Here is a 56,742-nt window from a genome sequence, read left to right as displayed (position 1 = left end):
CCGACGGCGGTCGGCCTGCTCACCGCCAGGCCGCGGCAAGGCAGGGTAGGGGTCGGCTGGCGTGGCATGGCTGCGGCGATGGGGGAGCCGGCCTCCGAGCCTAGCCTCACTGTTGCCGAGCTCGACGCCGCACTGGACCGGTTGCTCCTCCCCACCGGCGCTGGATCTACCGCCGAGCGCGCCGCCATCCTCCGGATGCTTACGGCGCAAGCCACCGAGGGCGAGCAGGCATTCATCGCCGGAGTGCTGCTCGGAGAACTGCGGACCGGTGCCCTGGAAGGGGTGCTGACAGATGCCATCGCCCGCGCAGCCGAACGCCCCGTTGAGGCCGTGCGGCGTGCGGCCATGCTCTCCGGGGATCTCGGCGGGACCGCCCTGCTGGCGATCACGGGCACGCCGGCCCAGCTTGACGCCGTCGGCCTCGTCGTCGGCCGTCCCGTGCAGCCCATGCTCGCCTCCACCGCGGCAAGCGCCGGCGCGGCACTGGAGGCCACGGGCGAGGCATCCGTGGAATACAAGCTCGACGGGGCACGTATCCAGGTGCATCGGGTAGGCGACGACGTACGTATTTACACCCGCACCCTGGCCGACGTGACCCACCGGCTGCCCGAAGTGGTGGAGGTGGTGCGCGGACTTCCGGTGCGCGAGGTGATCCTCGACGGCGAGACGCTCGCCCTTGACGAGGACGGCGGGCCGCGGCCGTTCCAGCAGACAATGTCGCGGTTCGGCGCGGACGTGGCACGCGACACGGTGCTGCATCCGTGGTTCTTCGACGTACTTCACCTGGACGGGCGCGACCTGCTGGACGAACCGTTGGGGACTCGCATCGGCTTGCTTGAGCGGATTGCCCCTGAGTACCGGATCCCGGGGGAGATCACAGCGGATGCGGACGTCGCGGAGCGGATGTCCCGCGAGGCACTCGCCGCAGGCCATGAGGGCGTGGTGGTGAAGGCGGTGGGATCGGCCTATGCCGCAGGCCGGCGTGGCTCCAACTGGATCAAGGTGAAGCCGGTGCTCACGTACGATCTGGTGGTTCTCGCCTGCGAATGGGGATCAGGCCGGCGCACCGGGCTGCTCTCGAACCTGCACCTCGGTGCCCTTGACCCCGCCGGTGAATTCGGCGAACCCGGCGGCTACGTGATGGTGGGCAAAACCTTCAAAGGCCTCACGGACGTGCTGTTGCGCTGGCAGACCGAGAAGTTCCAGGAGATTGAGGTGCGGCGGACGGCGGGCACCGTCTGGGTCGAACCCGTCACCGTAGTCGAGATCGCGATCGACGGCGTGCAGAGTTCCCCGCGCTACCCCGGCGGAATTGCCCTACGGTTCGCCCGCGTCAAGCGATACCGGGACGACAAGCCGGCAGCGGAAGCCGACACCATTCAGACGCTTCGCGGGCTGTTGCGCTAAGGGCCCCGGCGGCGCAGTTCCCGGTTCCACGAGGTACCCGCAGCCCGCTTGTGGGCCGGGTGTGGCGGGCGTACCGTGACGCTTAAGTACCGTAGCGTCCAGCGCGTCACGGCGACGAAGCCGGCTGGGCGGGCTGTGTCCGAGGAGGCCGAGCGTGTCAACTGAAGCGGGCATCGACGAGGGCAGGGCCGCGTTCCGGGAACACCGGTGGACCGATGCCTTCAGGAGCTATTCCGGAGCCGATCGGCGCGGCGGGCTTCCCGCGGCGGACCTTGAAAATCTGGCCACCGCCGAGATCCTGACGGGCAACACCGCAGCAGGCCTGGACACCCTCACCCGCGCCCACGAGGAGTATCTCGTCGTCGGCGATGTTGCGAGCGCTGCCCTGTGCGCCGGCTGGCTCGGGATGCAGCACATGTTCCAGGGGGACAGTGCGCAGGCCGGCGGATGGTTTGCGCGTGGCCAGAGGCTCGCCGATGAACTGGCCAAGCCGAATGCTGTGCAGGGATTCCTCATGGTGCCTGCCGCGCTGGGCAAGCTCTACGCCGGTGATCCTGCAGGCGCCCTCGAACTTTTCACCCAGGCTTCCGAACTGGGCCGGAGATTCCAGGAGAAGGACCTGTCCGCGCTGGGCCTCCTGGGGACCGGCCAGGCCACCCTGATGCTGGGGCAGGCGGACGAGGCGCTCAGCATGTTCGATGAGGTCATGGTGGCCGTGACATCAGGGGAGCTGTCCCCGATTCCCTCGGGCATCATCTACTGCGCCGTTATTGGAAACTGCCAGCTGGCCTTCGATCTGGAGAGGGCGCTGCAATGGACAGCCGCACTTGACCGCTGGTGCGAGGCCCGCCCGGACATGGTGTCTTTCAGCGGCCAATGCCAGCACCATCGCGCCGAACTCTTCAAACTCCATGGGGCGTGGGCGGAAGCGTTCGAGGCAGCAGCCAGGGCCCAGGAGCTGTCCGCCAAAGGTGATCCACAGGCGCTCTATGGCGGCTACTACGAACAAGGCGAACTTCAGCTGCTCACCGGCCAGCTGGACGCGGCTGAAGCGTCGTTCGCTCAGGCTGCCAGGAGCGGCTACGAACCGCAGCCCGGCCTGGCACTCGTGGTCCTCGCGCGGGGAGACGCCCGGCGGGCGCAGTCCATGATCCGGAGGGCCGCCGGTGTGGCGGACGTGGCCACCCGCAGGCATCTCCTGCCGGCGCTGGTGGAAATTGAACTGGCTGCCGGTGATACGGAGGCGGCACGGCTGTGGGCCGCTGAGCTGGATTCCTTCGCCCGCGAGACCCCCATGCCCATGGTCCGGGCGGCCGCCGGCCAGACCGACGGCGCGGTCCGGCTGGCTGAAGGCGATCCGGCCGGAGCGACGGCGTCACTGCGGCAGGCCTGGCGGCTTTGGCAGCAGTTGGGCGTTCCCTACGAAGCAGCCCGCTGCCGGGTTCTGATCGGGCGTGCCTGCCGGGACCTCGGCGACGAGCCCTCTGCGCTCCTGGACTTCGAGGCGGCACATGCCGAGCTCCTCGAACTTGGAGCGGCACCGGCCGCGGCCTGGGCGGCATCGCTGATGAAGGCGGACGGGCGAAGCGCAACCGGAGGCCTGACCCCACGGGAAGCGGAAGTGATCCGGCTGGTTGCCTCCGGAAAAGGCAACCGTGCCATCGCCGCTGAGCTCTACCTCAGCGAGAAGACCGTGGCACGCCACCTCAGCAATATCTTCCTCAAGCTGGGGCTCTCCTCCAGGGCCGCCGCCACCAGCTACGCCTACGAGCACGGGCTCGCCGGCTGAACGCTGACCCCAGAGCTGCATAAAAATACCCATTCACTCCGGGGGCAGAATTGCATGTTTTAGCCGACGCGGGCACCACGTCAGCGCTCGTAGCCTCAAAGCATGAACCTTCCAGTGCTTGCCGGAATGCTTTCGACAGTCCTCTTTGCCGTAGGGATGCTGCCGATGCTTCTCAAAGCTGCCCGCACCAAGGACCTGGCCTCCTACAGCCTGAGCAACCTGGTGCTGAGCAACGTGGCCAACGCCGTGCACTCCATTTACGTCTTCAACCTTCCGGCCGGTCCCATCTGGATCCTCCACCTTGCCTACGTCCTGGCCTCCGGGCTGATGCTGGCCTGGTGGGTGCGATACCGGGAGCCAGTGCTGAAGCAGGACGAGGACATGCCGGCTGCCAGCCTGGAGAGTTCAGTCAGGTAATTCCAACAGGCCAAGGAGGAGAGCAGTCATGAACAACGCAACCAACAGCAGTGACCAGTCCGGAATCGGGCTGGACACCCTGGTGATCGGCGGCGGACAGTCAGGCCTGGCGATGGGCTACTACCTGTCCCGCCAGAACCGGAAGTTCCTGATCCTCGACGAGAACCAGAGGATCGGGGACGCATGGCGCCAGAGGTGGGATTCCCTCCGCGTCTTCACTCCGGCGAAGTACGACGGCCTGCCGGGGGCCCCGTTCCCGGCGGATCCGTTGTCCTTCCCGCACAAGGACGAACTGGCCGGATTCTTTGCGGAATACGCGGCCCGCTTCGACCTTCCGGTACAGACCGGAGTGCGCGTTGAGCGCTTGTGGCACGAAGGGGACCGTTACATCGCGGCCGCCAACGGGCACCGCTGGGAAGCCAGCAACGTTGTGGTGGCAACAGGTGCGGAGCGTTGCCCGAAGGTGCCCCGCTTCGCTGCGGAGTTGGATCCATCCATCGTGCAGTTCCATTCCAGCGCCTACAAGAACGCGGGGCAGTTGCAGGACGGCCCTGTCCTTGTTGTGGGGCTGGGCAACTCCGGCGCTGAAATCGCCTTGGAAGTCAGCCGCACCCACCCCACGCTGGCCGCCGGGAAACCCGCGGGCGAAATCCCCGTGAAGCACGGCCGGGCTGCGGCCCGCTTTGTCCTGCCGGTGATCAGGTTCGCAGGGCTCTACGTCCTGAACCTCGGAACGCCGCTGGGCCGTAAAGCCGTGCCGGCCCTCAAAGCCCACGGGGCGCCGCTGATCCGGACCAAGACCAAAGACCTTGCAAAAGCCGGCGTGGAGTTCGTTCCGCGGGTCGCCGGAGTGGAGGACGGCGTACCGGTGCTTGCGGACGGAACCCGGGCCCAGGTGGCCAACGTCATCTGGTGCACCGGGTTCCAGGAGGAGTTTGGCTGGATCGATCCGGCCCTGCTCGAGGACGGCGGGATGCCCCGGCAATACCGCGGCGTTGCGCTTGATTCGCCCGGACTGTTCTTCCTGGGTCAGGACTTCCTGTACGCGGCCACCTCCGCTACGCTGCCCGGTGCGTGCCGCGATGCACGCTACCTCGCATCGAAGATCCCCGCCCCCGTCACCCGAGGCTCCGCACTGTCCGTCACCCAGGCGCGTGGGGTTGCTCACAGTAGCCTCCCGGAATAGGGGGATCGGCCGGGAGGTTCTAATATTTACTCAACGCTTTGACGCATGGATCCCGTGTGTTGAGCAACCGACTTATTAAGGCCCTGCACGGACCAGTCCCGTAATGACGGGCTGGTCATCAGCTGCAACCCCTACCCGTGACCAGTAACCAAGGTAAGAGGCGCACTCATGACCCAGCCCGAGCACAATCCCTTCGGCTTCATCGGCCTGACCTACGACGACGTCCTGCTCCTCCCGGGCCACACGGACGTCATTCCGTCCGACGCCGACACGTCCTCGCGGATCTCCAAGCGGATCACGGTCCACACCCCGCTGCTGTCCGCCGCCATGGACACCGTCACCGAATCGCGGATGGCCATCGCCATGGCACGCCAGGGCGGACTGGGCGTCATTCACCGCAACCTGTCCATCCAGGACCAGGCCGATCAGGTTGACCGGGTCAAGCGCAGTGAGTCCGGCATGATCACCAACCCGCTGACCATCGGCCCCGAGGCCACCCTGGCGGAACTTGACGAGATCTGCTCGCAGTACCGCGTGTCCGGCCTGCCCGTGGTGGATGAAGGCATGCGGCTCCTGGGCATCGTGACCAACAGGGACACCCGCTTTGTCCCGGAAGCCGACTTCCCGCTGCGGCTGGTCAGTGACGTGATGACCAAGATGCCGCTGGTGACAGGCCATGTTGGTATCAGCCGCGAGGAAGCCTCCCACAAGCTGGCCACGAACAAGATCGAAAAGCTGCCCCTGGTTGACGATCAGGGCCGGCTCAAAGGCCTCATCACCACCAAGGATTTCACCAAGGCAGAGCAGTACCCGCTGGCCACCAAGGACGACGAAGGCCGGCTCCGTGTGGGTGCAGCCATCGGCTTCTTCGGTGACGGCTGGGAACGCGCCATGGCCCTGATCGACGCCGGCGTGGACGCTTTGTTCGTTGACACCGCCAACGGCCACTCCCAGGGTGTGCTGGACATGATCCGCCGCCTGAAGTCCGATCCGCGGGCAGCGCACGTGGACATCATCGGCGGCCAGGCCGCCACCCGCGAAGGCGCACAGGCACTGATCGACGCCGGCGCCGACGGCATCAAAGTGGGCGTTGGGCCGGGCTCCATCTGCACCACCCGCGTGGTGGCCGGCGTGGGTGTCCCGCAGATCACCGCCATCTACGAATCCGCCAAGGCCGCCATCCCGGCCGGCGTCCCGCTGATAGCCGACGGCGGCCTGCAGTACTCGGGCGACATCGGCAAGGCGCTGGTTGCCGGCGCCGACACCGTGATGCTGGGTTCCCTCCTGGCAGGCTGCGATGAGTCCCCGGGCGAGCTGATCTTTGTCAACGGCAAGCAGTTCAAGAGCTACCGCGGCATGGGCTCACTTGGCGCCATGCAGTCCCGGGGCAAGAACACGTCCTACTCCAAGGACCGCTACTTCCAGGCCGATGTCTCCGGTGACGACAAACTCATCCCCGAAGGCATCGAAGGCCGGGTTGCCTACCGCGGCCCGCTGGCCTCCGTGGCGTACCAGCTGGTGGGCGGCCTCCGCCAGACCATGTTCTACACCGGCGCGCCCACCATCCCCGAGCTCAAGGCCCGCGGCAAGTTCGTCCGGATCACACCGGCAGGGCTCAAGGAGTCCCACCCGCATGACATCCAGATGACGGTGGAGGCACCGAACTACGGTTCACGCTGATCCCACCTAACAGACAGGCCGCGGAGAATTTTCCCGCGGCCTGTCTGCGTCTGCCCGCGCGACTAGGCTGAATCCATGTCCGAACCCCGCCACCCTGCTGAACTGAACCCGAAGAGGGATGCGCGCCGGCGTTTGGCCCTGAGGCCGTATGCCCGGGCCGTGGCACAGGTGCTGCGCGTCAGCTTCCGGGCCTCGCCGGCCGCCGTCGTGATGAAGGTTGTGGGCTCGCTGATCTCGGCGACCTTGCCGCTGGTGACCACTTTCTTCGCCGCGCTGACCACCACCTCGCTCGCTGCCGCGTACTCAGGGGACGCCGCCGCGGGCCAGCAGGCCATCGTCTACGTCATCATCACCGCCGCCCTGGGCCTGTTCTGGGGCGCCTTCAGCAGCGTGGACCGCTACATCCAGCAGCTGATGAGCTTCAAGGTGGGCGCCATCGTGGGCGACCAGATGTACGAGCGCTTCCTGGCCCTGGAGTTCTGGCGCTACGACGACAAAGAGACCGTGGACCTGTACGACCGCGCCAAACGGTTCTCGGATTCCTACGCCAGGGTGCTGGACCGCATCGCCGCGATCTTCACCCAGCTGGTCTCGGTGATCCTGGCGATCGGTGCGCTGCTGCTGGTCAGCTGGTGGATCGCGGTGATTGTGCTCATCGCGATCGTGCCCAGCGTCTACCTGCAGTTCAAACTCTCGCGGGAACAGATCGCCCACTGGAACACGCAGGTGGATTCGCGGCGCCAGCGGCGGATGATCGAGACGAACCTGCTCCGCCCGCAGCACATCGCCGAGATGCGCCTGTACGGGATTGTGGGCTACCTGATGGAGTTCAGGTCCCGGCTGCGGGACGCTGACGAACGCCGGCGCCTGGACTTCCAGAAACGCTACATCCCCAAGCAGCTGGCTGCCGACGCCCTGCAGTACGGCGCCGAAGTGGTGTCGCTGATCTGGGTGGTGGGGCAGATCATCGCCCGCGCCCAGCCAGTGGGCCAGTTCCTGTACGTCCAGCAGATCGTCAGCCGCGCCCTGTCCACGGCCAACAACCTGGTGTCCTCGCTGAGCTCCATCGACGAGGACCTGGCCAACCTCAAGGACTACGAGGTGTTCATGGCGCTGCCGGTCCACTCCAGCCATGCCCCACCGCTGCTGCAGGCCCCCAAGACCGTTGAGCTCAGGGACATCCGCTTCACCTACACCGGCAGCGATCTGGAGGTGATCCGCGGCATCAGCATGGTGATCCGGGAAGGCCAGCACATTGCCATCGTGGGGGAGAACGGCGCCGGAAAGTCCACCCTCATCAGGATCCTGGCCGGGCTGTACGCCCCGGACTCCGGGCAGGTAATGCTCGACGGCGTCGATCTCGCCGCCGTCGATGTCACCTCCTGGCACCGCCACCTGGCCGTGCTGAGCCAGGAGTTCCTGAAGTACGAGTTCGCTACAGCGGCGGACAACATCCGCTTCGGCGACGTCGATTCGCCGCGGGACGATGACCGGATCCGACGGGCCGCGGCCGACGCCGAGGCCCTGGAGTTCATCAACAAGCTGCCCAACGGCCTGGACAACCACGTCAGCAACTGGATGGAGGATCCACGCGGACGGAAGGGCAGCGGACTCTCCGGCGGCCAGTGGCAGCGGCTTGCCATGGCTCGGAACTTCTACCGGGACGCCGAATTCATGGTGATGGACGAGCCAACCTCGGCCATCGACGCCCTCGCCGAGCACCGCATCTTCACCCGGCTCTTCGCCGACCGCAGCAGCACCATCATTGCCATCAGCCACCGGCTCGCCACCATCGAAAAGGCGGACATTGTGTACATGCTCGAGGACGGCCGGATCGTGGAGCAGGGCACGCACAAAGAGCTGGTGGCCATGCGGGGCCGCTACTTCAGGATGTTCGAATCCCAGCTCCCCATTGAGGAGTCAGAGGGGGTCTGACGCTGGTTCCTCCACGGTAGTGCGGACCCGGGCCAGGCTGGGCCGCGGCGGGACGCTGCTGAACCCGAAGCTCACAGCGGGCCGGATGGGAGCCAAGGCTCCAGCGTCCAGGCCGTCCCAGCTCACGACGGCGGAGCTGATGTGGTGGAGGTCGCTCACCCCGTAATACTCACGCCTGCCGCTGCCGGCAGTTCCGGAGGTCCGGGCACCCGGGCTGAGTACGGCGGCCAAAGGACTGATCGCACGCAGCCAGGCGGGATGAACTGCGAGGGGGCGCGGCACGCCCCGCAACGCGGTGCCAAGGAGGGTCCTGCGGCCCAAGCCTGCCCGCAGTCCCAACGGGCCGGCGTCGACCTTCAACTGCTCATCTGACAGCCGCGCGCCCACCTCCACCACCATGACTTCGTCAAAGCCGTACGTGAAGGAGATGAAGCCGGCCACTTCCCGGCTGGGGGCGAGCAGCAGCCGGTGACCCGAGGGATGCTGGACCATGACGTCGGCGAAGGGACCGAAAGGGGACTGCTGCCAGAGGCCCACGACCGCCCGCAGACCGGTGGCCGTGCCGACGCCGGCGATGTGCCCGTCGAAGATCCAGCGTTTGCCCATCCAGCCACTGTAGCCATGGTCCCGGGGGAGCGGCGCCGCTGGGATAACCTAGAGCAGTGACTTACGAGATCGAGATCGGCCGTGGCAAGCGTGGGCGTCGTGCCTACTCCCTGGATGACATTGCGATTGTCCCCAACCGTCGCACCCGCGACCCCAAGGACGTGTCTGTCTCATGGCAGATCGACGCCTATAAGTTCGATATGCCGGTGATTGCCGCCCCGATGGACTCGGCCATGTCCCCGGAGACGGCCATTGCCCTGGGCCGGCTCGGCGGCCTTGGCGTCCTGGACCTTGAGGGCCTCTGGACCCGCTACGAAGATCCGCAGCCCATCCTGGACGAAATCGGTGCCCTGCAGGATGAGACCAACAGCCCGGCGGTGACCGGACGCATGCAGGAGCTCTACCGCGCCCCCATCCAGCCGGAACTGATCACCTCCCGCCTGGCTGAAATCCGCGCCGCCGGTGTCACCGTTGCGGGATCCCTGACGCCCCAGCGCACCCAGGAACACTACAAAACCGTGGTGGCCGCCGGCGTCGACATCTTTGTCATCCGCGGCACCACCGTGTCGGCCGAGCACGTATCCAAGGACCACGAACCGCTGAACCTCAAGCAGTTCATCTACGAACTGGACGTGCCGGTGATTGTGGGCGGCGCCGCCGGCTACACCCCGGCGCTGCACCTGATGCGGACCGGCGCCGCCGGCGTCCTGGTTGGCTTCGGCGGCGGCGCCACCGGCACCACGCGGCGGGCCCTGGGGATCCACTCGCCCATGGCCTCCGCCATCTCCGACGTCGCGGCCGCCCGCCGCGATTACATGGATGAATCCGGCGGACGGTACGTCCATGTAATTGCCGACGGCGGCATGGGAACCTCCGGGGACATCGTCAAGTCAATCGCCATGGGCGCCGACGCCGTGATGCTGGGCAGTGCCCTCGCCAGGGCGGAAGAGGCCCCGGGCAAAGGCTGGCACTGGGGCCAGGAAGCCCACCACGCGGAACTTCCCCGCGGGGACCGCGCCAACGTTGGCACGGTGGGGCCCCTGGAAGAGGTCCTGTTCGGCCCGGGCCACCACACCAACGGCACGTCCAACCTGATCGGTGCCCTTCGCCGGTCGATGGCCACCACCGGTTACTCAGACCTCAAGGAATTCCAGCGCGTGGACGTGGTGGTCTCGCCCTATTCGGGTAACTGACACTCCACGCCAGTGCTGCCGCATGCCCAACCATGCGGCAACGAAGTAGGGTGGTTAGGACCGGTAGCAGCGGCAACGGAGGCGTTCGAATGAGCAGTGTTCCAAACCAGCGCGGGGCCCTGGGCCCCGAGGCACGGGAAGCATCCATTGCCCGGCTCAGGGCTACGGCCCAGCCCGGCAAGGAACTGGACATCCTCATTGTGGGCGGCGGCATCGTCGGCACCGGCGCGGCCCTGGATGCTGTGACACGCGGCCTCAGTGTGGGAATCGTCGAGGCAAGCGACTGGGCGGCGGGGACCTCGTCCCGGTCTTCCAAACTGATCCACGGCGGGCTCCGCTACCTTGAGATGCTGGATTTCGGGTTGGTCAAGGAGGCGCTGCAGGAGCGCGGACTGCTGCTGTCCGAACTCGCCCCGCACCTGGCCCGTCCCGTGCCGTTCCTGTACCCGCTCACCAAACCATTCGTCGAGCGGCCCTATGTAGGGGCCGGAATCGCGCTCTATGACCTGCTGTCCGTTTCCGGCGGCCACAGCCGCGGCGTGCCGTTCCACAAACACCTCAGCCGGCGGGGCACGCTCAGGGCTGCCCCCAGCCTGAAAAAGGATGCCTTTGTGGGCTCCATCCGGTACTACGACGGCCAGGTGGACGACGCCAAGTACGTGGCCAACCTGATCCGGACGGCCGCCCACTACGGTGCCCACGCGGTGAACCAGATGGCCGTGGTGAGTTTCCTCCGGGAAGGCGAGCGCGTGGTCGGGGCCAAGGTGGTGGACCATGAGGACGGCTCGCAGTTCAACATCAGGGCCAAGCAGGTCATCAACGCCACCGGGGTGTGGACGGATGAAACCCAGGCCATGGTCACCGACCGTGGCCAGCTGAAGGTCCGGGCTTCCAAAGGCATCCACCTGGTGGTTCCCCGCGACCGTTTCCAGTCAACCGTGGGGCTCATTCTCCGCACCGAGAAATCTGTGTTGTTTGTCATCCCGTGGGGCCGCCACTGGATCATCGGCACCACCGACACCGACTGGAGCTTGGACAAGGCGCATCCTGCGGCATCCAGCAAGGACATCGACTACATCCTTGACCACGTCAACCAGGTCCTCAAACGTCCGTTGACCAGGGAGGACGTTGAAGGCGTGTACGCAGGCCTGCGTCCGCTGCTGGCCGGTGAGAACGACTCCACCGCCAAGCTCTCCCGCGAACACATCGTGGCCCACCCCGTGCCGGGCCTGGTGGTGGTGGCCGGCGGCAAGTGGACCACGTACCGGGTCATGGCCAAGGACGCCGTTGACGAGGCCACCCGCACCATGGACGAGCGTGTCCCGCCAAGCTGCACGGAAACCATCCCGCTGCTCGGCGCCAGCGGCTTCAAAGCGGCCTGGAACCGGAGGAACCGGACCGCCGAAGAGTCAGGGGTCCACGTGGCACGGATCGAGCACCTGCTCAACCGGTACGGGTCCATGACGCCGGAGGTGCTGGACATCATCGCCCGCGATCCAGCCCTGGCAGAGCCGCTGCCCGGCGCCGATGATTACCTGCAGGCCGAGGCCGTCTACGCCGCCACCCACGAGGGCGCCCGGCACGTCAATGACGTGCTGACCCGCAGGACCCGCATCTCCATAGAGTCCTGGGACCGCGGTGTCACTGCGGTGCCCGTGGTCGCTAAACTGATGGGTGAAGTTCTTGGCTGGAGCGACGAACAACGCGAACGCGAGATAAACCACTACATTGCACGCGTTGAAGCGGAACGGCTCAGCCAGCAGCAGCCGGACGACGAATCAGCCGACGCCGCACGCCTGGGCGTTGACGACATCGTGCCCCTGCGCTGAATGGCTGCGCGGCTGAAGGCTGCGCGCATCAGCACTTCTCTCCTGACTGAAGGGACTCGCCTTGGCGGAACCACTTGATCGGTACGATGCCGAGCTCACCACCCCCGAGATGGTGATCCTCGAGCTGGAGGCATCGGACAAGGCGGATGCCGCCACGCAGCTCGCAAAGCGTCTCCACGCTGCCGGACGCGTCACGGACCTGCCCGGCTTCCTGGCGCACGTGAACGCGCGCGAGCACCAGCTTGCCACCGGCCTCCCGGGAGGCATCGGCCTGCCCCATGCCCGCAGCGAATTCGTTTCGCGGACCTCCATCGCGGTGGGGATCACCAAGTACGGGCACGCACTGGATTTCGGTGCCACCGACGGTCCCGCAACCGTGATCCTGCTGATCGCCACGCCCGCAAGCTCCTTCTCCGACCATCTGGAAGTGCTTGCCACACTGGCGCGCTCGCTGTCCAAGGAGTCCTTCCGAGAGTCGCTGCGGCGGGCCTACGATGCCGAAGTCATTGCCGAGCTCATCAACTCCAGCCTGGTGTTCTTCGACCACTGACTACCCTGGGCGCCGCCGTCAGCGGCACCCGGCGTTTAGTTGTTCTACAGCGGAACGAAGTACGGTTAAGACGTGTGGAAAACAGCCCTTAAGCCCCGATGGATCGCAGGCCTGGTCTTCGCGTTCCTCGTCTCCGGGGTGTTTGTCCTGCTCAGCCAGTGGCAGTTCGGGCGTTCCACAACCCCCGAAGTCCCGGATAACCCCGCCACCGAACAGGCACAGGCCCTCACGGGGACACTGCAGCCGGGGGACTTCTTCCCGGGCTCGGTGGCCGATCAGATGGTCACCGCGGACGGATTCTACGATCCCGCCAGGCAGGTTCTGGTGCCGGACCGCCTTAAGAACGGCCAAAGCGGCTACTGGGTGGTTTCCGCTTTCGCCGTCACCGGAGCACCAGCGCTCAGCGGCTCAGCCGCCACTGCCCAGACGTGGATCCCCGTGGCCCGCGGCTGGGTTGCCGAGCCCGACGACGCCGGCGCACCGCCGTCGGGCGCCGTAACACTTACTGGACGGCTGCTGCCGTCGGAGTCACCGCTGCCGGCCACCGCACCGGCGCCCGGGCAAGCCTCGGCGGTATCCGTTGCCGAACTCATCAACTACTGGGATGTCAGCAGCTACCCGGGCTTCGTGGCCGCCACGTCCGAGGTGGTTGACGGCACGGACGCCAGCGCCGCCGCGGTCAGCGGGGCCCTGTTGCCGCTGGAAATCGGTCCCCAGCCACCCGCCCAGCAGGTCAACTGGCTCAACCTCTTCTACTCGCTGGAATGGGTGGTCTTCGCCGGCTTCGCACTGTTCATCTGGTGGCGGCTGGTCAAGGACGACTACCGCCGGGACCTCGAAGAGGAACTCGACGACGAAGCCCATCACGAAGCCGCGCCCCACCCGGCTGCTCCCGAACCGCACCAACAAAAGGTAACGCCATGATTGAACCGAAACCGGCCATCCAGCAGGGGACTGCGCAGGGAAAAACCAAGAAGCGCCGCTTCGGCGGAACCGAGCCGCAGATCCGCTCGGCCCTGAAGTTCTACAAGGTCCTGGCCTACCTCACCGGCGGCATGCTGCTGCTGCTGTGTGCGGAGCTGATTGCCCGGTATGTCTTTGGCGCATACCTGTTTGCCGGCGGCACCAACGCCGTCACCGGCCAGCCGTTCGGCTTCGGGTTCGCTGACGCCGAGCCGAAGGGTGTGATCGGCGGCGCCAACATCTCCGTGGGCGTGCTGATTGTCCACGGCTGGATGTACGTGGTCTACCTGATCTCCAACTTCCGGCTCTGGACGCTTATGCGGTGGCCGTTCCTGAAGCTCATCCTGCTGGCACTGGGCGGCGTGGTCCCTTTCCTGTCCTTCATCGTGGAAAAGAAGTTCCACGCCGAGGTCGAAGCTGAACTGGCCGCCAACCCGCAGGCAGCCCAACGGTACTGAGGAGTCTGCTCCGTCACACGGACCGCTCCGGATGTGCGGCCTCGGGACGGCGCCAAGTAGGCTAGTACGGTGACTACTCCCACTGCATCCCAGACTTCCCAGAAGCCGGTGCTGGTTGTTGACTACGGTGCCCAGTACGCGCAGCTGATTGCCCGCCGCGTCCGGGAAGCGAATGTGTATTCGGAAGTGGTTCCGCATACGTACTCCACCGAGCAACTCCTGGCCAGGAACCCCGCTGCCATCATCCTTTCCGGCGGCCCGGCCAGCGTCTACGCTGACGGTGCGCCGTCGGTGGGCGCCGATCTCTTCGAAGCCGGCGTCCCGGTTTTCGGCATCTGCTACGGCTTCCAGGCAATGGCCAATGCGCTGGGCGGGAAGGTCGATAGGACCGGCCTGCGCGAGTACGGCTCCACCCAGACCACCATCCTCGGCGAAGGCCGCTCGGTGCTCGAGGGAATGCCCCAGGCGCAGAACACGTGGATGAGCCACGGTGACTCGGTGCACGAGGCCCCCGAAGGTTTCGAAGTCCTCGCAACCACGGCCGGCGCTGAAGTTGCCGCCTTCGCCAACGAGGAGAAGGCCCTCTACGGCGTCCAGTGGCACCCCGAGGTCAAGCACTCCGCCTATGGCCAGCAGGTTCTTGAGAATTTCCTGTTCAAGGGCGCCAAGCTGGAGCCCAACTGGACCACGGGGAATATCCTGGAGGAGCAGGTGGACCGGATCCGCAAGCAGATCGGCGATGCCCGGGTTATCTGCGGCCTCTCCGGCGGTGTCGACTCCGCTGTCGCCGCTGCTCTGGTCCAGCGCGCGGTCGGTGACCAGCTGACCTGTGTGTTCGTTGACCACGGGCTGCTCCGCGAAGGCGAAGCCGAGCAGGTGGAACGCGACTTCGTTGCAGCCACCGGCGTCAAGCTTTACGTGGCCAACGAGCAGGAGCGGTTCCTGTCCGCGCTGGCCGGCGTCAGCGATCCCGAAACCAAGCGCAAGATCATCGGCCGCGAGTTCATCCGCGCGTTCGAAGAGGCTGAGCTGGCCATCATCGCCGAGGCCGCGGCCCATGGCGAGAAGATCAAGTTCCTGGTCCAGGGCACCCTGTACCCGGACGTCGTCGAATCCGGCGGCGGCGAAGGTGCCGCGAACATCAAGAGCCACCACAACGTGGGCGGCCTTCCGGAAGACCTGCAGTTCGAACTGGTGGAACCGCTGCGGGCACTGTTCAAGGACGAGGTGCGGGCCGTGGGCGCGCAGCTGGGCCTGCCCCAGGAAATTGTTGGCCGCCAGCCGTTCCCCGGCCCCGGCCTGGGAATCCGGATCGTTGGCGACATCACCCAGGAACGCCTCGACCTGCTCCGCAAGGCGGACGCCATTGCGCGCGCCGAGCTGACGGCGGCCGGCCTGGACAACGAGGTCTGGCAGATGCCGGTAGTCCTGCTGGCCGATGTCCGCAGTGTGGGTGTTCAGGGCGATGGGCGTACGTACGGGCACCCGATTGTGCTCCGTCCCGTCTCCTCCGAGGACGCCATGACAGCGGACTGGTCCAGGCTTCCCTACGACCTGCTGGCCCGCATTTCCAACCGCATCACCAACGAGGTGGACGGCGTCAACAGGGTTGTGCTGGACGTGACCAGCAAGCCGCCGGGCACCATCGAGTGGGAATAGCACTCTGAGTGGCCGGTCTCCGTCAGCGGAGGCCGGCCACTGCTTTTTATCATTTGAATCCCCCTAATTTGGCACCCACCAGTGTTGCGGTCGCTGATCCCGGCATCTTTGCGGCTACTCTCGAAAGCATGCCGGTATGGTCCAGGGCGTCACGTGCAAACGCAGAAAAGAAGGCAGTAGTGTCAGTTGGTCAAGGCCACCCGGAGGGTTCTGAGGAATTTGGAAAGTGGCTGTCCGGGCTCAAACCCGTCACCGGGGCAGACACCATGCTTCGCTTCACCAAAACCCCCGAAGGCTCCATCGATCTGACCCACGCCCACCCGTCGGGCCTGGCCCAGTTGATGGCCGGCCGCCGCACACGGCTGTCCACCCTGATCCGCGACCACCAGCAGTATGTGGTGGCCGCCAGGGCATCCCGGAACATCCGCTCCAAGATCTTCGAGCTCTCCAACGACCGCGGCATTGATGCCGGGTATCTCTCCGCCGGCACCGTTGTGTGGACCTCCGCGGTGGGCGGCAAACCCCAGCGCGTTTCCTCCCCGGTCATGCTCACCGCGATCTCGCTGACAGTCCGCCCGGGCGAAGACGACTACGAACTGCAGCTCACCGAGCAGGCCCACATCAACCCGGCCCTGGTCCGCCACCTGAAAAACGTGCACGGCATCGTCTTTGACGTCAACGCCGTCACCCGCCTCGCCTACAGCACTGCCCGCTTCGATCCCCAGCCCGTCCTGGACCGGCTCGCCACCCTCATCCGGCCCATCCACGGGGCCGAAGCGCAGCACAACCTGCTCGTCTCGACCTTCGCCGATCTGTCCGGCAACCTCGATGACCCCTGGATCAACGAATCCAATCCGCTGGTGGCTGCCCTGGCCAGAAGCGGAAACGGGGAAGTCCTTGACGTGGACGAGCCGGACCCTTCCCGTTTCCCGGGCGTGGACAAGCGCCACCCGGCCGATGAACTCCTCCTGCTCGACGCCGACCCGGACCAGCAGTACGTCATTGATGCCGCGAGTGCCGGCGAGTCGCTGGTGGTCAGCAGCCCGCCCGGCACGGGGCAGACACAGACCGCCATCAACACCATCGGTGCCCTCGTGGACGCAGGACGTTCGGTGCTGGTGGTCGGCGACCGCCGCGCCAGCCTGAACGAAGTTTCAGCCCAGCTGGAATCCCTTGGCCTGGAATCCATCCTGTTCCAGCTGTCCGGGACAGCCACACCCCAGCAGCTCAAGGCCCAGCTGGTGCGGGCCATCGTCCGGAACGAAAAATCCCTCGAACCGCAGCTGGGGAACCTCCACAAGACCCTCACAGAGCACCGCCACGCCCTTATGGACCACGTGGCGTCGCTGCACAACGTCCGCCAGCGCTGGGGTTGCTCGCCGTACCAGGCCATGCAGTCACTGGCTGAGCTGACCTCCATCCACCCTTCCCCCGCCACTACTGTGCGGCTCAAGCGGAGTGTCCTGGACAGCATCCGTGACCGCAACGAACTCGCGGGCCGGCTCAAGCGCGCCGCCGAGCTTGGCAGCTTCAGCCGGGCATCCACCACCAGCCCCTGGCACGGAGCCAGGCTCCTCACCCGGAAGGAGACCGAGGAGGCGCAGGAACTTGCCCGTTCGGTAGCAAAGAACCTCCCGGCCCTGCGCGAGAAGATGAACAGCGTTGCCGAACATGCGGAGATCCGGCTGGGGACATCCTTTGCCGAGTGGGGCGAGCAGCTTGAGCTCCTGATGGCCGTCCGCGGAAGCCTGGACAAGTTCACCCCGGACATTTTCGACAGGCCGGTCCACGACCTCATATCGGCCACGGCATCCTCCCCGTGGCGGCGTGAGCGCAACATCGACATGGCCTCCATGCAGCGCTCCAGGCTGCGCCGGGTGGCCAAGGAGTATGTCCGCCCCGGTGTGCACATCGCGGACCTCCACAGCTCGCTGGTACTGGTCCAGGAGCAGCGTGCCTTGTGGTCCGGCTATGCCACCTCCCAGCGCCACCCTGCAGTTCCCTCGGGGCTTGCCGAAATGAACGTCATGTACCGGTCGCTGGACCGGGAGCTGAACCAGCTCGGTGACGCACTGCGGCACACCGAAGCCGGCGGCTCGCTGGCCACGGCCCGCTATGAGGACCTGATGGAACGCCTCGAACGGCTGGTGGCGGACACCCAGACGCTCAAGACCCTCCCCGAGCGCACGCTCCTGGTCGAGAACATGCGCGAACACGGGCTGGGCGAACTCCTCGCCGATCTCGCCGACCGTGAAGTTCACGCCGAGTGTGTGGCCGCTGAACTGGAGCTGGCCTGGTGGCAGTCCGCCCTGGAAGCCATGATCAGTGGCGATGACTACCTTGCCATGTCCGACGGCGACGCCCTCCGGCAGCTTGAAGCCGAATACCGGCTCGCGGACAACGCCCACATTGCCAGCGGCGCCGCACGCCTTCGCTGGGACCTCGCCGGGCGGTGGCAGGCCGCACTGGCCGAACACCCGCGCCAGGCACAGCTGCTGCGGAGCCTGCTCAAGGACGGCAGGGTGACACTCGCCGCGTTGACTGCCCAGGCCCCCGAGCTTGTCACCAAGCTGGTCCCCGTGTGGTCGGTCAGCCCCTACCTCATGACAGGGCTCCTGCCGGCGGAACAGAGTTTCGATGCAGTGGTTATCCTGGACGCCGAGGCGACGTCCCTGCAGGCTGTCCTGCCCTCCATTGCCCGCGCAAAGCAGGTCATCGCCTTCGGCGACGCCAAGATCGCCAGCCCGCGGACCTTCACGGTGGGCGTGGAGCGCCTGGCGGCCGGCGAATCCGCCCACCAGCGCGTCGAGAGCGCCTTCTCTGCACTTGCTTCGGTGCTGCCTGTATGGCGGCTCAACTTTGTGTACCGCGCCGTGGACGAGGACCTGATCCTGCAGCTCAGCAAGAACCATTACGACGGCGGCCTCCGCCGGCTGCCCGAGGGCCAGTCCGCCACTGGGCTGGACCGTGCACTGCTGGTGGAGTATCTGCCTGACGGGACGGGCCTGCCCAGCGCCGACCATGAAGGCGTCGAATCCGTTGTGGCTGAGGTCAACAAGGTGGTTCAACTGGTCTTTGAGCATGCGCGGCTGCGTTCGCGCACCTCGCTTGCGGTGGTCACGGCCAGCCTCCGGCACGCTGCCCGGATCGGTGAGGCCATCCGGCTTCAGCTGCCGAACCACCCGGGCCTGGCCAGTTTCTTCAGCGCAGGACCTGAATCGTTCCGGGTGGTTGACCTTGAACGGGCGCAGGGCCTGGTCCGCGATCACGTCATCTTTTCCCCCGGCTTCGGCCGCACCCCGCACGGCCGTGCCCTGCACAATTTCGGCCCGCTCTCCGCCGAGGGCGGCAGGGAGAAATTTGCGTTGGCCATGACCCGGGCCCGGCGTTCCCTTCACGTTCTGACGTGCTTCCAGCCGGAAGACCTTGACCACACCCGCCTCTCTCACGGCGCTGTTGACTTCTACGAGCTCCTGAACCGTGAGATTGCCGGGAAGACCGATCTCGGGACGCCGGCCTCCAGGGCTGCGGCAAGCGAGCAGGCACTCGGGGCAGATCCGCTGGTGGCCGATCTGGGCGACAGGCTTCGCGCCCGGGGCGCCCGCGTATGGCACCAGTACGACGGCGTCATCGACGTGGTGGCGGCGGCGGACCCGCTGAGCACGATGGGGCAGGACGACGCAGAAATCCCGCGGCCGGTGGCGATCGAGTCGGACGGCACAGAGGTTTACCGCACCATGAGTGTCCGGGAGCGGAGCCGCCTCCGCCCGCAGCTCCTGGAACGGCTGGGGTGGCGGTACATGCCGCTGTGGACCATCGAGGTGTTCACCGATCCGTCTGCCTGTGCGGACAGGATCGGAGGATACTTGGGGCTTGAGAACGTGCTGTTGCCCGGTCGGACGGCCGCGGCAGGCTTCTTCGACGAGGACGTGGACTCGCTCGTGCTGGGTGCGGTTGGACCCGAAGACCACGGCCGTCCGGCAGCCAGGTACAGGAATGAGGACCGGGCCGCGCGCCTGGAAAGTAAGGAGGCGGTTGTGGTGAACCCGCAGAACACCGGTCAGGCCGACGGCCAGGATCAGGGGCAGGAACCTGAAGAAGAGCCGGCGCCCGAGGCTGGGACGGACCGGCAGCAGGCCGGCCCGGACGGAATCCTGCCCAACAAGGCCGCCGAGGATGATCCCAGGGCGTGGGGCGATGGCCAGGATAACGATCACGATGAGTGGCTGAAGGAAAACAAGCCGCCGCACTGGGGCTGAGCCACCAAGCAAGGGCGCGTCACGCAGCCGCATGCTAAGGGCCCACGAGCACAAAGAACAGCTTGCCCTGGGTTGAGGCGCCTGCCAGGCGGGCCGCCTGATCCGGGGAGGCTGCCACCACGATCAGCCCTTCAGTCTCACCGGTACCGAGCCACTGCCCCGTCTGGCCACCTTGGCCCGAGGTCCACAGGACTGGAACTGAAGACGCCAGCACCTCGGAGGGGGACTGTTGGTCGTAGCCGTTCGCCCCGGTCAGCACCACATTGACCAGCTGCCCCGGCGATACCAGCTGGATGGAGGAGGGATCCGCCATCCGCAGGGGCACTGCCGCGGAGCCTGCGGGAGTTCCGGTCAGGAGGCCGGGTCCCAGAAGCTGGGCGTCGGTGAGGAGTTGGCCCTTCCGCAAAGGGGCCGCCAACTGTTTGCCGGTGGCCTGGCTGGGCCCGGCCACTGACCCGGCGGTCACCAGTTGCTGGGGGACCGGCGTGGCCACCAGATCGGCCTCAGCCAGCGCCGTGCCAGCGGGAAGATCCCGGGCGGCAGCCAGTACTGTCACGGAGTCCGCAGGCGGTGGAGTGAGCTGGTGGACAGTTATCCCGGCAGCAACACAAAGCAGGAGTGCAATGGCGAGGCGCCGGTTCCGGCTGAGCCAGGAGGACAACGCGTGGCTGCGCCGCCGGCCTGTGCGAGTCGACGGGTGCTGGCGGCGGACCTGGCGGCCGGGCGGGGCAGAACCGCGGCTGCGTTGGAAGAGGGTAGCGGGCATGGGAACCACGCTACGGTTGCGGGACTAAGCCCAACAGGCGCAGAGGTTCCTATGTGGACAACGGTGGTGCCGGCGTCGGGCATTGCCCGGGCAGGGAGAGAGCGGCAGGGCTGTCAGCTCGCGGCGGCAGCAGCGGGTGCCGGTTTGGCCGCAGGGGCGGCCGGAGCAGCGGGCGCCGGAGAAACTGTGCTTCCCTTGGCGTCCCTGGAATCGGTGCGGTAGAAACCGGAGCCCTTGAACACAACGCCTACGCTGTTGAACTTCTTGCGCAGGGCTCCCTGGCACTCAGGACAGGACGTCAGCGTGCTGTCCGTGAACGACTGGAAAATATCGAAGGCATGGCCGCAATCCTTGCAGGCGTACGCGTACGTGGGCACTGGTGCTCCTCCTCTTGGACAAAACAGAGGTCCCGTGCTGCGTGGAGCGGAATCAACCGGTCATTAGCAGTCGCAGGGCCTGACTGCTAATTCTAGCATCCCCTCCGGGCGCCCTTTCCGGAGCCGGGCCTCACTCACCTACCGTCGGAGAGCCGGACAAGACCTGACGGGGTGAGGGCAGCCGGAACTTTCCGGTCGAAGGCCTCTGCGGGGATGGTTCCGGCCGGCAGCAGTTCTGAATCGAAGACGATGGCTGCCAGCGGGATCTCCAGGCCCTCATCTGCAAGGGCAGCGAGCAGGACGTCGTAGTAGCCGCCGCCCTGGCCTATCCGGTTGCCGCTTCGGTCCACCGCCGTGGCCGGGATGTAGAGCCCGGCCACCGCTGCCATGATGCCGCCGTCGTGGTGTGCTCCGGCGGGTTCCAGGACCGGGGCAAAACGGCTGCGGACAAATTCGACTGCCGGGGTCCAGTCCGCCCAGCTCAACCGCCTGCCGGGTTCACAGACGGGGAGCAGGACCCGGTGTCCCAGCCGGTGCAGTTCCTGGAGCAGCGGCAGGGTGGGCGGCTCGGGTACGACACCCAGGTACGCGCAGAAGGTCGACGGCGTATCACCCGCCAGCTGCCGGGCCCACGCAGATCCGTGGACTGCAAGGGCTGCTCCCGCCTCGTCCCGCTGGCCGGGGTGCGTTGCGGCGCGGCGCTCACGGTGGAGTGCGCGGATGCTTTCCTTCGTTTCGCTGATGGTCCCGGACATGCCGCTCCCTAATTACTGAATGATTCGCTCTGCCGTTAGATTAGTCCAGTGACTACCACTCAGCAGACAGTTCGCAAGGCCGTTATTCCTGCCGCCGGCCTTGGCACCAGGTTTTTGCCTGCCACGAAGGCGATGCCCAAGGAAATGCTTCCGGTGGTGGACAAGCCTGCTATCCAGTACGTGGTGGAAGAGGCCGTGAACGTTGGCCTGAACGACATCCTCATGATCACCGGCCGCAACAAGCGGGCCCTTGAGGACCACTTTGACCGGGTTCCGTCGCTGGAGGACACCCTGTCTGCCAAGGGTGACACCGCGAAACTCGAATCCATCCAGGCAGCCAGCAACCTTGGCGACATCCACTACGTCCGCCAGGGCGATCCCAACGGACTCGGTCATGCCGTTCTGCGCGCCAAGCAGCACGTGGGCAACGAACCTTTTGCGGTGCTCCTCGGCGATGACCTTATTGACGCCCGGGACGAACTCCTCAGCACCATGATCGAAGTCCAGGCCAAGACCGGCGGATCCGTGGTGGCCCTCATCGAGGTGGAGCCCTCCCAGATCAGCGCCTACGGCTGTGCCGACGTTGAGGAGATCGACGGCGAAGGCTACGTCCGGATCAACAAGCTTGTCGAAAAGCCCGACGTCGCCGACGCGCCTTCGAATCTGGCCGTGATTGGCCGTTACGTCCTCCACCCGGCCGTCTTCGACGTCCTGGAGCGGACCGGGCCCGGCCGCGGCGGCGAAATTCAGCTGACGGACGCGCTGCAGGAACTCGCCGCGGGAAGCGCCGAGGGCTATGGCGTCTACGGTGTGATCTTCCGTGGCCGCCGGTACGACACCGGGGACAAGCTCAGCTACCTCAAAGCCTGCGTTCAGCTTGCCATTGACAGCGATGACCTCGGCCCCGGCCTCCGGGAATGGCTGCCGGGCTTCACTGCCGGTCTCGCCGAGTAACTGCCGTGGGCTCCGGACCCATCTGGCCGGTAACGCTGGAGTGCGGCGACCTGGTCCTGCGCCCCATCCGGTACCGGGATAAGAAGGAATGGACCCAGGTGCGGGCGCGTAACAATGAGTGGCTGGCGCCGTGGGAGGCTTCGAACCCGATGCCCGGCGGCGGGCTGCCGGATTACCGGCAGATGGTCCGGTCCCTGAAAGCCCAGGCTGCGCAGGGAACGGCGCTGCCCTTCCTCATCACCGAACGCGTGTCGTCCTCATCCGCGCCGGTCATTGTGGGCCAGTTGACGGTGTCCTCGATTGTCTGGGGTTCGGCCATGATGGCCACCCTGGGCTACTGGGTTGACCAGGCGCGGGCCGGCCACGGCATCGCGCCAACAGCAGTTGCGATGGCCACCGACCATTGCTTCAAGGCGTTGGGCCTGCACCGGATGGAGATCAACATCCGTCCGGAAAACGGCCCCAGCCTGCGTGTTGTCGAAAAGCTCGGTTTCCGTGACGAGGGGTACCGGCCGCGCTTCCTGCACATCAACGGGGAGTGGGCGGACCACCGGACATTCGCACTGACGGCCGAAGAGGTTCCCGAGGGTCTGCTGCCCCGGTGGCTCGCGTCCCGTCCCTGAGGGCGCGGGCTTTCCGGGACATAAATCCATTGATTTACCACGTTGCGGACGACACACCGGGGCTAATGCGGGAGCGGCCGGTGTAATGCTCATACGGTTTTGATTGTGGACTTTCCCCTTAGCAGCTCAGTGATCCTTGTGGTTGCCGTCGTGCTCTGGATTGTGTGGGTCGCACCGTACATCCTTCGCAACCGCCGGCACCCGGTCCAGGCCGGTGCCGATTACCTTGCTGAAGTGCCAGCCTTTGAACCGGACCCGAGGGCCGGGATGGTACTCAACGTCACCGCCCAGCAGGAGAACGCCATGGAGATCAGGAAGAGCCCCGAAACCGCGACGGAACCGGCCGGCAGCCCCAAGCCGGGCGCGTTCCGGATCCGTTATGGCAGAACGGGCATTGCGCTCGTTGCCGTGGTGGCACTGCTGACTGCCTTCGTTTCGGGCATGTTACTCATCTTCGGACTGGGTACGGCGGTTCTGCCGCTCACCTGCGTGGCAATCACAGTTGCGGGTCTCGTCCTGCTCCGCTTTCTGGCTGTGCGTGACCGCAAAGCCAAGGTGGATGCGGCGTTTCGTGCAGCCATGAGCGCCCCCCAGCGCCGACAGGGTCCTGCCAGCCCAAGCGCCACGGTCCGCAAGCCGGCCGCGGCGCAGCCGGAGAGCCGGCTCTTCGACGCCGAGGCCCACCACCCTCCCGCTCCGAAGCCGCTGACCGCCGTGGAACTTCGCGAAGCGGCACTGGCCGTAGCCGTTGCGGCCGGGGACATGAGCGCCAAAGCACCCGCCGGCCCGGTCCCGGCAGAAACAACCTGGGAACCCGTGGACGTGCCCAAGCCCGTGTACGTAGAGGCGGCAAAGGCCGAGCGTCCAGCTCCTGCGCCCCTTGACCTCCCCGAGGCGCCCAAGGCAGCCGGCAAGCCGTCCCTGAAGCAGGGCACCCCCGCCGCGGCTCCTGAGGCTGCTCCGGAGCGGCCCCTCACCAAGGCCCAGAGCGCCTTGAGCAATCTCGACGACGTCCTGCAGCGACGCCGCGCCTGATCAGCAATCCGCCTGACTGGCGTGCGCCTAATTGGCAATGCGGCGGGAAAATTTGTAGCCTAAGGACACCGGTGCCGCCGACCTCGTGAAAGCGGACTGTTCCGGGGCTATAGCTCAGTTGGTAGAGCGCTTCGTTCGCATCGAAGAGGTCAGGAGTTCGAATCTCCTTAGCTCCACAAATTGCAGGGGCCGTCGGCATTGGTCCTCCTGCACTCCGCAAATGCTGATGCCTTTCCCCACCTCCGCGGCTTTTAGATGGTGTCTGAACTGTTCGCCGCGCTAAAGGTTTACGCCCTGGCCGGGGCGGCCGCGTAGCCGGTCGCGCCGGTCCACATGAAGTATCCGGAAGCCACCATGGCCAGCCCGAACGGTATGCACAGGAGAACGGCCGCCGTCTGCTCATTGGCGGCCATCAAGGCGATAGTACTGACTATGAAGAGGATCCCGAGCCACCTGGGAAGAACTCCTGAGCGAAAGATGAATATGCCGATCAGCAGCAGGCCGGCTATGACGGCCAGCATTCCTGGGATCACAAAGTAGGGCATCCATGGGAAATCGCCGCCGAAGGCGAGCGCCTGGATCAGAACGCCGGCGAACAGCCAGACGAAGCCGGCGGCTGCACAAATCAGCCCCGCGTTCGCCAGCTTGGTGAAGCCGCCGGATCGCCGGGCCAGCATCGTCAGGCCCGCAACCCCGATGAGCGTCAGCAGGGATGCTTCTATATACCTCAATCCCATCTTGTCCGATTCGGGACCGGATTGCGGGCACGCGGCTCGAAGCCGCCTCCAATGAGAATGCTGCGTGTTTGGATAGAGCATGACCACCATCAACGTAGTGAAGGCCCAAGACCTGCCACTCAGTGAAGTCCTTGAGCTATACCGTGCGGTGGAATGGCTTGCCTATACGAAGGACCCCGACAATCTCGTACGAGCGCTGGAAGGATCTTCCACACTCGTGGCCGCTCATGACGACCAGACGCTGGTTGGACTAGCGCGTGTCATTTCCGATGGTGCTTCGATTTGCTACCTCCAGGACATCCTTGTTCGGCCGTCGCATCACAGAAGAGGTATAGGGCGAGCCCTTGCTGAGCGGGCACTCGGAGAGTACCCGCATGTGCGCCAGAAAGTACTGATCACCGACAACGAGCCGAAGCAGAAAGCGTTCTACGAAGCGCTCGGCTACATCCAGGCCGAGGAATCCCAAGGAGGATCGGTCAGAGCCTTCATCAGATTCGACTGACGGCTTCCGTCGGCTCAAGGATCGGCTTGCGAGACGCAGCCAGGACGCGAAGCAGCGCGAAAACGACGACATCGAGCGGAGCTGTCCACAGCAAACCCTTTTGTAGAGGGCACAGATTACAATGGCTTCGAGCAGCTACAACCCGAACAGGTAGGACTCCGGCATGGCCCACATCAGCGTCCCCGCCTTCGGCACCGTCATGATTTTTCGGGTTCCCGAGGATGCCGACATGAGCGGATTCAGTTTCGCCGGCTTCCGGAACCGTGCCGATGCTCAACAGCAACTCAACACCTACCTCGAGGGCCTGGGCTACGACGTGAGCCAATCCTATTTGTGGTGATCGTGCCGGATGACGGTAGGGGTTCCGGACGCACGAAACCCCGGCCGCCGCTCTCTCCCCTTCAGCAGCACCTGTCGAGAGTGTCTCCTCGGCCGATCCTCTAACGCTCACTCCGCGGCCGTGGTGGGGTGGTGACTGCACCTAGGAACCAAGGGAGGCTAATCATGAAGCCGATGAGTCCCGCCCCGAATGGGACCCAAAGGAAAGGCGTGAAGCTTGTCGTCAAGTTATTCTCGTCCGCAACTATCCCGGCGTGCCAGAGCGCGATTCCGCCGCTTACCAGGAGGGTAAGGCTCACCGCCAGCGCGAGCATCGACATCGCTACCGATTTCCTGATCATGCTGGCCCCCAAGGTCCCTGTAGATACAAGCGCAAGTTCTCATGCTAGCCGTCCGGATGCTCGCTTAGACGTGTGTAAGCCGGTACTTGACAGGACGCATTATGCGCAACGAGATCTCATTTCTTGAGAGTGCGGGCAGGTGCCATAGGTTCATGGGCATCGCTAGGTTTCCAAGTTGTGAATGATCTGTTCAAGGTATGCCACGTGGGAGAGGAAGGCTTTTTGGCCCGTCTCCGTGAGCGAGGCCCAGCCGTGCGGGCGGGTGTTGACCGTACGAGAGGAGAGTCGGATGTAGCCGGCGTCTTCTAGCCGCTTGAGGTGTTTGCTGAGAACTGAGGGGCTGATGTCCAGGCTGTCCCGCAGGAGTTGGTATTCCGTATCGCCGAGCCGGTACAGGAGGCTGCAGATGCGCAGGCGGTATGGGCTGTGAATTACGTCGTCCGAAGCCGGCAGCGGAGATTCTTGTGTAGGCATTATCGGTTCTCGCGGATCGAATTGGCGAGTGCATTCTCCATCCGGGCGCTTGACCAGAGGCATGCGGCGCCTGCGAGGACGGATCCGAGCCAGAGTACCCATTCCTCGTTTGTAACGGTAAAGAGGAAAATACCGGCTGCCCCGCATACTAATACGGCCCCCGTTTGCAGCAGCCCCCATCGAAGGGCCGGGCCGTCGGCCCAGGGATCGGCCTGGGTCTTGGTGACCCAGGGGCGGACAAGGCCCAGTCCTACCGCAGCTGCGGCGCTGATGGAGATGACCAGGATGAACGCGCTACCTTCCAAGCCGAAAGCCCGGATAAATGCAACCACCGCCAGTGCGAACCCGAAGCGGTACCAGAATGGAGCACGAACTCTCGGGGCGATCCTCGATGTGTCCTCCCGGAGCGTTTCAAGGACTTTGCGAGCTGCGGTTGCTTCAGTTCCCCCGTTTTCATTTTCCATATTGGAAAACTATCTATTTCCGATACGGAAAGTCAAGAACCAAGGTATTGGGTTGAGTCAATCCAGGCGCCCGTAAGCCGGTCGATCACCGTGCCCCGGGAGCCTACCCACACATTCCGCGCAGTTGCTGGTCAAGGCTGTGTCTTTCGGCGGTAAATGGCGGCGATTTTACGGCGCTATTTGTCGCGCGGAGCACCCCGCAAGGGATCCCTTACTGGACGTTAGCTCTCTCTGGCGGGCGGCATGCACCACCCCGCTGGTGGTAACCCACGCAGACTCCCCGCGGGCTGACACATCTCTCGAATCGCAAAAGCTCTAGTGAGCGAGCCTTGAAGGAGCGTGACCACTGAAAACCTCGCCGGCCGTACTGAGAGTTCGAAAGATCTGTCGCGTGATGTAGCGCTTCAGGCTCCGGATGATTTCCTTCTTGTTCCGCCCTTCACGCGTCAGGCGGGCCACATATTCCCTAGTCTCCTGATGCCAGCGCATTCTTACGACAGCAATCGTGTGGATCGCCTTGTTTAGCTGACGATCCCCGCCTCGATTGAGCCTGTACCTGGTCGTTCCGCCTGATGAAGCTGGGATTGGGCATGTGCCAGCAAGTGCTGCCAAGGCGGCCTCGGAGCGGACGCGGCCTGGACGCGACCAAGCGGTAAGAATCGCTGCGGCGCTAATCGGGCCCACACCTGGCATGTCCAGGAGTGCGTGGCTGGTCTGCTGGACCAATAGAGCCATATCAGCCCGGTTCTGCTCGAGCTGGTCGTCAAGGGCGAGGATTTGTTTGGCCAAGCGAGTGGCTTCCGAACGGCTTACCCGAGTGCCGACACCTTCATCCCGTGTCCTCCACGCTGCGATGGTTTCGATTGTTTGGGAGTCAACGACTTACGTAATTCAATTCCTAGGTCGACGACGCGCAGCAGCGCGATCAACGAATTGATAGCCGCGGTTCGTTCGCGGACCATTGCAGTCCTGGCAATGGTGAGAACCCGTAATGCCGTGTGGTGTTGGCCGGCACGTGGTTCCCGAAGCTCATCCGTCTCGATTCCTAGGACAGCCCTCGCCGCCCGAGCTGCATCAATGCTGTCGGACTTGCCCCTTTTCCGACCAATCCGACGTTCCGGAAACGGTGCCTCGACAACTCGGTAGTCCGACTCTGTTGCCAGCTGCCGAAGTTTGGCACCGTACGATCCGGTTCCTTCCATGGAAAGCAGTACCCGTGATTTATCGCCGGCGCTCCGACGAGAAATCCAGCGCAGTGCTCGCTTCATCCCAGTGGTTGTTGAAGGGAAAGTTTCGTTGGAAATCTCAGCTCCGGTTACCGCGGAGATGATGGCCAAGGTATGCGTTCTTGAGTGCGTATCGATGCCAACAACAAAGTCATAAGACTGCGCCACTATGGCCATTTGTACCTCCTGCAATTCCTTCGGATCATTACGGGTATCAGCGGAATACAGCGAGGCAAGTCTGGGATGAGCCACAACCTTTGAGGCCGGGCAGGCTTCTAATCAAGCCATCGCAGTAGACAGAACCGATGCTGGACTCCAGATGAACGGGCAGATCCCTGCAAGCGCACCTCGCGATCAAACCAAAGGGCAAAACGACACAAGGGCCACGTTTGTCCGAAGTCACAGCACCAGCCTGCCAGCCAGTCTCGGACCGGCCGGTAATAACACTCCCAGACGCAACAGAGCCAGCCAATCCTACAAATCCTGTGCCGGAGCGCATTGGTCTCGTGTCGCATTCCGGACCGATACAGCCGGTGGGTTCCAAGGAGTGCAGGACCGCAGCCAAGGCGCCGAGGACCCCGCCAAGCATCGCTGCGGCCCCAGCCCATTTCGGAAATTCCTGGGTCCAAAAACTGTTGTCAAAACTTCCCCGGGCCATGATCAACCGCCATCTCTCAGGAGACCGCCAGCATGTTCTCCCATGCTGTCCCCGGCACATGCAACCGTCAAGGCCGACCCGGCCCGCCGGCGTTTCGTGAGAGAGTATGAACCGGCCTTGTGCCGACTTTGTATCGAACGGGGTCGGCGGTCACTTCCCATAACTCCCCGCTAATGACGCGCGTTACCACTGGATTGGACAGAATCAATGAGTTTGATCCGGCTGAACGACGTCAACGTCAGCTTCGACAAAACACAGGTACTCCGGGAAGCTTTTTTCAAGCTTGAAGCCGGGGACCGGGTGGGCCTGATCGGGAAGAACGGATCGGGAAAGTCCACCATCCTCGAAATGATCCTGGGCCGGGTGGCACCTGACACCGGGACGGTGGCCGTGGAACTCGGGATCAGGACCGCCTACTTCTCACAGTTTTCGGAGCTGAACGGCGAGTCCAGCATCGCCGAGGTCCTAAACGGGCTGTTTGCGCACGTCCAGGAGATCGAAGCAGAACTAGCCCGGATAGATGAAGAGATTGCCGCCGATTCCGGCAACGCAACCCGTCTGGATGAACTGATCCACCGCCAGTCCGAGCTCTTTGAAGCCATGGACAGGCTCGATGGCTGGGACTACCCGCGCACCATCGACAAGGTGCTCACCACTTTGGGATTCAGCGAACACCACCGTACCTGCGCCATCGACGAACTCTCGGGCGGCTGGCGGAACCGGGCGGCCCTGGCCAAGATCCTGCTGGAAGCCCCGGACGTCCTGCTGCTCGATGAGCCCACCAACTACCTTGACGTGGCCGGCGTCGAATGGCTCGAAGCCTGGTTCAGGACCTTCAAGGGTGCCGCGATCATCGTCTCCCACGACCGGAAGTTCCTGGACGCCGTGGTCACGAGGATCATCGAGGTGGAGAATTTTCACCTGCATGAATATCCGGGCAACTTCGCCGAGTACGTGGTCGCGAAGCAGTTCAGGCTCAAGACCCTCGAGAGCCAGTTTGTGCACGAGTCCGAACTGCTTGCCTTCGAGGCCGAGGGCATCTCCGACCGCCGGGAGGCCGCCAAAGCCGCCGGCAAAGGCCTGGCGAACCAGCTGGCCAAAATTAAGAAGTCACGCGCACCACGGCCCGTGGACCAGATCATCACCGAGATCTACAGCGGACTGTATGTCAAGGACGTGCTGTGCCGGGTGGATTCACTCAGCAAGGCCTACGGCGGCAGGACACTGTTCAGCGGCCTCAGCTTTGAGATCGGACGGGGCAACCGGATCGCAGTGATCGGCGCCAACGGCAGCGGCAAGACCACGCTGCTCCGTGCGCTCACCGGCGAGGAGCCAGCAGATTCCGGCACGGTTGCCTGGGCAAAGGGGGCGCGGATGGTGTCCTACAACCAGGTCCTTGAGGAACTGGACGACGACGATACTGTCACCCATGCGGTCAATGCGATGCCGGACAGCCTGGCACTGACCGCGACGAAGAAATCCGTGAACAGGTTCCTGGCGATGTTCCAGTTCTCCGAGGCCGACCTCAAGCAGCGCATCGGCAACCTCTCAGGTGGCCAGCGGTCCCGCGTGGCCATGGCGCAATGCCTGCTCTCGGGCGCATCGGTCCTCCTGCTGGATGAGCCCACCAACCACCTTGACCTCTCCAGCACACAGGTTATGGAACGCGCCCTGCTGCATTTCCCCGGCGCGGTGGTGGTGGTCAGCCATGACCGGTTCTTCACGGACAAGATCGCCAACCGCCGGCTCGTCTTCAACACTGAAACCGTGGGCCAGGGAAGCGTCGACCTCCTGGTGGCCTAGGGCCCTAGAGCCAGCCCTTTTTCTTGAAGATCGCGTACATCAGGCCGGCTGTCGCTGCCATCAGCACAATGGCCAGCGGGTAGCCCAGAGCCCAGTGAAGCTCGGGCATGTAATCGAAGTTCATCCCGTACACGCCCGCCACGAAGGACGGTGCAAAGAAGATCGCCGCCCAGGAGGAGATCTTCTTGACCTGTTCATTCTGCTCGGCGCTTGCCTCGTTCTGCCGGTTGGCGGTCAGTGTCCCGTCCAGGGTGAGGGCATTCTGCAGCAGGTCCCGGAATGAGTCCGCCCGGGAGATCACCCGCTGCACGTGGTCCTCAACATCGCGCAGGTTGTGCTGAAGCTCGGTATTGACCCCGTACTTCTCAAAGCCTTTCCTGAGCTGCTGCATGATGCCGGGCAGCGGATGGATGGCGCGCTGGAACTGGATGACTTCGCGCGCGAGTTCGTAGATTCGCCGCGAGACAGTGGTGTCCCCGCTGAACAGCTGGTCCTCAATCTCGTCGATGTCGTTCTCGAGTCCGGCCACCACGGGGGCGTAATCGTCCACCACCAGGTCAAGCAGGGCGTAGAGGACGGCTTCCGGGCCGTGCCGCAACAGCTCGGGCCGGCCCTCCAGGCGGCGCCGGACCCTTGCAACGCCGTCCATTTCGGCATGGCGGATGGTGATGACAAAGTTCCGCCCGGTGAAAATGTGCAGCTCGCCGAACTCAACGGTCTCTGACGCATCCAGGTACCGCGCCGGGCGGAGCACGGTGAAAAGGTGCTCGTCGTAACGCTCCAGCTTGGGCCGTTGGTGGGCGGAGATGGCGTCCTCCACCGCGAGGTTGTGCAGCCCGAACTCATTGGCGACGGCGGCCATTTCCGCTTCGGTAGGTCGGTACAGCCCGATCCAGGCCATGCCCCCGTGGTGGGCAAGGGTTTCGAACGTCTGCTCCAGGCTTTCCGGTTCCGCGCTGCGGACGCCGTCCACATAAACGGCATTGTCGATGATCGTCACGTCAGGACATTGCCCCGATGACGGCGCCGGACACCGTCATGGCCAGCAGGTCGTGGCCGGAATCGATCAGTGTGACAGCTGCCGGCCGGCCGGCGAAACCGTTGTGGATAACGTGGCCGCCGGCGCGGAAAACCAGTCCAAGCACCAGCGCAAACCAGCCCCCGGCCACTGCGTTGTCCAGGCCCAGCTTGCTGATCAGCACAGCCAGCAGAACGGCGGTCAGGGCGGCTGCAGCCATCATGGGCACCCAGATCCCTGCCCCGCCGCTGACGTTCTTCAGGTCTTCCTCAGTCTTTCCAATGGCGGCCATCCACCTCTTGCCCAGGACGGCGGGCAGGTACCAGACAAAGCCGATGGCCATGCTGGCGATGAAGGCCAGCGCCACGGCCAGCCAGTTGATCTGAGAAATGTGTGCAAGCCAATCCATCCTCGAATCCTAACCGCCTCCGGACAGGCCCCCGGGCGCCGGGGGCTTTACCGCGGCCGTGTTGCCTTGCCGGAATCGGCCTGAGCCAGCCGGCTGATCAGAGGTTCAGTCCGGTACGGAATGTGGGTGTGTAGCGCCAGCACCGTTTCGGTCCGGATCACACCTTTGATCCGGAGGATCTGGCGCAGGGCCGATTGCAGATTGTGGGTGTCGGTGGCCACCACGCGGCACCAGACATCGCCCCGGCCCGAAATCTCGTGGACCTCCAGCACCTGGGGGAGCAGGCGGAGGGCGCCCACCACTCCGTCCAGTTCGCGGTGGGTCACCTCGATCGTGACGAAAGCGACGACGTCGTACCCCACCGCGGCGAGATCCACCTCGCGCCCGCCGTCCTGGAGAACGCCGGCCCGCAGCAGGCGGCGGACCCGGGACTGTGCCGTGTTGCGCGCGATCCCCAGCAGTTCACTGAGCTCGCCGATCTGGATGCGTGGGTCCCGGACAAGTTCCAGCAGGATCTTCAGGTCAGTGGGGTCCAGAGTGTTCAAACTGTCACTTTCAGTTACTAGCGGAAGGAATCATTGACGATTCTGCTCAAGTCTGCCATCAACCCACTACTGATCCGGCAGTAAAGCTTCATTCTTTAGGTATCCACGTCCATTCCCGCGGCAGGCTCCCACAAGGACCGCCCGCCCCGGTCAGCGCCAAGGCAACGCCAATGACAGTCTTCAGTGAGCTCCGCATGCGTCCGGCCACCGCCGACCGCCACGGCTGGGACGCCTCCACCACCGCGCGCCTGGTCATGGCCGGCGCCGTCATCTTCACGCTGCTGGTGGGCGCCAACCTGGCCACACCCCTGTACCCGCTGCTCCAGGCCAACCTCGGCCTCTCCTCGCTCGGTGTCACAGCAGCGTTTGCCAGCTACGTTCTGGCACTGGTGGCCACGCTGATGCTTGCCGGCCATTGGTCTGATCACATCGGCCGGCGGGCGGCACTTATCCTCGCCGTCTGCGCCGGCCTGGCCGGTGGCTGGATATTTTCGCAGGCGGAGAACCTGATGGTTCTCTCCGCCGGCCGGGCACTGCAGGGGGTTGCCGTTGCCTTGGCCACCGGTGCGAGCGCGGCTGCTTTGCGCGAACTGCTTCCGTCCCGCCCGGAGTGGGCATCACGGTTCACCCTGCTGGCGACGTCCGGCGGCGTGGCCGCCGGTCCGTTCATCGGTGGCTTGCTGTCGATGCTGCCTGGGCCCACTACGGCCCCGTATTACGTTCACTCCGTACTGCTGGCGTCCATGCTCGTTCCGCTGTACCTGCTGCAGGCCCGTCCTGCCATCAAACCCCCCGCCGGTGGAAGTACCTTCCGGGTCCTGGCCCCGCGCCGCCCCTCAGTGTCCGCGGCGGCGAGGGGTGCGTTCTGGCTTGCGGCCGCCGTCGGATTCCTCAGCTTCGCTGTCTTTGGATTCTGCCTGTCCCTCGCCCCCGGCTACTTCGCGCAGGTTGTCCAGACAGATTCGCGCCCCCTGATCGGTGCGCTGGCGGGGATGACACTTGGCGCGTCGGCGCTGAGCCAGCTGCTGTCTGTCCGCGGCCGGTTCGTCGTTCCCGCCGGGCTGGCCCTGCTGGGTGTTTCCGTGCTGCTCCTGGCAACGGCTGCCGCGTGGAGCAGTCTGCCGCTGTTGGCCGCCGCCAGCGTCTGCGCGGGGCTCGGCCAGGGCGTCGCCTTCAGGATGGTCTTCAATGACGTGGCCGCCAAAGTGGAATCCGCGCAGCATGCGCAGATCGTCAGCACCGTGTACGTCATCACGTACCTGGGCAGCGCCGTGCCGGTGATCGGGCTCGGCTGGGCCACCGCGGCCTTCGGCCTGCACACGGCCGTCACGGGCTTTGTGGTCCTGTGCAGCGCCGCGGCCCTTGCCTTGGCGGCAACGACCCTCAGGACCGCCCTCCGCCCGGCCCGTTGACCCCTGCCTGGTAGGCCCGGTGACCTTGGCCCCAGTCCGGAGCAGCTCCTACTCCGGAAGCGGGCCGTGGTTCCCCTGGATGTGGGCAAAGACCAAGGTGGTTTCGGTGTGGCCCACCACCGGGTCCGTCGCGAGGTTGTCCAGCACCCAGTCCCGCAGGTCCTCAGTGCTGGCCACGGCGATGTGCAGCAGATAGTCCACCGAGCCTGAGGTGTGGAACGTGGAGAGGACCGCGGGCAGGTGCGGAACCCGGGCAGTAAAGCGGTCGATCTGGTCGCGGTCGTGGGCCCGAAGCCGGACCGCCACCAGGGCCTGGACGGAACGGCCGATCGCGGAGAGGCTGAGTTTTGCCTCAAATCCCTGGACGATGCCCCGCTCGGACAGTGCACGGGTCCGCATGAGGGCTGTTGACGGGGCGATGCCCACCAGTTCCGCCAGCTGCTTGTTGGAGATCCGGGCATCGTCCACCAGGGCGGCGAGGAGCCGCTCATCAATAGCATCCAGCGGTTCGAAGTGGCTGCCCGGCCGGATGTTTTTGGGGTTGGTACTCATGGATTCTCCTCAGATGTCTTGAGTTCATCCTAGGCGCCGGATTCCACTTCATCACGCCCGAATGCCATGATCTCCCGAATAATCACCGGCCGCGGATGCTGTTTGGTGCCGGATTGTTCACCGGGTTCCATGCACGACGGCGACTGTCACCGCGGTGACGCAGGCCAGCACCATCACAGTCAGGGCGAGCGCAGTCCAGCCCAGGGACTGGAACACCAGTCCGCCGGCCCAGCCGATCACACTTGAGCCGAGGTAGTAGGCCAGGTTGTAGAGCGACGACGCCTGGGCCCGGCCCGTGGTGGCGATGCTTCCGGTCCAGCCGGCGCCGATGCTGTGGGCGGCGAAGAAGCCGCCGGTGAAAACTACGAGGCCGGCAAGAATCAGGGCCAGTACCTGCGTCAGGGTCAGCGCCAGCCCCGCAATCATGAGCACGATGCCGGCCAGCAGGACATTCCGCCGGCCGAAACGGGCTGTCAGCCCGCCGGCCAAGCGGGACGAGAAGGTTCCCGAAAGATAGGCAAGGAAGATCAGGCTGATCAGGGTGCCCGGCAGCACAAAGGGCTCAGCAGAGAGGCGGAACCCAAGGTAGTTGTAGACCGCCACAAAGCCGCCCATCATGAGGAATGCTTGCACATAGAGTGCCAGCAGGCGGGGATTGCGTAGATGCCCGCCCAAGGTCACCAGCGCGCCCCGCAGGCCGGCGGCCTTGGCAGCGGTAAACCCCTTGGCTTTGGGGATCAGGAGCAGGAAGAGCACTGCCGCCACCGTTGCCAGCAAGGACACGCTGAGCGCTGCCGCCCGCCACCCCCACAGTTCACCGACGGGCCCTGCGACCAGCCGGCCGGCCAGGCCGCCCAGGGTGGTGCCGGCAACGTAGCTGCCGGCAGCCACCGCGGCATGGGCCCTGTTCACTTCCTCGTTCAGGTAGGCAATGGCGATCGCCGGGATTCCGCCCAGGGCCATGCCCTCCAGGAGCCGGAGGGCGAGCAGCATGCCGAAGCTGCTGGCCAGCGGCACCAGGAGGCCCAGGACGGTGGCGGCCGAGATTCCGATGGCCATGGCCCTGACCCGGCCGATCCTGTCCGCCAGAAATGACCAGGGGATCACGGTGATGGCCAGTCCCACCGTGGCCAGCGAAATAGTCAGTGCCGCGTCCGCCGCGCTGACCTCCTGGTCGGCAGCCAGGAGGGGCAGCACCGCTTGGGTGGAGTAAAGCTGCGCGAACGTTGCCACCCCGGCAAAGGCAAGCCCCGCCAGGATCTTGTTGTAGGCGGCTGAGCCCTTCGGGTGCCCCTGCCAGGCCGCCCGGCTGAACGCAGGGCGGACAGGTGGTGTTGCATCTTCAGGCATGGATCAAGCCTAGACTTCCGAAATGATCCCGCCGCTCCTGCCGTGTTTCAGTAGGCTGGTCCGGTGACTGACTCCAAGCACCCCCAGACCCCACCTTCCGCCCCAGCGCCCGGCCCGCTGGCGGGAGTCATCATCGGCCTGGACATCGGCGGCACCAAGACCCGCGGAATCCGTTTCGAGGACGGCGTGGCCGTGGCTGACGAATCGGCCGGCAGCTCAAACGTCCAGAATGTTACCCGCGAAGAGGCCGCGCTGAACCTCGCGGACCTGTTCGCCAGGATCGGCGGGGGCCGGGTGTCCTATGTGTACGCCGGGGCCGGGGGCATAGACACCGACGACGACGCTGCCGCCCTCGCCGCGCTGATCGAACCCCATGTTCCGGGGGCCCAAATTACCGTAGTCCACGATTCCCGGCTGCTGCTGGCGGCCGGCGGCGCGGCCACCGGTGTGGCGGTGATTGCCGGAACCGGGTCTGCCGCCTGGGGCCGGAACTCCGCGGGCGAAGAGGCGCGGGCCGGCGGCTGGGGCTACCTCCTCGGAGACGAAGGCAGCGGATACTGGCTGGGCCGGGAGTCCGTCCGCCACAGTCTGCGCCGGATGAACCAGGGACTTCCGGTCGATCAGCTCACTGCTGCGCTGCTTGCCGCCTGTGGAGTAGACGATCCCAACCGGCTGATTGCATTGTTCCACTCCCCGGAAACCGGCCGCCGGTTTTGGGCGCAGCAGGCCCGCCTGGTGGTGGACGCGGCCGCTGCCGGACACGGGGCCAGCCAGGAGCTTCTCGATCAGGCCGGCAAGGACCTCGCAGATCTGGCCGGGCAGTCGCTGCGGAAGCTGGGAATCGATGGGCCGGTCATTCTTGGCAGCGGACTGGGCATGAACGTGGTTCCACTTCAGGACGCCTTCCGGAAGTACCTGGCTGCCGGGGGCGTCACCGACGTCCGCGTCCTGGACCAGGACCCGGTGTTTGGCGTCCTGAAGCTGGTGGCGGAGCGTTCAGGGTCCGAATGACCTTCTCCGCGGTGCCAGCCTGACCGCTGGCATGGGGGGAGCAGGAATGCGGCCGGCCTGGGCACCGGCATCGGGGCCGTGCCCCTCCACCAGCCCGTAGCGCGCCCCGCGGGCGGCAACCTCCGGCACGTTACCCTGCGCTTCCCAGTCCTCGCGCGCCTGCGCCACTTCGTCGTGGGTGCGGCCCACGAAGTTCCACCACATCAGCAGCTCCTCCCGGAAGGGCTCGCCGCCAATCAGCAGGAAGCGGGTGCCGGGCAGGGCCTGAACTTCGAGGATTGACCGTCCGGCGCCCAGGTAGCCCAGCGGTCCCGGCGGTACTTCCTGCCCGTCCAGCGTCAGCCCGCCGTCGAGCACCAGAACCGCATGTTCGAAGTGCGGCGCCAGGGGCAGAACTGTGTTGCCCCCGCAGGAAATGTCGGCGCCGACGATGGGGGAGTACATCGTGGCAGGGGAGACCGCGCCGGCGAATTCACCCACCATCACCGTTGCCGTGAAGCCTGCGCCGGTGACCACGGGCAGGTCCCGGTGCTGCTCAAACGCCGGCACCCGGCGGCGTTCTGCATCGGGCAGCGCCACCCAAAGCTGAAGCCCGCGCTGAACTGGCAGCCGCCGGCCGTCGTCGGAATCCGGCAGGACCGCAAACTCTGAATGGGACACACCGTGTCCGGCGGTCATGATGTTCAGTTCACCGGGACGGACCACCACGTCGCTGCCCACGCTGTCCCGGTGCCGGATGGTACCGGCCAGCGGCCAGGTGACCGTCTGCAGCCCGATGTGCGGGTGGGGGAGGACGGACATGGCGGTCCGGTCCGGACCGAAACTGTCCAGGAAACACCAGGCGCCGATGGTTGGCAGGCCGCGCTGCGGAAGGGTGCGCCGGACGTTCATTGCCCGGACCCCGCCCAGCGGAACCTCACGTTCGGGCCACAGCACCAGGCACGGCCCCGACGTCCCATCTATGCCGGCGGGCGGACAAATATCCTCTTGGGGAGCGGCTTCCAGGTTGGTCACAGTCCAACTCTAGGCGCAGGCAGATGGCCGGGTAAGGCCAAATACCAGCGACCCATCCGCGCAGGCCACGGCTCCGAATGATTACAGTAGGGATTCTCTTGCCCGGATTGCCTTCACTACTGGTTACGCGGGGAACGGATTGCGTTACCGTAAATATCAGTGTGCTGATAACCAGCTTTCTCCACTGTCCGATGCCATCCAACAGAACGGGTCAGTCCGCAGAATGGACCAAGCCATGATTGAGTTCCAGAGCGTCACCAAGCAGTATCAGGGCGGGCATCCTGCCGTGGACCAACTCACCATGTCCATCGACAAGGGCTCCATCACCGTCTTCGTGGGTCCCTCGGGCTGCGGAAAGACCACCTCGCTGCGGATGATCAACCGGATGGTGGAACCGACCTCCGGCGTCATCACCGTGGACGGACGGGACGTGACCAGTGTTCCCGCTGCCGAACTGCGGCGTTCCATGGGCTACGTGATGCAGTCCTCCGGCCTGATGCCGCACCGCTCCGTGCTGGACAACATCGCCACCGTGCCGCGCCTCAACGGCGTTTCCAAGACTGAAGCCCGCAAGCGTGCGGAAGAACTGCTCGACGTCGTGGGGCTGGCGTCCGCGCTGGGCAAACGGTACCCGTCCCAGCTCTCCGGTGGTCAGCAGCAGCGCGTGGGCGTGGCCCGGGCGCTCGCCGCCGATCCGCCGGTCCTGCTGATGGATGAACCGTTCAGCGCCGTGGATCCGGTGGTGCGCGATGAACTGCAGCAGGAGCTGCTGAGGCTGCAGAAGGACCTCGCCAAAACCATCGTTTTCGTCACCCACGATATCGATGAGGCCACCGTCCTGGGGGACAAGGTGGCTGTCTTTGCCGTCGGCGGCAAACTGGCCCAGTACGCCACCCCCGAGGAGATCCTGCGTGCCCCGGCCAACGACTTTGTGGCGGCGTTCGTGGGACGGGACCGGGGGTTCCGCCACCTGGGGTTCACGGCGTCCGACGGCGTGGCGATCCACCCGGTGCCCACGCTCGTTTTTGAGGGCGGCCGGTTCGCCGGTGACCCCGCTGCGGTGACGGGCTGGCAGTTGGTGGTGGATCCGGAGATGCGCCCGCTTGGCTGGGCCCGCCCAGGGACGGACACCGACCTGATCCCCGGCGGTTCGCTGTTCCGCCCCGGCGAGAGCCTGCGGCGGGCGCTTGACGCGGCACTGTCCTCGCCTTCCGGCCAGGGCGTGGCCATCGACGGTGAGGGCCGGGTGCTGGGCACCGTCCGGGCCCAGGAAGTCCTGGCCGTGATCGAGGATGCCCGCCAGGTACGGCAGGCTGCCCTCTGATGGACTGGTTCCTCTCAAACAGCGGCATGGTCATGGAGCGGGCCGGACAGCATATTGTCCTGGCGCTCATTCCCATGGTGCTGGGCCTGCTGATCTCCCTGCCGCTGGCCCAGTTCGCGCGGATGAACAGGACACTGCGGTCCGTTGTGCTGACGGCAAGCTCGCTGCTCTACACCGTCCCGTCTCTGGCGCTCTTCATCATCCTTCCGCCACTGCTCGGTACCCGGATCCTTGATCCGCTGAACGTTATTGTGGCCCTGACGCTGTACGCCGTTGCCCTTCTGGTGCGGGCCGCGCTGGATGCCTTTGATTCCGTTGACGAGGACCTGCGCCAGGCGGCCGTGGCCATGGGCTACAAACCGTGGCGCCGCTTCTTCGATATCGACCTGCCGTTGTCGCTGCCGGTGATGTTCGCCGGTCTCCGGGTGGTCTCCGTCAGCAACATCTCCCTCGTCAGCGTTGCGGCCCTGCTCGGGGTGGGCAACCTCGGGATGCTGTTCACCGACGGGCTGCAGCGCAACTTCGTCACAGAAGTGGTGGTGGGGATTGTTGCCATCCTGGTGCTCGCGCTGGTCATGGACGGTGTCCTGGTCCTGCTCGAGAGGCTGCTGACCCCGTGGACGCGGGCCGTCAAGGCATCAGGTCCATCAGCGCCTATCGCGGCCGGCTACGTGGCAGACGCCCGGGTCCATGCAGGGGCCGGGCCATGAGCATCTTTCTGGACACCATCGCCTGGATCGCCGATCCCCTCCACTGGACCGGCAGTTCCGGCATCCCGGTCCGGCTGCTGGAGCACCTCCAGTACAGCGGCCTGGTGCTGGTCATTGCAGCTGCAATCGCGGTACCCGTAGGCCTCTACATCGGCCACACCGGGCGCGGCCGGGTGGTGGCTGTGGCCGTTGCCGGTGCGCTCCGGGCCCTCCCCACCCTTGGCCTGCTGGTCCTCTTTGCCCTGCTTGCGGGGAGCGGCCTCATGCCGCCCGTGTGGGCGCTGGTAATCCTCACGGTCCCGCCGCTCCTGGCCGGGACCTACGCCGGGATCTCCAGCGTGGACCGGACAGTGGTGGACGCCGCGCGGGCCATGGGAATGACCGAGTTGCAGATCCTGTTCCATGTGGAGCTGCCCAACGGACTCCAGGTGATGTTCGGTGGCATCCGGACGGCGGTGCTCCAGGTGATCGCCACCGTCTCGGTGGTGGCCTATCTTCCGCTGGGCGGGTTGGGTCGCTACCTGTTCGACGGCCTGGTCCTCCAGGATTTCCCCCGGATGCTTGCCGGCTCAGTCCTCATCGCAGGACTGGCCATCGTCGTCGACCTCATCCTCGCCGGAGTGCAGAGAGCCCTTCTCTCGCCCGGCTTGTCAACTGATTCCCGCGGTGGCCAGCAGGCTGCCGCTGATCTCCCAGCTGCCGCGCCTGCGCCAGCTGCTGTTCAAGGAGGTACCCCATGAAAGAAATCGTCCGGAACAACCTCACCCGCCGGGGACTTGCCGGCCTGGCCGCCGGCGTCGGCCTGGCCGTTGCGCTGACCGCGTGCGGCGGCAGCGATCCGCTGTCCACGCCCACCACCAGTGCCGCCGGCGGGGCCACGGCCGGCGGTTCGCTGGTAGTGGGCTCTGCCGACTTCCCGGAGAGCCAGATTGTGGCGGAGATCTATGCCGGGGCCCTGACTGCCGCCGGTGTCACAGCCACCACCAAGCCGAACATCGGTGCCCGCGAAATCTACTTCAAAGCCGTCCAGGACGGTTCTGTAGACCTGGTTCCGGATTACTCCGGCAACCTGCTCTCGCACGTGGACAAGGAAGCTGCTGAAGTTTCGGCAGAGGACATCTACAAGGCCCTGCCGGAGAAACTGCCTCAGGGCCTCGCGGTCCTGGAGGCCTCAAAGGCAGAATCCAAGGACGCCATGGTGGTCACCAAGGCCACCGCGGAAAAGTACCAGCTGAAGTCCATCGAGGACCTCGCCAAAGTGTGCAAGGACCTGACCATGGCCGCGCCGGCCACGTTCGAAACCCGCGCCTACGGCTTCCCGGGCCTGAAGGCCAACTACGGGTGCGAACTCAAAGCCCTCAAGCCGTTCAGCGACGGCGGCGGCAACCTGACGCTGCAGGCCCTCCTCACCGATGAGGTACAGGTGGCGGACATCTACACCACCACCCCGTCGATCGCGGACAACGATCTTGTGGTGCTGGAGGACCCCAAGAACAACTTCAAGGCCCAGCAGGTCCTGCCGTTGTACAACACGGCGAAAATGACGGACAAGGCCAAGGAGGCGCTCAACAACGTCTCGAAGATGCTCACCACCGAGGACCTTGTGAACCTGAACCGTGCGGTCAGCGGCAGCCAGAAGCAAAACGCCAAAGACGCTGCAGCGTCATGGCTCAAAGACAAGGGCATCGTCAAGTAGGAACCCGCCTGCGGCCTGAAACATGACCACGACGGCGGCTGCCGCACTCACCGGGTGCGGCAGCCGCCGTCGTTCGTGTGTCTCAGGTCTCAACTGAAGTACATCCTTCCTGTGGCATATTTGAGGGATGGCAGAATTCAGGCAGTCCACCAAGCTCAACAACGTCCTTTACGACATCCGTGGACCGATTCTTCAGGCCGCCCAGCAGATGGAGGCAGAGGGTCACCGCATCCTCAAACTGAACATCGGAAACCCCGCACCGTTTGGATTTGAAGCGCCTGACGCCATCCTGGTGGACATGATCCGCCACCTGCCCCACGCCCAGGGCTACAGCGACTCCCGCGGCATTTTTTCGGCCCGCACCGCCGTCTCGCAGTACTACCAGACCCGCGGTATCCAGAACATCCACGTTGACGATATTTACCTTGGCAACGGTGTCAGCGAGCTCATCACCATGTCCCTCATGGCACTGCTGAACGACGGCGACGAAGTGCTGATCCCGACCCCCGACTACCCGCTGTGGACCGCATCAGTGGCCCTCGCAGGCGGTAAGCCGGTGCACTACCTGTGCGATGAGGAATCCGGTTGGCAGCCGGACCTTGAAGACCTTGAAGCCAAGATCACGCCCCGGACCAAGGGCATCGTGGTCATTAATCCGAACAACCCCACGGGGGCTGTGTACCCGGAGGAAACGCTGCGGAAAATCGTGGCACTGGCGGAGAAGCACGGGCTGGTGATCTTTGCCGACGAGATCTACGAAAAGATCCTGTACGAAGACGCAGTGCACATCAACCTGGCCGCCCTGACCGGTGACGACGTCCTGTGCCTGACCTTCAGCGGACTGTCCAAGGCCTACCGGGTCTGCGGCTACCGGGCAGGCTGGATGGCCATTTCCGGTCCGAAGAAGGACGCCGCCGACTATTTGGAGGGCATCAGCCTGCTGGCAAACATGCGGCTGTGCGCCAACGTCCCGGCCCAGCACGCAATCCAGACCGCACTCGGCGGCTACCAGAGCATCAACGATCTCATCCTGCCGGGCGGCCGCCTGCTTGAGCAGCGCAACAAGGCCTACGACATGCTCAACGCCATTCCCGGTGTCAGCACCCAGCAGGCCCGGGGCGCCATGTACCTCTTCCCGAAACTCGATCCCGAGGTCTACCGCATCCGCGACGACGAGAAATTCGTCCTTGACCTGCTGCGGGAGCAAAAGATCCTGGTCTCGCACGGCCGGGCGTTCAACTGGGTGCGCCCGGACCACTTCCGGATGGTCACCCTGCCCCTCGTCAAGGACCTCGAAGAGGCAATCAACCGCATGGCGGACTTCCTCAGCCGGTACAAAGGGAACTAGCCTGTGGTGACGTGCACCGTTGGCACGTGGAACCTTGGGAAAGGACCGTCATGGCCGGTGTCGTTAAATTTGAGCAGCACGCCTCCGAAGCGCTCAGGATCGGAAAGGGCTTCTCCCTCGCCAAGGTGGACCCCGACTCCACACCCGGCTACACCGGCAGCAAGACCGATGGCCAGCAACTCCTCGCGGAGCTTGACGATAACTTGGCCGAGCTGCAGGAAAAACTGTTCGCGGAGTCCCGTTTCGGCGGGACCAAGCGCATCCTGCTGGTGCTTCAGGCGATGGATACCGCGGGCAAGGGCGGGATCGTCAATCACGTGATGGCCCCCATGGATCCGCAGGGTGTGCAGTTTAAAGCTTTCAAGGCACCCACGGACGAGGAGAAATCCTATGACTTCCTTTGGCGGATCCAGAAGGAGGTCCCCGCGGCCGGCATGGTGGGAATTTTTGACCGCTCCCACTATGAGGACGTCCTCATCCACAAAGTCCACAGCTGGGCCACCCCGGCGGAAATCAAGCGCCGTTACGTTGCCATCAATGAGTTCGAGAGCAGGCTGTCCGATTCTGGCACCAAGATCGTGAAGGTCATGCTCTACATCAGCAAGGACGAGCAGAAGGCCCGGCTGCTGGCGCGGCTGGACAATCCGGCAAAGCACTGGAAATACAGCCGGGGCGACATTGACGAGCGGGCCTTCTGGGATGACTACATGGCCGCCTACCAGGCTGCCATCGACGAGACGAACACCGCCGCCGCGCCATGGCACGTGATTCCGGCCAACAAGAAATGGTATGCGAGGATCGCGGTTCAGCAGCTGGTGATGGGCGCGATGTCCGAGCTGAAGCTCGAATGGCCGAAGGCGGAGTTCGATGTGGACATCGAGCGCGCGCTGGTGGAGAAGTCCTGAGATTGGCCTAAAGCGGCTGGTCGCGTGCTGCGGCCAGCCGTTTTCGTGCACCCTCAAGCCACTCCTCGCAGCGCTTGGCCAACGCTTCGCCCCGCTCCCACAGGGCCAGTGACTCCTCAAGGCTGGCGCCCCCCGCCTCGAGCTTGCCCACCACCTGCACCAGCTGCTCACGGGCTTCCTCGTAGTTCAGCGCTTCGATGTCTGATGCGGTCTTTGGCTCAGTCATGTGGTTCTCCTTCGTGAAGTTTTCCGGTGGAGGCCGCGCCAAAGCGGCCCTGGGCCACGCGAACGGTCAGTGGTGTGCCTGCCGGGGCCTGTTCGGGGTTGCGGACCACCAGGTGTCCGGCTGGGTCATCCGGCCGGGCCGGCTGTTGGGGGATGAGCTCCACCACGGCGTAGCCCCGGTCAAGGGTCTTTTGTGGTGACAGGGCCCGCACCTGGGCCTGCAGATGCACCAGCTGATCGGCTGCCCGCACCACCGTGGAGCTGACGGCGGCCGATGATCTCCGCAGGAGCCGTTCGATTTCTTCTGAGCGCACGGTGACCATGCCCTCCGGGGTGGCCAGGACCGGCCGGGAATGCAGGGCGGACAAGCGTTCCGTTTCCTGCTCGACCAGCCTGCTGATGAAACGGCGCAGGTGCTCCCGGGTCTGGCGCACGCCGGCCAGTTCCTCAGCCACATCGGGAACGATCCGTTTGGCGGCATCGGTGGGCGTGGAGGCACGCAGGTCCGCGACGTCGTCGAGCAGGGGCCGGTCTGCCTCGTGTCCGATGGCGCTGACCACCGGGGTGGATGCGGCAGCCACGGCACGGATGAGTTCTTCGCTGTTGAAGGGCAGCAGATCTTCGAGGGCCCCGCCGCCGCGGGCTATCACGATGACGTCCACGTCCGGCCGGCCGTCCAGTTCCTTCAGGGCCCTGATGATCTGGGCGACTGCGGTGTTGCCCTGCACGGCGACCTCCCGGATTTCAAATTCGACCGCGGGCCAGCGCAGGGCCGCGTTTTGGAGGACGTCCTTCTTGGCATCCGAGTCCCGTCCGGTGATCAGGCCGATGCGGTGGGGGAGGAGGGGCAGGGGCTTTTTCCGGGAGTCGGCAAACAGGCCTTCGGCGGACAGTGCCTGCCGCAGCCGTTCGATCCGGGCCAGCAGATCGCCGAGGCCGACGGGCCTGATGTCCCTGACCTGCATGTTGATCCGCCCGGTCTTCAGCCAGAACTCGGGCTTGAGCAGCGCGACCACGCGGGAACCACGTTCCAGGGGAAGGTTCTGCCGCTCAAGGATCTTGGACCAGACCGACGCCGGAAGGGAAACCTCGGCGTCGACGTCGCGCAGGGTCAGGTAGGCGTTGGTCCCGCGCCGGTTGAGTTCGATCACCTGGCCCTCGACCCAGGCAGCAGGCGCCCGGTCGATGTGCATCTTCAGTTTCTGCGACAGCAGCTGCAGGGGCCACGGATTGTCCGGGCTTGTCTCAGCCGCGGTAGCAGGCAACGTTGAGGGTGCCGTTCCGGGCAGCGCAGCCTGTTCAGACATGCGCCGGCCTTCGTGAAGGTGTGGCAGGTGGCATGGGCGGTCCTCTGTCTGATGCGTGTATTTCGGGGCTGCTGTTTACGGGTTGTGTTTACGGGTTGTGTTCAACCTTATCCATAAGCTGTATCACTCCGGACTGACATTGTTCGTCCACCCGGTCCCTCTAAGATGGCAATGCCGCCCGATGATTAAGGACCTTGCTGTGCGTACTGTTGTTTCTGCCGTTGCCGTCATCCTGGGCGTAGTGCTCGCTGCCCTGGCTGTTCCGGCCATCTGGCTTGACCGGAACGTGGTGCAGGAAAACGGGTTCGTGGCGCTTGCCGCGCCGCTGGGCAGTGACGATGAGTTCCAACAGCAGTTGGCTGCCGCTGCCGTTGGCACCATTGACACCAGTGCCGTCCCGGAGGCCTTCGCCGGCCTGCTCGAGCCGGTCCTGGAAGCCGCAGCAGCCTCGCTGACCGGTCTGCCGGGGTACCCGGCAGCCTGGGAGGAGAGCCTTCGCAGGAGCCACCGCCTCAGTTTCGCGGCCCCTGGCACTCTCCCGGCAGAAGTGGATTCCAGCACCGCGCTCACCTTGGATGTTGCCCCCCTGGTTGCCCCGGGTGTGGAGGAGTTGAGCCGGACCTCTGGGCTGCCGCTGGATCCGCCGGGCCAGACGCTGATCAACGTCGGGCAGGCCAACCAGCGCCAGCTCATCGAACAGGCCGCCGCCTATGCGCCATTGGGGTACAGCTTGGCTATCGGCGCCGGTATCGCGTTGGTCCTGGCACTTGTGGCCGCCCGTCGCCGGTGGGTCGTACTTTTCAGTGCCGGAATTGCCGGGCTCCTGCTCGCCGGCCTGTGGACCGCCGGAGCCCAGCTCGCCGGGGACAACGTTCTCGCTGCTGCGAGTGGCAGTGGGATCGCCGACATGTTCAAGAATGAGTTTGTTGCCGCGGCTGCTGCGGGCTTCCGGACGTGGACCCTGGCGGCCGCGATAACTGGCGGAGCCCTGGCCGTGGCTGGCCTTGTGGTGCGCATCGCATCTCCGGGACGCCGGGGTTCAACCCGGTAGCATGGAGCAATGACCTCCACCGCTGTGCCCCTTTCGATGCCAACCGTCCCGCGCCGGCGGCGTACGCCAGAAGAGGTGTCCGCGGCTGCTCCGGTGACCGGCCCCAAGAAGGTCCTCCTGGCGGCACCCCGCGGGTACTGTGCAGGTGTGGACAGGGCCGTCATCGCCGTGGAAAAGGCCTTGGAGCACTACGGCCCGCCCGTCTATGTGCGGAAGCAGATTGTGCACAACGTCCACGTGGTCAGCTCGCTCGAGGCGCAGGGCGCCATCTTCGTCGAGGAAACCGACGAGGTCCCCGAGGGTGCGCTGGTGATTTTTTCCGCTCACGGCGTTTCACCGGCCGTCGTCCAGTCGGCCGAGGACCGCGGGCTGCGCACCATTGACGCCACCTGCCCGCTGGTCACCAAGGTGCATAAGGAAGCCGTGCGCTTTGCCAAGGACGATTTCGACATCCTGCTGATCGGCCACGACGGCCATGAAGAGGTTGAGGGAACAGCAGGCGAAGCCCCTGAACATATCCAGATCATCAATGGCCCGCACGAGGTGGACAAAGTAACCGTCCGGGATCCCGAGAAGGTCATCTGGCTGTCCCAGACCACCCTCAGCGTTGACGAGACCATGGAGACGGTCCGGCTGCTGAAGCAACGTTTCCCCACCCTGCAGGATCCGCCCAGCGACGACATCTGCTACGCAACCACCAACCGCCAAGTGGCCATCAAGAAGATCTCCCCGCAGGCCGAACTGGTGATCGTGGTGGGATCAGCCAACTCCTCGAACTCGGTGCGCCTGGTGGAGGTAGCCCTGGAATACGGGGCGAAGGCCTCCTACCGTGTGGACTTCGCCAATGAGGTGGACGAAGCCTGGTTCGAAGGCGTGGCTACCGTGGGTGTCACGTCCGGAGCCTCAGTTCCGGAAGTTCTGGTCAAGGACGTCCTGCGGTTGCTGGCCGACTACGGCTACGGCTCGGTGGAAGAAGTAGTCACCGCTGAAGAAGACCTCCTCTTCTCTCTCCCCAAGGAGCTGCGGGCAACCTTGAAGGAAGCCGGCGACGTCAGCCGGGCCCTGGGCGGCCGCCGCTCCCGCAGCTAGGGGATTCCCCGCCCGCCAACACGCCGTGGGGCGTCAGGCCGCGGCGTCATCCTCCTGACGCTCGGTAGCAGCTTTCTGAAGCTCCGGGGCGGCCTGCTGAAGCTCCGGGGCGGACACGGATCGCGGCGTTACCTCCAGCGCGGCCGGGGTAACCAATCCGGTTTCGTCCAGGGCGTTGAGCTTGCGGGCCGTTGGTAGGATCCTTGCCTCGAGTGTGCCCACCATCATGTTGTAGCGGTCCACCGAGGATTTCAGCGACGTGCCCAGCTTGCTCACGTTCTCGCCCAGGGTTCCCATCCGCTCATACAGCTGCCGGGCCAGCTCGAACAACTCGCGCGCACTGTCCGTAAGGACGTCCTGCCGCCACGTGAAGGCCACTGATTTCAGCACGGCCAGCAGTGTGCTGGGCGAGGCCAGGACGACATTCCTGGACAGTGCATGGTCCAGGAGCGTGGCATCTGCCGTCAGGGCTGCTGCAAGGATGGATTCCGCCGGCAGGAAGCAGATCACCAGTTCGGGGGAGTTCCCGGGGATGTCCCAGTACTTCTTGCTGCTGAGCGCATCCACATGGGCCCGCAGCGCCTTGGCGTGGGCGGCCAGAAGGGTCTGCTGGTTCCCGGGGTTCTGGCCTGCCGGGCCGTGCCCCTGCCGGGTACCGAGTTCCTGGGCCTCGAGGTAGGAGGACAAGGGGACCTTGGCATCCACCACCAGCTGTTTGGCGCCGGGGAGCTGAACCACAAGGTCGGGGCGGAGCGCAGAATCCGCGCCCGCGCTGTGGACCTGCTCCAGAAAGTCCACATGCCGCAGCATTCCGGAGGCTTCGACCACGCGGCGCAGCTGCACTTCACCCCACTGGCCGCGGGCGCTGTTGGAGCGGAGGGCTGATTCCAGGGCGTGCGTGCTGCGGATCAGCTGGGCGTCGGACAGCCGGGCCTCCTGCAGCTGCTGAGCCAGCTGACCATATTGCTCTAGGCGGTCACGTTCCAGCAGAGCTACCTGCTGCTGCACTGCCGTGAGCTTTTCGGCAACCGGTGCCAGAGCCCTCAGGACACTGCCGTCCTGGCTGCGGGCCTCGCCGAGTTCCCGGTTCTGCAGCGAGAGCAGGCGGCGTTCCGCATCCGCCGCGGCCAGCTGGGCGCTGACGCCGGACAGCCGCGATGACACGGCGTCGAAGTCCTCCTCCAGGGCGCGGGTCCGCTTGCGCAGGAAAAAGTACGCGGCGGCGGCGCCGGTGACGGCACCAACCAGCAGCATCAACAGGGCGAGAATCAGGCCTAAAGCATCCATAGCCTCACTGTGGCATGACCCTGTGACAATTTCCGGAACCGACATATTCAGGCGAAGCCGGACCGGTCCGGGACCCGCTGGGGCCAAGGCCACCTGCAACCGGTAGAATCAATGCTCGTGGCTCTTACTATTGGCATCGTCGGACTGCCCAACGTCGGCAAATCAACTCTCTTCAACGCACTGACCCGTAACCAGGTGCTGGCAGCGAACTATCCGTTCGCTACCATCGAACCCAATGTCGGCGTCGTGAACCTGCCGGATCCCCGGCTCAAGCAGCTCGCGGAAATTTTCGGCTCCCAGCGCCTGCTGCCCGCGCCGGTGTCCTTTGTGGACATCGCCGGCATCGTGAAGGGTGCATCCGAGGGCGAAGGCCTGGGCAACAAGTTCCTGGCCAACATCCGTGAGGCCGAAGCCATCGCACAGGTGGTGCGCGTGTTCGACGACCCCGATGTCATCCACGTGGACGGCAAAGTGGATCCCCGCTCGGACATGGAGACCATCAACACCGAGCTGATCCTGGCCGATCTCCAGACCATCGAAAACGCCATTCCGCGGATCGAAAAAGAAGTCAAGATCAAGAAGCGCGAAGCCGCTGAACTGGCTGCCATCAAGGCGGCCCAGGCGGTCCTGGAACGTGGCGACACCATCTTCTCCTCGATCACGCGGGACAAGCTGGAGATGGAGCACCTCAAGGAACTCAGCCTCCTGACAGCCAAGCCCTTCATCTATGTCTTCAACGCTGACGAAGGCATTCTGGGCAGCCCGGAGAAGCAGGAAGAGCTGCGGGCCATGGTTGCCCCGGCAGACGCAATCTTCCTTGACGCCAAGCTTGAGTCTGACCTCGTTGAGCTGGACGAGGAAGAAGCCCGCGAGATGCTGGAAATGAACGGCCAGGATGAGTCCGGCCTCGACCAGCTTGCCCGCGTGGGGTTCCACACCCTCGGCCTGCAGACCTACCTCACGGCCGGCCCCAAGGAGACCCGCGCGTGGACCATTCACCAGGGTGACACAGCCCCCCAAGCAGCCGGTGTGATCCACTCCGACTTCCAGCGCGGGTTCATCAAGGCTGAAGTCGTTTCCTTCCACGACCTCATCGACGCCGGCTCCATGGCGGAAGCCAAGTCCCGCGGCAAGGTCCGCATTGAGGGCAAGGAATACGTGATGGCCGACGGCGACGTCGTGGAGTTCCGCTTCAACGTTTAGTTCATGCTCGAAAATCGCGTCCCGGCACAGCCGGGGCGCGATTTTTCAGCTTCCGGCCGGAGCCCATCCCAGGGCAGGACCCAGTTTGTTCGCTATGTCGCTGAGGATCTGGACGTAGTCCTCGTGGTCGAAGCTGAAGGGCAGAGCGAACGCGACTTCGTCCACTTCCTGGAACCCCGCGTGGGCATACAACTGTTCGGCAATCTGATCACTGCTGCCGATGAGATCGGCGGCGAACAGCATCCCTCTCGGCCCGTGCGGCACCCGGGTACGCGGAGTGCGTTCATCGACGTACAGTTGGTACTTTTCCCGCTGTTTCGCTGAAGCCGAATCGGTGGGAATCACCACGAGGCCCTGTGAGACCCTTGCCGGCCCGCGCGCAGGAACCGATGCCGCGGCGGCTTCACGGTAGGCGCGGATCTGTGATTGTTGGATCCGGGCAAACTCCGTTTCCTGATCCCTGCCGGCAAAGACCACACTGCTGGATAGCAGGTTGAATCCGTTGGCCCCGGCCCAGATGGCCGACTCCTTGCTTGCCGCCCCATACCAAAGGCGTTCGCGCAGCCCGAAAGAATGCGGCTCCACGCGGTTGGAGAATTCCTCAACCACACCCTGCTTGCCGGAAAATTCCCGGACCGGTTCACCTGCGATCAAGCGGGCCAGCCGCTCGACCCGTGCGTAGCTGAAGTCCTCCAGCCCGGCGGAATCCGGGTACAACTCGTGCTTGATCGTGTCGTAGTGCATTGGTTCGCCCACGCTGAGGCCCGGATTGATTCGTCCGCCGGCGAGCAGATCCACGGTGGCCAGGTCTTCGGCCAGGCGCAGCGGGTTTTCCCATCCCATGGGGGTGACGGCGGTTCCAAGCTCGATCCGCGAGGTGCGCTGGCTGGCCGCGGCCATCATCGCAATGGGGGAGGAGATGCCGAACTGCAGATGACGGTGGCGCAGCCAGGCGCTGTCGAATCCAAGCCGCTCGCCCAGTTCGATGATCTGCAGGGTCGATTCGTGGCCTGCAACCGGATCCACAGGATCGAACAGGCCAATGGTGAGGAATCCGAGCTTGCGCAGCGGCCGTGAGGAATCGGGCATGGGCTTCCTTCAGGAGATCGGTGTACGGCTGTTGACTCATGATATGCGGACACTAGCCCACGCCCTGAACCGCTAGAATTCAAGGAAAATATGGACGTTCAACGTCTGATTCGGGACAGGCAAAGGAGACGCATGCCTCTGAGGCGTTTGATTCAAGTCATCACCGGGGCCGTCGCGTCGGCCCTGGTTCTCTCAGGATGCAACGCTTCAGGTGGCGCCGCTCCCGTGGTGGTCGGCGAGACGAACCGGGGCGGGAGCGTGACCGTGGCCGAGGTGAATGCATTTACCTCGTTCAATCCCTTCAGCGTCGCCGGAAACACGGACATCAACACCAAGATCGGCCACATCACCCATTCAGGCTTCTACTACGTCGATGACACCGTGAAGGTGGTCCGGAACGAAAAGTTCGGCCGGTACGAGAAGGTTTCCGACAAACCCCTGAAGGTGCGTTACACCGTCAACGAGGGCGTGAAATGGTCCGACGGCGATGCCATCGACGCCGGAGATCTCCTCCTGTCCTGGGCCGCCGGTTCCGGCTACTTCGACGATGCTGATTCCGAAGCGGGGACAGGCACCACCTACTTTTCCGCTGCCGCCGACAAGACCGGTCTCGCCGGCACAGTCTTCCCCGAGATCGGCAGTGACGGCCGGTCCATCACGCTGGAATACGCCACTCCCTATGCGGACTGGGAAGTGGCGTTCGACGTCGGCCTGCCGGCCCATGTGGTGGCAGCCAAAAGCGGCCTGAACGACGAAGCGGACCTGATTGACCTGCTCAAGGAGTCGCCCGGCGGGGATACCACCGAGCCAGCAGTCAACGCGCCGCTGAAACGCGTCAGCGATTTCTGGAACTCCGGCTTTGACGCCAAGTCCCTGCCCGATGACCCCGCCATTTACCTTTCCAGCGGCCCCTACCTCGTCCGGGATATCGTTGCGGACACCTCCCTCCGGCTGGTTCGGAACAGGGACTACGTGTGGGGCCCCGAGCCATTCCTGGATGAGATCACTGTCAGGTTCACCGGGGCCGCCCCTGCCGCGGTTGCGGCGCTCAGGAATGGCCAGGCGGACATCATCGCACCGCAGCCGACGGCCGGCAACGAAAGCCTCTTCCAGGGTCTGAAGGACCAGGGAAACACGGTCCAGCAGTACAGCCAGGCCGGTTATGACCATCTTGATCTCAAATTCTCGGGGCCCTTCGCCGACAGGGACGTCCGCCAGGCGTTTTTGAAAACAGTTCCCCGGCAGGAGGTCGTTGACGCCATCGCGGGGTCCGCCTCCGACGCCAAGCCCCTTGATTCACACGTTTTCCTGCCATCGCACCCCAAGTACCCGGACACAGTGAAAAACAACGGTTCGGCAGGGTACTCCGAGGTTGACATCCAAGGGGCAAGGTCGCAGCTCCGCGGTGCTACCCCGACCATCCGGATCCTGTACAACCGGGACAATCCCAGCCGCGTGCGGGCGTTTTCGCTGATCCGCGACTCCGCCCGCCTGGCCGGGTTCACGGTTGAGGATGCCGGACTCGGAAATTCCGACTGGGCAGCCGCCCTCGGAAGCGGAAACTACGATGCTGCCATTCTCGGTTGGATCAGCACCGGAGTAGGGGTGGGCCGCGTGCCGCAGATTTTCAAGACCGGCGGCGGCAGCAACTTCAACGGCTTTTCCGACGACGACGCCGACAAAGTGATGGAGCAATTGGCTTCCACCACTGATCTGGCCAAACAGGACGAACTCATGGCCGCCATCGACAAACGCGTCTGGGAAAGCGCCTATGGCCTGCCGCTGTACCAGACGGCTGGGACGGTGGCCTTCAGCAGCCGGGTGAGCGGGGTCAAGCCCAGCCCCGGCCCTCTGGGGGTCTGGTGGAACGTCTCGGAATGGCGCCTGAAATAGGCCCTGCCAAAGGCGTGGGAGAACGCTTGAGCCTTCGATTCGCCGCACGTCCTACCAACAAGTAACATGTGACTTGCACAACTTCCGGGTACCGGCTAGTTATTCGCGATTAACTGATTACGGTTTGGCAACGGAGTACCAGTATTTGGACATTGTGCGGCTAGGCTCTTCAAGTATGTATGGTGCGTCACAGTGTGAACCTGTGACTGGCCTGCCGGGGAGCAAAAGATTTCCCCTGAACATCTCCCACAACTCATAGGAGGCGGAATGCGTTTTACGCGCACTTCCAAAGCACTCGGCATGGTGGCAATCGCCGCCCTTGCCCTGACCGGCTGCGGCGCTGGAGGCGGCAGCAATGACGGTGCCAGCCAAGCCGCTGGTGATCCCAACAAGGTCATCACCGCGTACAGCAACGAACCCCAGAACCCCTTGCTGCCGGCCAACACAGGCGAAGTCTACGGTGGCCGCGTTGTCGAGCTGCTCTTCGAAGGACTTCGGACCTACGACGCCGACGGGAAGCCCGTCAACGCACTGGCAGAGTCCATCGAGTCCTCTGACGCCCAGAACTGGACCATCAAGGTCAAGAAGGGCCAGAAGTTCACCAACGGCGAAGCGATCACCGCAAAGACGTTCGTTGATTCCTGGAACTTCGCCGCGAATTCAAAGAACCTGCAGCAGAACGGCTTCTTCTTTGAGTCCGTCGCCGGATATGCAGATGTTTCAGCAGTCACCACCGAAAAATCGGCCGACGGTAAAGAGACCACCACCCCGGCTCCCACCGCCGAGACGATGTCGGGACTGACGGCTACAGACGATTCAACCCTCACGGTCAAGCTCGCCCAGCCGGAAGCCGACTGGTCGCTGCGTCTCGGTTACTCGGCGTTCTTCCCGATGCCGTCGGTTGCATTGGCGGACCCCAAGACGTTCGGTGAAAACCCGGTCGGTAACGGCCCGTACAAGATGGAAAAGACCGGCGCCTGGGTACACGACCAGTCCATCTCGCTCGTAAAAAACGCTGATTACAGCGGTCCCCGCGAAGCCAAAAACGGTGGCGTGAACTTCAAGTTCTACACCGATCCGGGCCCCGCATACACGGACCTGCAGGCCAACAACCTGGACGTTTCGGATGTTCTGCCCTCCAACGCGCTGAAGACCTACGTCACGGATTTCCAGGACCGGAACTCCACCAAGCCGGTTGCCACCAACTCCACCCTGAACATCCCGGGTTACAACCCGAACTTCCAGGGTGAAGCAGGGCTGCTGCGCCGTCAGGCACTGTCCTACGCCATCAACCGCGAAGAGATCACCAAGGTGATCTTCAACGGAACCCGCACGCCGGCCAAGGCATTCGCTCCGCCGGTCATCGACGGCTTCAAGGAAAACATCCCGGGCAGCGAAGTCCTCAAGTTCGACGCCGCCAAGGCTAAGGACCTGTGGGCGCAGGCTGAGAAGATCAAGCCGTACGACAACTCGAAGCCGCTCCAGATTGCCTCCAACACCGATGGTGGCAACAAGGAATGGATCGACGCCGTAGCCAACGGTTTCAAGAACAACCTCGGCATCCAGGCTGAAATCCAGCCCTTCGCCAAGTTCGCGGAAGTACTGAACCTGCGCAAGTCCCAGATGCTCCCCGGCCTGTCACGCGCCGGCTGGCAGGGCGACTACCCGTCGCTCTACAACTTCCTCGGACCGGTTTGGGCCACGGGTGCTCCGTCCAACTACGAGAAGTACACGAACCCTGAGTTCGACAAGTTGCTTCAGGAGGGCCTCGCTGCCAAGTCCACCGACGAGGCCAACGAGAAGTTCAACGAGGCACAGGGGATCCTTTTCAAGGATCTTCCGGGTCTGCCCCTCTGGGACCAGGCCAAGCCGATCGTCTGGAGCGAGAACGTCATCAAGGCCGAAACCGGCTGGAATGGCGGAGTTCTCTACTACGACATCACGGCCAAGTAGTCTCCACGATCTAACTTGCCGCAGGCGTAATGGGGGTCCGGCGTTATGCCGGGCCCCCATTGTCCTGTACGGCAGGAAGGCACCCATGAAATTCCCTTCTTCGCTCCCCGAAGGCCGGTGATCCGGTGGTCCGCTTTATCCTTCGCAGGCTGCTTCAGGCCATCCCCGTCTTCCTCGGCACCACCCTCCTGGTGTACTACATGGTTTTCGCCCTGCCGGGTGACCCCATCGCCGCCCTCTTCGGCGACCGCCAGCCCCCGCAGGCAGTTATTGACACCCTGCGCACCCAGTACCATTTGGACGAACCCTTCTGGGTCCAGTACGGCTTGTTCCTGCAGAACATCTTCACTTTCAACCTCGGCAACGACTTCACGGGCCAGCCGATCGCTGCCTCGTTGGCGAGGGTCTTTCCCGTGACGGCGATGCTGGCACTGGAAGCCTTGATTATCCAGACCGTGTTCGGCGTGGGGTTCGGTGTCTTTGCCGGCCTGCGTCGTGGTGGCTGGTTTGACTCCACCGTGCTGGTCGCTTCACTTGTGGTCATCGCTGTTCCCACATTCGTCCTTGGCTTTGTTTTCCAGTTGGTCTTCGGAGTCCAGCTGGGCTGGGCGAAACCGACAGTCGGCGCTAACGCCGACTGGGGCAGCCTGTTGCTGCCGGCCACGGTGCTGGGCCTTGTGTCGTTCGCTTATGTCCTCCGCCTGACGCGTGCTTCGGTCAGCGAGAGCATGAATGCCGATTACGTGCGGACTGCCACGGCAAAGGGCCTGTCCCGGCCCCGGGTTGTGATTGCACATATCCTGCGCAACTCCCTGATCCCCGTCGTCACCTTCCTGGGCGCCGACCTGGGCGGTCTGATGGGCGGCGCGATCGTCACCGAAGCCATCTTCAACGTGCCAGGGGTGGGCAACAAGCTCTATCAGGCCACCTTGCGCACTGAGGGGCCCACCATTGTCTCCATAGTCAGCGTGCTGGTTCTGGTATTTGTGGTTGCCAACCTGCTCGTTGATCTCCTGTACGCCTGGCTGGACCCAAGGATTCGTTATGACCAGTAAAAACAGCCACTTTGTGGCGCCCATCGACGAAACGCCGTTGCTCGCGACCGACACTCTCAAGACGGAGCAGGCGCCACTGAGCCTGTGGGCCGACGCCTGGCGCAAGCTCCGGCGTCGTCCGCTGTTCATCATTTCGTCGCTGTTGATCCTGGCCCTCATTATCATCGCGCTGTTCCCCGGCCTGCTCTCGACGGTGCCGCCGAACGATGACTGCCAGCTCGGAAACTCCGAAGCAGGGCCGGCTCCCGGGCATCCCTTCGGCTTTACCTTCCAGGGCTGCGACATCTATTCGAGGGTTGTCCACGGAACAC

General features: G+C 64.6%; 53 protein-coding genes and 1 tRNA gene (2 of these 54 running past the window's edge). 35 read left to right on the top strand and 19 right to left on the bottom strand.

Annotated features, from left to right (window positions below; all coding sequences use genetic code 11):
- The 6 genes from ACP7AX_RS04680 to ACP7AX_RS04655 all read left to right on the top strand — a co-directional run.
- On the top strand, positions 1 to 1,407 hold the 3' portion of the coding sequence (locus tag ACP7AX_RS04680; RefSeq protein ID WP_426225571.1) for an ATP-dependent DNA ligase. Its footprint begins 114 nt before the window's first position; only the last 1,407 of its 1,521 coding nucleotides appear in the window; its start codon lies off the left edge, out of view; the stop codon is at positions 1,405 to 1,407.
- A 154-nt stretch (positions 1,408 to 1,561) separates the two neighbouring features.
- Positions 1,562 to 3,196: a LuxR C-terminal-related transcriptional regulator gene (locus ACP7AX_RS04675; RefSeq protein ID WP_426225570.1), complete on the top strand. Its 1,635-nt coding sequence runs from the start codon at positions 1,562 to 1,564 to the stop codon at positions 3,194 to 3,196.
- A gap of 102 nt (positions 3,197 to 3,298) precedes the next feature.
- Positions 3,299 to 3,613, top strand: coding sequence for a hypothetical protein (locus tag ACP7AX_RS04670; protein WP_426225569.1), 315 nt, complete (start codon positions 3,299 to 3,301; stop codon positions 3,611 to 3,613).
- A gap of 28 nt (positions 3,614 to 3,641) precedes the next feature.
- Positions 3,642 to 4,799, top strand: a complete 1,158-nt coding sequence (locus tag ACP7AX_RS04665) for a flavin-containing monooxygenase (protein ID WP_426225568.1) — start codon at positions 3,642 to 3,644, stop codon at positions 4,797 to 4,799.
- A gap of 168 nt (positions 4,800 to 4,967) precedes the next feature.
- Positions 4,968 to 6,479, top strand: a complete 1,512-nt coding sequence (gene guaB, locus ACP7AX_RS04660; RefSeq protein ID WP_426225567.1) for an IMP dehydrogenase — start codon at positions 4,968 to 4,970, stop codon at positions 6,477 to 6,479.
- A 75-nt stretch (positions 6,480 to 6,554) separates the two neighbouring features.
- On the top strand, positions 6,555 to 8,414 hold the full coding sequence (locus tag ACP7AX_RS04655; protein ID WP_131682826.1) for an ATP-binding cassette domain-containing protein: 1,860 nt from the start codon (positions 6,555 to 6,557) through the stop codon (positions 8,412 to 8,414).
- Here the strand turns inward: ACP7AX_RS04655 and ACP7AX_RS04650 are convergent.
- Positions 8,400 to 9,020, bottom strand: coding sequence for a hypothetical protein (locus ACP7AX_RS04650; protein WP_426225566.1), 621 nt, complete (start codon positions 9,018 to 9,020; stop codon positions 8,400 to 8,402). The genes ACP7AX_RS04655 and ACP7AX_RS04650 overlap by 15 nt on opposite strands.
- A gap of 56 nt (positions 9,021 to 9,076) precedes the next feature.
- On the opposite strand from ACP7AX_RS04650, the gene ACP7AX_RS04645 reads away from it, so the two are divergent.
- The 7 genes from ACP7AX_RS04645 to ACP7AX_RS04615 all read left to right on the top strand — a co-directional run bounded on the left by ACP7AX_RS04645 (position 9,077) and on the right by ACP7AX_RS04615 (position 19,931).
- Complete coding sequence (locus tag ACP7AX_RS04645) at positions 9,077 to 10,213, top strand: GuaB3 family IMP dehydrogenase-related protein (protein ID WP_426225565.1); 1,137 nt, start codon at positions 9,077 to 9,079, stop codon at positions 10,211 to 10,213.
- A gap of 89 nt (positions 10,214 to 10,302) precedes the next feature.
- Positions 10,303 to 12,042, top strand: a complete 1,740-nt coding sequence (locus tag ACP7AX_RS04640) for a glycerol-3-phosphate dehydrogenase/oxidase (RefSeq protein ID WP_426225564.1) — start codon at positions 10,303 to 10,305, stop codon at positions 12,040 to 12,042.
- 61 nt (positions 12,043 to 12,103) lie between these two features.
- The gene (locus tag ACP7AX_RS04635) at positions 12,104 to 12,592 is read left to right on the top strand and encodes a PTS sugar transporter subunit IIA (protein WP_131682822.1); all 489 of its coding nucleotides are present in this window, start codon (positions 12,104 to 12,106) and stop codon (positions 12,590 to 12,592) included.
- Between the two features lie 72 nt (positions 12,593 to 12,664).
- A complete protein-coding gene (locus ACP7AX_RS04630; protein WP_426225563.1) occupies positions 12,665 to 13,516 on the top strand; it encodes an SURF1 family protein in 852 nt (283 codons plus the stop codon).
- Positions 13,513 to 14,013 (top strand): DUF3817 domain-containing protein, encoded by a 501-nt coding sequence (locus ACP7AX_RS04625; RefSeq protein ID WP_131682820.1) that lies wholly within the window; start codon positions 13,513 to 13,515, stop codon positions 14,011 to 14,013. The genes ACP7AX_RS04630 and ACP7AX_RS04625 overlap by 4 nt, the downstream gene beginning before the upstream one ends.
- A 69-nt stretch (positions 14,014 to 14,082) precedes the next feature.
- Positions 14,083 to 15,672, top strand: a complete 1,590-nt coding sequence (guaA, locus tag ACP7AX_RS04620; protein WP_426225562.1) for a glutamine-hydrolyzing GMP synthase — start codon at positions 14,083 to 14,085, stop codon at positions 15,670 to 15,672.
- A 128-nt stretch (positions 15,673 to 15,800) separates the two neighbouring features.
- On the top strand, positions 15,801 to 19,931 hold the full coding sequence (locus ACP7AX_RS04615) for an AAA family ATPase (protein WP_426225561.1): 4,131 nt from the start codon (positions 15,801 to 15,803) through the stop codon (positions 19,929 to 19,931).
- A gap of 34 nt (positions 19,932 to 19,965) precedes the next feature.
- Here ACP7AX_RS04615 and cpaB read toward each other — a convergent pair whose 3' ends face one another.
- The 3 genes from cpaB to ACP7AX_RS04600 all read right to left on the bottom strand — a co-directional run bounded on the left by cpaB (position 19,966) and on the right by ACP7AX_RS04600 (position 21,829).
- A complete protein-coding gene (cpaB, locus tag ACP7AX_RS04610) occupies positions 19,966 to 20,697 on the bottom strand; it encodes a Flp pilus assembly protein CpaB (protein ID WP_426225560.1) in 732 nt (243 codons plus the stop codon).
- 113 nt (positions 20,698 to 20,810) lie between these two features.
- Positions 20,811 to 21,074: an FmdB family zinc ribbon protein gene (locus ACP7AX_RS04605; protein ID WP_131682816.1), complete on the bottom strand. Its 264-nt coding sequence runs from the start codon at positions 21,072 to 21,074 to the stop codon at positions 20,811 to 20,813.
- 134 nt (positions 21,075 to 21,208) lie between these two features.
- Positions 21,209 to 21,829, bottom strand: coding sequence for a 5-formyltetrahydrofolate cyclo-ligase (locus ACP7AX_RS04600; RefSeq protein ID WP_426225559.1), 621 nt, complete (start codon positions 21,827 to 21,829; stop codon positions 21,209 to 21,211).
- Between the two features lie 48 nt (positions 21,830 to 21,877).
- Between ACP7AX_RS04600 and galU the strand changes: the two genes are divergently transcribed.
- The 4 genes from galU to ACP7AX_RS04580 all read left to right on the top strand — a co-directional run bounded on the left by galU (position 21,878) and on the right by ACP7AX_RS04580 (position 24,617).
- Entirely contained in the window at positions 21,878 to 22,783 is a 906-nt protein-coding gene (galU, locus tag ACP7AX_RS04595; protein WP_426225558.1) for a UTP--glucose-1-phosphate uridylyltransferase GalU, read from the top strand.
- Between the two features lie 5 nt (positions 22,784 to 22,788).
- Entirely contained in the window at positions 22,789 to 23,406 is a 618-nt protein-coding gene (locus ACP7AX_RS04590) for a GNAT family N-acetyltransferase (protein ID WP_426225557.1), read from the top strand.
- 105 nt (positions 23,407 to 23,511) lie between these two features.
- Positions 23,512 to 24,441: a hypothetical protein gene (locus tag ACP7AX_RS04585; protein ID WP_426225556.1), complete on the top strand. Its 930-nt coding sequence runs from the start codon at positions 23,512 to 23,514 to the stop codon at positions 24,439 to 24,441.
- 103 nt (positions 24,442 to 24,544) lie between these two features.
- Positions 24,545 to 24,617 (top strand) — tRNA-Ala (locus ACP7AX_RS04580).
- Between the two features lie 111 nt (positions 24,618 to 24,728).
- Here ACP7AX_RS04580 and ACP7AX_RS04575 read toward each other — a convergent pair.
- Entirely contained in the window at positions 24,729 to 25,268 is a 540-nt protein-coding gene (locus ACP7AX_RS04575) for a hypothetical protein (RefSeq protein WP_426225555.1), read from the bottom strand.
- Here ACP7AX_RS04575 and ACP7AX_RS04570 point away from each other — a divergent pair.
- Together ACP7AX_RS04570 and ACP7AX_RS04565 are read left to right on the top strand one after the other, a co-directional pair.
- The gene (locus ACP7AX_RS04570; RefSeq protein WP_426225554.1) at positions 25,258 to 25,680 is read left to right on the top strand and encodes a GNAT family N-acetyltransferase; all 423 of its coding nucleotides are present in this window, start codon (positions 25,258 to 25,260) and stop codon (positions 25,678 to 25,680) included. The two genes, ACP7AX_RS04575 and ACP7AX_RS04570, sit on opposite strands and share 11 nt — an antisense overlap.
- Positions 25,681 to 25,843: 163 nt before the next feature.
- On the top strand, positions 25,844 to 26,020 hold the full coding sequence (locus ACP7AX_RS04565; RefSeq protein ID WP_155855702.1) for a hypothetical protein: 177 nt from the start codon (positions 25,844 to 25,846) through the stop codon (positions 26,018 to 26,020).
- Positions 26,021 to 26,522: 502 nt separating this feature from the next.
- Here the strand turns inward: ACP7AX_RS04565 and ACP7AX_RS04560 are convergent.
- The 4 genes from ACP7AX_RS04560 to ACP7AX_RS04545 form a co-directional block, all read right to left on the bottom strand.
- Positions 26,523 to 26,834 (bottom strand): transcriptional regulator, encoded by a 312-nt coding sequence (locus ACP7AX_RS04560; protein ID WP_426225553.1) that lies wholly within the window; start codon positions 26,832 to 26,834, stop codon positions 26,523 to 26,525.
- The gene (locus ACP7AX_RS04555; protein ID WP_426225552.1) at positions 26,834 to 27,298 is read right to left on the bottom strand and encodes a hypothetical protein; all 465 of its coding nucleotides are present in this window, start codon (positions 27,296 to 27,298) and stop codon (positions 26,834 to 26,836) included. The genes ACP7AX_RS04560 and ACP7AX_RS04555 overlap by 1 nt, the downstream gene beginning before the upstream one ends.
- A gap of 315 nt (positions 27,299 to 27,613) precedes the next feature.
- A complete protein-coding gene (locus ACP7AX_RS04550; protein ID WP_426225634.1) occupies positions 27,614 to 27,991 on the bottom strand; it encodes a transposase in 378 nt (125 codons plus the stop codon).
- Positions 27,992 to 28,107: 116 nt separating this feature from the next.
- On the bottom strand, positions 28,108 to 28,701 hold the full coding sequence (locus tag ACP7AX_RS04545; RefSeq protein WP_426225551.1) for an IS110 family transposase: 594 nt from the start codon (positions 28,699 to 28,701) through the stop codon (positions 28,108 to 28,110).
- A gap of 688 nt (positions 28,702 to 29,389) precedes the next feature.
- On the opposite strand from ACP7AX_RS04545, the gene ACP7AX_RS04540 reads away from it, so the two are divergent.
- On the top strand, positions 29,390 to 30,985 hold the full coding sequence (locus ACP7AX_RS04540) for an ABC-F family ATP-binding cassette domain-containing protein (protein WP_426225550.1): 1,596 nt from the start codon (positions 29,390 to 29,392) through the stop codon (positions 30,983 to 30,985).
- 4 nt (positions 30,986 to 30,989) lie between these two features.
- Here ACP7AX_RS04540 and corA read toward each other — a convergent pair whose 3' ends face one another.
- From corA to ACP7AX_RS04525, 3 genes are read right to left on the bottom strand one after another with little or no spacing between them, the layout of a single operon-like run.
- Positions 30,990 to 31,985 (bottom strand): magnesium/cobalt transporter CorA, encoded by a 996-nt coding sequence (gene corA / locus ACP7AX_RS04535; RefSeq protein WP_426225549.1) that lies wholly within the window; start codon positions 31,983 to 31,985, stop codon positions 30,990 to 30,992.
- 1 nt (position 31,986) lies between these two features.
- The gene (locus tag ACP7AX_RS04530) at positions 31,987 to 32,412 is read right to left on the bottom strand and encodes a DUF1761 domain-containing protein (RefSeq protein ID WP_426225548.1); all 426 of its coding nucleotides are present in this window, start codon (positions 32,410 to 32,412) and stop codon (positions 31,987 to 31,989) included.
- A 47-nt stretch (positions 32,413 to 32,459) separates the two neighbouring features.
- On the bottom strand, positions 32,460 to 32,957 hold the full coding sequence (locus ACP7AX_RS04525; protein ID WP_131682804.1) for an Lrp/AsnC ligand binding domain-containing protein: 498 nt from the start codon (positions 32,955 to 32,957) through the stop codon (positions 32,460 to 32,462).
- Between the two features lie 170 nt (positions 32,958 to 33,127).
- Between ACP7AX_RS04525 and ACP7AX_RS04520 the strand changes: the two genes are divergently transcribed.
- Positions 33,128 to 34,369, top strand: a complete 1,242-nt coding sequence (locus tag ACP7AX_RS04520; protein WP_426225547.1) for an MFS transporter — start codon at positions 33,128 to 33,130, stop codon at positions 34,367 to 34,369.
- A gap of 48 nt (positions 34,370 to 34,417) precedes the next feature.
- Here the strand turns inward: ACP7AX_RS04520 and ACP7AX_RS04515 are convergent, their stop codons facing one another.
- Both ACP7AX_RS04515 and ACP7AX_RS04510 read right to left on the bottom strand, forming a co-directional pair.
- Positions 34,418 to 34,921, bottom strand: a complete 504-nt coding sequence (locus tag ACP7AX_RS04515; protein ID WP_426225546.1) for an Lrp/AsnC family transcriptional regulator — start codon at positions 34,919 to 34,921, stop codon at positions 34,418 to 34,420.
- A 117-nt stretch (positions 34,922 to 35,038) separates the two neighbouring features.
- Entirely contained in the window at positions 35,039 to 36,271 is a 1,233-nt protein-coding gene (locus ACP7AX_RS04510; RefSeq protein ID WP_426225545.1) for an MFS transporter, read from the bottom strand.
- Between the two features lie 63 nt (positions 36,272 to 36,334).
- Here ACP7AX_RS04510 and ACP7AX_RS04505 point away from each other — a divergent pair, with 63 nt between their 5' ends.
- Complete coding sequence (locus tag ACP7AX_RS04505; RefSeq protein WP_426225544.1) at positions 36,335 to 37,282, top strand: N-acetylglucosamine kinase; 948 nt, start codon at positions 36,335 to 36,337, stop codon at positions 37,280 to 37,282.
- On the opposite strand, the gene ACP7AX_RS04500 is transcribed toward ACP7AX_RS04505, so the two are convergent.
- The gene (locus ACP7AX_RS04500; protein WP_426225543.1) at positions 37,268 to 38,296 is read right to left on the bottom strand and encodes a pirin family protein; all 1,029 of its coding nucleotides are present in this window, start codon (positions 38,294 to 38,296) and stop codon (positions 37,268 to 37,270) included. The genes ACP7AX_RS04505 and ACP7AX_RS04500 overlap by 15 nt on opposite strands.
- 223 nt (positions 38,297 to 38,519) lie before the next feature.
- Here ACP7AX_RS04500 and ACP7AX_RS04495 point away from each other — a divergent pair, with 223 nt between their 5' ends.
- The 6 genes from ACP7AX_RS04495 to ACP7AX_RS04470 all read left to right on the top strand — a co-directional run bounded on the left by ACP7AX_RS04495 (position 38,520) and on the right by ACP7AX_RS04470 (position 44,279).
- Complete coding sequence (locus ACP7AX_RS04495) at positions 38,520 to 39,620, top strand: ABC transporter ATP-binding protein (protein ID WP_426225542.1); 1,101 nt, start codon at positions 38,520 to 38,522, stop codon at positions 39,618 to 39,620.
- On the top strand, positions 39,620 to 40,330 hold the full coding sequence (locus tag ACP7AX_RS04490; RefSeq protein WP_426225541.1) for an ABC transporter permease: 711 nt from the start codon (positions 39,620 to 39,622) through the stop codon (positions 40,328 to 40,330). The genes ACP7AX_RS04495 and ACP7AX_RS04490 overlap by 1 nt, the downstream gene beginning before the upstream one ends.
- Positions 40,327 to 41,070, top strand: coding sequence for an ABC transporter permease (locus ACP7AX_RS04485; protein WP_426225540.1), 744 nt, complete (start codon positions 40,327 to 40,329; stop codon positions 41,068 to 41,070). The genes ACP7AX_RS04490 and ACP7AX_RS04485 overlap by 4 nt, the downstream gene beginning before the upstream one ends.
- Positions 41,067 to 42,026, top strand: a complete 960-nt coding sequence (locus tag ACP7AX_RS04480; protein ID WP_426225539.1) for an ABC transporter substrate-binding protein — start codon at positions 41,067 to 41,069, stop codon at positions 42,024 to 42,026. Before ACP7AX_RS04485 ends, ACP7AX_RS04480 begins: the two co-directional genes overlap by 4 nt.
- A 127-nt stretch (positions 42,027 to 42,153) precedes the next feature.
- On the top strand, positions 42,154 to 43,374 hold the full coding sequence (locus ACP7AX_RS04475; protein ID WP_426225538.1) for a pyridoxal phosphate-dependent aminotransferase: 1,221 nt from the start codon (positions 42,154 to 42,156) through the stop codon (positions 43,372 to 43,374).
- Between the two features lie 50 nt (positions 43,375 to 43,424).
- Positions 43,425 to 44,279, top strand: a complete 855-nt coding sequence (locus ACP7AX_RS04470) for a polyphosphate kinase 2 family protein (protein WP_426225537.1) — start codon at positions 43,425 to 43,427, stop codon at positions 44,277 to 44,279.
- Between the two features lie 7 nt (positions 44,280 to 44,286).
- On the opposite strand, the gene ACP7AX_RS04465 is transcribed toward ACP7AX_RS04470, so the two are convergent.
- Together ACP7AX_RS04465 and xseA are read right to left on the bottom strand one after the other, a co-directional pair.
- Positions 44,287 to 44,505: an exodeoxyribonuclease VII small subunit gene (locus ACP7AX_RS04465; RefSeq protein WP_131682792.1), complete on the bottom strand. Its 219-nt coding sequence runs from the start codon at positions 44,503 to 44,505 to the stop codon at positions 44,287 to 44,289.
- Entirely contained in the window at positions 44,498 to 45,811 is a 1,314-nt protein-coding gene (gene xseA, locus ACP7AX_RS04460) for an exodeoxyribonuclease VII large subunit (protein ID WP_426225536.1), read from the bottom strand. Before xseA ends, ACP7AX_RS04465 begins: the two co-directional genes overlap by 8 nt.
- A gap of 199 nt (positions 45,812 to 46,010) precedes the next feature.
- On the opposite strand from xseA, the gene ACP7AX_RS04455 reads away from it, so the two are divergent.
- Both ACP7AX_RS04455 and ACP7AX_RS04450 read left to right on the top strand, forming a co-directional pair.
- Positions 46,011 to 46,862 (top strand): hypothetical protein, encoded by an 852-nt coding sequence (locus ACP7AX_RS04455; RefSeq protein ID WP_426225535.1) that lies wholly within the window; start codon positions 46,011 to 46,013, stop codon positions 46,860 to 46,862.
- A 9-nt stretch (positions 46,863 to 46,871) separates the two neighbouring features.
- A complete protein-coding gene (locus ACP7AX_RS04450) occupies positions 46,872 to 47,951 on the top strand; it encodes a 4-hydroxy-3-methylbut-2-enyl diphosphate reductase (protein WP_426225534.1) in 1,080 nt (359 codons plus the stop codon).
- A 33-nt stretch (positions 47,952 to 47,984) separates the two neighbouring features.
- Here the strand turns inward: ACP7AX_RS04450 and ACP7AX_RS04445 are convergent, their stop codons facing one another.
- Positions 47,985 to 49,238, bottom strand: coding sequence for a DNA recombination protein RmuC (locus ACP7AX_RS04445; protein ID WP_426225533.1), 1,254 nt, complete (start codon positions 49,236 to 49,238; stop codon positions 47,985 to 47,987).
- Between the two features lie 117 nt (positions 49,239 to 49,355).
- Here ACP7AX_RS04445 and ychF point away from each other — a divergent pair, with 117 nt between their 5' ends.
- A complete protein-coding gene (gene ychF / locus ACP7AX_RS04440; RefSeq protein ID WP_131682787.1) occupies positions 49,356 to 50,441 on the top strand; it encodes a redox-regulated ATPase YchF in 1,086 nt (361 codons plus the stop codon).
- A 45-nt stretch (positions 50,442 to 50,486) separates the two neighbouring features.
- Here the strand turns inward: ychF and ACP7AX_RS04435 are convergent, their stop codons facing one another.
- Positions 50,487 to 51,530 carry an LLM class flavin-dependent oxidoreductase gene (locus ACP7AX_RS04435; protein ID WP_426225532.1) on the bottom strand — a complete coding sequence of 348 codons (1,044 nt, stop codon included), beginning with the start codon at positions 51,528 to 51,530 and terminating at the stop codon, positions 50,487 to 50,489.
- 132 nt (positions 51,531 to 51,662) lie between these two features.
- On the opposite strand from ACP7AX_RS04435, the gene ACP7AX_RS04430 reads away from it, so the two are divergent.
- The 4 genes from ACP7AX_RS04430 to ACP7AX_RS04415 form a co-directional block, all read left to right on the top strand.
- Positions 51,663 to 53,423 carry an ABC transporter family substrate-binding protein gene (locus ACP7AX_RS04430; protein WP_426225531.1) on the top strand — a complete coding sequence of 587 codons (1,761 nt, stop codon included), beginning with the start codon at positions 51,663 to 51,665 and terminating at the stop codon, positions 53,421 to 53,423.
- 267 nt (positions 53,424 to 53,690) lie between these two features.
- Entirely contained in the window at positions 53,691 to 55,376 is a 1,686-nt protein-coding gene (locus ACP7AX_RS04425) for a peptide ABC transporter substrate-binding protein (RefSeq protein WP_426225530.1), read from the top strand.
- A gap of 125 nt (positions 55,377 to 55,501) precedes the next feature.
- Entirely contained in the window at positions 55,502 to 56,431 is a 930-nt protein-coding gene (locus tag ACP7AX_RS04420) for an ABC transporter permease (protein WP_426225529.1), read from the top strand.
- On the top strand, positions 56,421 to 56,742 hold the 5' end (the start) of the coding sequence (locus tag ACP7AX_RS04415; protein WP_131682781.1) for an ABC transporter permease subunit. It continues 623 nt past the right edge of the window; only the first 322 of its 945 coding nucleotides appear in the window; the start codon lies at positions 56,421 to 56,423; its stop codon lies off the right edge, out of view. Before ACP7AX_RS04420 ends, ACP7AX_RS04415 begins: the two co-directional genes overlap by 11 nt.

It is taken from the genome of Pseudarthrobacter sp. DSP2-3-2b1 (genome assembly GCF_049895945.1).
Lineage (GTDB): Bacteria > Actinomycetota > Actinomycetes > Actinomycetales > Micrococcaceae > Arthrobacter.
This window is presented reverse-complemented; position numbering and strand designations above follow the sequence as displayed.

Coding starts and splice junctions, on each gene's coding strand:
- ACP7AX_RS04670 (WP_426225569.1), top strand. CDS start 3,299: ATGAACCTTCCAGTGCTTGCCGGAATGCTTTCGACAGTCCTCTTTGCC.
- ACP7AX_RS04665 (WP_426225568.1), top strand. CDS start 3,642: ATGAACAACGCAACCAACAGCAGTGACCAGTCCGGAATCGGGCTGGAC.
- guaB (WP_426225567.1), top strand. CDS start 4,968: ATGACCCAGCCCGAGCACAATCCCTTCGGCTTCATCGGCCTGACCTAC.
- ACP7AX_RS04655 (WP_131682826.1), top strand. CDS start 6,555: ATGTCCGAACCCCGCCACCCTGCTGAACTGAACCCGAAGAGGGATGCG.
- ACP7AX_RS04650 (WP_426225566.1), bottom strand. CDS start 9,020: ATGGGCAAACGCTGGATCTTCGACGGGCACATCGCCGGCGTCGGCACG.
- ACP7AX_RS04640 (WP_426225564.1), top strand. CDS start 10,303: ATGAGCAGTGTTCCAAACCAGCGCGGGGCCCTGGGCCCCGAGGCACGG.
- ACP7AX_RS04625 (WP_131682820.1), top strand. CDS start 13,513: ATGATTGAACCGAAACCGGCCATCCAGCAGGGGACTGCGCAGGGAAAA.
- ACP7AX_RS04615 (WP_426225561.1), top strand. CDS start 15,801: ATGCCGGTATGGTCCAGGGCGTCACGTGCAAACGCAGAAAAGAAGGCA.
- cpaB (WP_426225560.1), bottom strand. CDS start 20,697: ATGCCCGCTACCCTCTTCCAACGCAGCCGCGGTTCTGCCCCGCCCGGC.
- ACP7AX_RS04600 (WP_426225559.1), bottom strand. CDS start 21,829: ATGTCCGGGACCATCAGCGAAACGAAGGAAAGCATCCGCGCACTCCAC.
- ACP7AX_RS04570 (WP_426225554.1), top strand. CDS start 25,258: ATGACCACCATCAACGTAGTGAAGGCCCAAGACCTGCCACTCAGTGAA.
- ACP7AX_RS04575 (WP_426225555.1), bottom strand. CDS start 25,268: ATGGTGGTCATGCTCTATCCAAACACGCAGCATTCTCATTGGAGGCGG.
- ACP7AX_RS04565 (WP_155855702.1), top strand. CDS start 25,844: ATGGCCCACATCAGCGTCCCCGCCTTCGGCACCGTCATGATTTTTCGG.
- ACP7AX_RS04560 (WP_426225553.1), bottom strand. CDS start 26,834: ATGCCTACACAAGAATCTCCGCTGCCGGCTTCGGACGACGTAATTCAC.
- ACP7AX_RS04555 (WP_426225552.1), bottom strand. CDS start 27,298: ATGGAAAATGAAAACGGGGGAACTGAAGCAACCGCAGCTCGCAAAGTC.
- ACP7AX_RS04550 (WP_426225634.1), bottom strand. CDS start 27,991: ATGCCAGGTGTGGGCCCGATTAGCGCCGCAGCGATTCTTACCGCTTGG.
- ACP7AX_RS04545 (WP_426225551.1), bottom strand. CDS start 28,701: ATGGCCATAGTGGCGCAGTCTTATGACTTTGTTGTTGGCATCGATACG.
- ACP7AX_RS04540 (WP_426225550.1), top strand. CDS start 29,390: ATGAGTTTGATCCGGCTGAACGACGTCAACGTCAGCTTCGACAAAACA.
- ACP7AX_RS04530 (WP_426225548.1), bottom strand. CDS start 32,412: ATGGATTGGCTTGCACACATTTCTCAGATCAACTGGCTGGCCGTGGCG.
- ACP7AX_RS04520 (WP_426225547.1), top strand. CDS start 33,128: ATGACAGTCTTCAGTGAGCTCCGCATGCGTCCGGCCACCGCCGACCGC.
- ACP7AX_RS04515 (WP_426225546.1), bottom strand. CDS start 34,921: ATGAGTACCAACCCCAAAAACATCCGGCCGGGCAGCCACTTCGAACCG.
- ACP7AX_RS04510 (WP_426225545.1), bottom strand. CDS start 36,271: ATGCCTGAAGATGCAACACCACCTGTCCGCCCTGCGTTCAGCCGGGCG.
- ACP7AX_RS04495 (WP_426225542.1), top strand. CDS start 38,520: ATGGACCAAGCCATGATTGAGTTCCAGAGCGTCACCAAGCAGTATCAG.
- ACP7AX_RS04490 (WP_426225541.1), top strand. CDS start 39,620: ATGGACTGGTTCCTCTCAAACAGCGGCATGGTCATGGAGCGGGCCGGA.
- ACP7AX_RS04485 (WP_426225540.1), top strand. CDS start 40,327: ATGAGCATCTTTCTGGACACCATCGCCTGGATCGCCGATCCCCTCCAC.
- ACP7AX_RS04480 (WP_426225539.1), top strand. CDS start 41,067: ATGAAAGAAATCGTCCGGAACAACCTCACCCGCCGGGGACTTGCCGGC.
- ACP7AX_RS04475 (WP_426225538.1), top strand. CDS start 42,154: ATGGCAGAATTCAGGCAGTCCACCAAGCTCAACAACGTCCTTTACGAC.
- ACP7AX_RS04470 (WP_426225537.1), top strand. CDS start 43,425: ATGGCCGGTGTCGTTAAATTTGAGCAGCACGCCTCCGAAGCGCTCAGG.
- ACP7AX_RS04465 (WP_131682792.1), bottom strand. CDS start 44,505: ATGACTGAGCCAAAGACCGCATCAGACATCGAAGCGCTGAACTACGAG.
- xseA (WP_426225536.1), bottom strand. CDS start 45,811: ATGTCTGAACAGGCTGCGCTGCCCGGAACGGCACCCTCAACGTTGCCT.
- ACP7AX_RS04450 (WP_426225534.1), top strand. CDS start 46,872: ATGACCTCCACCGCTGTGCCCCTTTCGATGCCAACCGTCCCGCGCCGG.
- ACP7AX_RS04445 (WP_426225533.1), bottom strand. CDS start 49,238: ATGGATGCTTTAGGCCTGATTCTCGCCCTGTTGATGCTGCTGGTTGGT.
- ACP7AX_RS04435 (WP_426225532.1), bottom strand. CDS start 51,530: ATGCCCGATTCCTCACGGCCGCTGCGCAAGCTCGGATTCCTCACCATT.
- ACP7AX_RS04430 (WP_426225531.1), top strand. CDS start 51,663: ATGCCTCTGAGGCGTTTGATTCAAGTCATCACCGGGGCCGTCGCGTCG.
- ACP7AX_RS04425 (WP_426225530.1), top strand. CDS start 53,691: ATGCGTTTTACGCGCACTTCCAAAGCACTCGGCATGGTGGCAATCGCC.